The sequence below is a fragment of the Edaphobacter sp. genome (assembly GCF_035532915.1).
GTDB lineage: Bacteria > Acidobacteriota > Terriglobia > Terriglobales > Acidobacteriaceae > Edaphobacter.
In genome coordinates, this window is the sequence record NZ_DATKQC010000101.1 from 1 (window position 1) to 55,768 (window position 55,768).

The following is a 55,768-nucleotide window of genomic DNA, read 5'->3' on the forward strand; positions in this document are numbered from 1 at the left end:
TCCAGGCGCTCTCCGACGACGAGTTGCGCGCCAAGACCGTCGAGTTTCGCCAGCGCATCGCCGATACGGTTGCCGCGGCCAAGATCAATCCCGAGGACGAAGACGCCGAAAAGGCCACCTACGACGTTGAGCAGGCCGCCCTGAAGGCCATCATGCCCGAGGCATTCGCGGTCGTCCGCGAGGCCGGCAAACGCGCCGTGCAGATGCGCCACTTCGACGTGCAGCTCATCGGCGGCATGGTGCTCCACTCAGGCAACATCGCCGAGATGAAGACCGGCGAAGGCAAGACCCTCGTCGCAACGCTTCCCTGCTATCTCAACGCCCTCGCCGGGCGCGGCGTCCACGTCGTTACCGTCAACGACTACCTCGCCAAGCGCGACGCCGAGTGGATGGGCAAGATCTACGGATTTCTGGGACTCACCGTCGGCGTCATCGTCCACGACCTGGACGACCAGCAGCGCCGCGAGGCCTATGGCTCCGACATCACTTACGGCACCAACAACGAGTTCGGCTTCGACTATCTGCGCGACAACATGAAGTTCGAGCTGGCCGATCAGGTGCAGCGCGGCAACTACTACTGCATCGTCGACGAAGTGGACTCCATCCTTATCGATGAGGCGCGTACGCCGCTCATCATCAGCGGCCCAACCGACCAGACCACCGACAAGTACGCTCGCGTCAACGCCATCATCCCCTCGCTCGAAGCGGGCGAGTTGACCGAGACCCTCGACACCAAGACCTATACCGGAGACTTCGTCGTCGACGAGAAGGCCCGCGCCATCACCATCACCGATGAAGGATGGGAGAAGATCGAGAAGCTGCTCGGCATCGGCAACATCGCCGAGCCCGAGAACTGGGACCTCAAGCATCACGTCGAAGTCGCGGTCAAAGCCCATAATCTTTACAAGCGCGATGTGGAGTATGTCGTCAAAGAAGGCGAAGTCATCATCGTCGACGAGTTCACGGGGCGCCTGATGCCCGGTCGCCGCTGGTCTGACGGTCTTCACCAGGCGGTCGAAGCCAAAGAAGGCGTCGACATCCGTAAGGAAGACCAGACGCTTGCGACGATCACCTTCCAGAACTACTTCCGCATGTACAAAAAACTCTCGGGCATGACCGGTACCGCCGAGACGGAGGCTTCTGAGTTCGGCAAAATCTACAACCTGGACATCGTCGTCATCCCGACCAACCGGGTGATGAGGCGCCTCGAAAACCCCGATGTCGTTTACCGCACCTCGAAGGAAAAATACTTCGCCGTGGCCGACGAGATCGCGAAGCTGCACGAGAACAAGCAGCCGGTACTGGTCGGTACCACAAGCATCGAGAAGTCCGAGTTGCTGAGCGAGATCCTCAAGCGCAAAGGCGTTCGCCACGTCGTCCTCAACGCCAAGTTCCACGAGAAGGAAGCCGAGATCGTCGCCCAGGCCGGACGCCTCGGCATGGTCACCATTGCCACCAACATGGCTGGCCGTGGAACCGACATTCTGCTCGGCGGCAATGCCGAGTTCATGGCCCGCCAGGACATCGTCCGCAAGAACCTTGCTCGCGCCGTCTCTGCAGCCGAAGGTGCAATCTCTCCAGTCGCCGCTCCCGGCATGGTGCGTTTCTACTACGCCGGTCAGGAGTTTGAGGCGACGCAGGAGGCCTGGGACGGTGCCACCGCTATCCACGAAGCAGCAGCAAAGAAGGAGCACGACGCCGTTATCGAAGCCGGCGGCCTGCATATCCTCGGCACCGAGCGCCACGAGTCGCGCCGCGTCGACAACCAGCTCCGTGGCCGCGCCGGCCGTCAGGGCGACCCAGGCTCCTCCCGCTTCTTCCTCTCACTCGAAGACGACCTCATGCGCATCTTCGCCCGCGAGTGGGTTTCGACCCTGCTCCAACGGCTCGGCATGGAAGAGGGCGTTCCGATCGAGAGCCGCATGATCTCCAAGCGCATCGCTTCCGCGCAGCAAGCGGTCGAGAGCCAGAACTTCGAGTCGCGCAAACACGTCCTCGAGTACGACGACGTCATGAATAAGCAGCGTGAGGCCGTCTATAGTCTGCGCCGTCAACTGATGGGTGGCGTCGATCAGAAGCTGCTCATCACGGACGACTACCTCTCCACCATCCTCTCCAATATGCTGGATGAGTACGCGCCCGAAAAGGCGCACGCCGACGAGTGGAAGATGGATGCTCTGTTCGCGCAGACCTACGATGTCTTCGGGGCGCATCTCGAAAACGAGATCAACGCAACCGAGATGACCCGCCACGAGCTCGGCGAGGCCATCTTCGAAAAGCTTCGCGCACGCTACGACATCAAGGAGCAGATTCTTGGCTCCCCGGCCATGCGTTATCACGAACGCATCGTCATGCTGTCCGTCCTTGACGGCCTGTGGAAGGATCACCTCCTCGCCATGGACCATCTCAAGGAAGGCATCGGTCTGCGTGGCTACGCGCAGCAGGACCCATTGGTTGCCTACAAGAAAGAGTCCTTCGATATGTTCGAAGGCATGATGCTCCGCTTCCAGGAAGACACCGCACGCCACCTCTTCCGCATGCAGATCATCGGCCCCGACGGCACTCCTATCGAGACTGCCGAGCAGTTGCAGCAGGCGCAGCAACAGCGTCCCCCTGTCCAGAACGCAGACCCTAACGCGCTTCCGGCCTCATCGGCGCATGCTCCTGTTCCTATTCCCACCAGGCAGCCGTCCACCACCATCGACGCGCTCGAGCGCGAGTTCCAAAAGAAGAAGAAGCGCGAACTCGATCTCGCCCGCGCCGCCGGAGCCAGCTCGGAGACGAACGGCGCAACTCCTCGCCGCACCGGAGAAAAAGTCGGACGTAACGACGATTGCCCCTGCGGCTCCGGCAAGAAATACAAGAAGTGCCACGGGGCGGAAGCTTAGTTCTGTAAGAGATATCAAAAGTTCAGCGCGGCTTCGGTCGCGCTGAACTTTTCTAGTGGCTCATTTTTAAGTAGCCTCATTCAAATACGACCTGTTTGAGGCTGAAATTACTCCCCACCTAATCGATCCAGATCGTCGAGCAGCAGCTTCGCCTTCGTGGCCAGCGTTGTTGCACCCTCCACATCGCCGGAGTTCAACGCCTCCTGCGCCTGCTTCCAGAAGTTGCGAACACGGTTGACCTGCGACCGCTGCCTTCTTGCAATCTGCGGCGACAATCCGTTCAGTCGTATCTGAATCGTGCGGATCAAGCTTGCGGCCTCATGCTGCGCCTGCGGATTGGCAGCTCCTCCCGCAGTCAAGTCACCGATGGCGGCTTCATCTGTCATCGGCTCCGGCTCCGGAGTCGTTTCTTCAGCGGGAGCAGTGGCGCTCTTGGGAGCCAGGCGTCTGCGCTCACGCCGCGGAGTCGCAGCCGCAGCCGCGATGGGCATTGGAGGCAAGCTAACAACCGGCGCAGCGATCAGCGGAGGGTTCGCCTGAGGAGGCACATTCACAAGCGGAATCGGTGTAAGCACCGGCGGCAGCACAGGAAGCTTAGGCGCCTTGTGCAGATGCATGCATCCGCTCAAGCCGAATGCGAATGCCGCAGACGCTATCCCCGTCACCAATCTTCGCGTCATATTGTCTTGCAGTTTCAAACGCGCTCTCCCATTCCCTGATGACCGGTCTCCGCGGCAAAAGCCTTGCGTCCCTCCACCCCTGCTCCGGTTGCAAGCGGCAATCGCAGCGTAAATGTCGTCCCCCGGTCGGGAGAACGGGCATCTGCATTCGACCGGACGTCCATCGCTCCGCCATGCATCTGCAGGATGCGATACGTCATCGCCAGCCCGATTCCACTGCCCTTCGCTTTTGTGGTGAAGTACAACTCAAAGATACGCGGTAACAGCTCGGGCGGTATACCCTCTCCTTCGTCCGCTATTTCTACCACGGCAAACGAATGTTCACGGCGTATTACCACCCGCATCTTACCCCCTGAGGGCATGGCCTGCATCCCGTTCAGCATCAAATTCAACAACGCCTGCCGCACCAATTCAGCGTCGACCCGCACCACCAGCGGATCCGTCGGAGCTAACACGATGACCTCGACCTGATTCTCGAGCATCTCCGCTGCCGTCAACTCGGTGACCGCGCGCACTACCTTGCGCAGATCGTGCTCCCGAAGGTGTAACTCCATGGGGCGAGAGAAGTCCGCAAGTGTTTGCACAACGCGGTCCAGCCGCTGCATCTCCCCTGCCAGAATATCGACATGCCGCTGAGCCCCGACAAGTCCCGAGGCATCTCCACTTGCGAGCTTGCTCCGCAACAGTTCCAGATGCACCACCATGGCGTTGATAGGGTTCTTGACCTCGTGTCCAACTCCGGCAGTCAGACGCCCAATCGCCCCAAGCCGCCGCGCTACCTCAAGTTCCTGTCCCAATTGCAGCGCAGATTCCGTGTCTCGCAGCGTCAGCAAGGTTCCCATCTTGCTGCTCCCACCCAATCCGTCGTCAATCCTGTCCAGAGAAATCTGCACCTGCCGTCCATCCTCGAGCGATACTCCTTCGGCGCTCACCTGTCTGCCCCCTGCAAAGGCTCTCAACACCGCTGCGCCCAGCGCGGTTCCCGGTTCAAAGATCTCTTCCAACTGCTTGCCCACCAACTCACTCTCAGACGTGTTCAGAAAGTACGCCACAGCATCAGAGACCATCACCGCGCGATCGTCCGCGGTAAACAGCAGGACACCGTCGCGCAGCGTATCCAGCATCTGGGCGAGGTTGGCCTGCAAAGCCGTATAGCCTGCCTCGGTGCTGCGAATCTGCTCCCCCAGCCGGTCGATGGTCTTCGATACCCTGACCACCGCATCGTTACCCGAATCTTTCTCCCGAGGAGGCGGCAATGCGTCGCGGGCAGCAGTTGTCAGGCTCTCCAGTTTGCGGCTGATCACCTCGATCGGCTGCAGCGCCACATTCGCAAGCAACCCGGCCGCGACCATCGCAGCGAACGCCGCCAGCAGCGCGAAGATCAGCGCGTCTTTCAGCCATGGCTCATACGAGGCGCGGAGAAACGTTGAACGAACGCCCACGTGTACCGTCAGGAAGGGCTTCCCGTTGCGGTCCAGCACCTGAACAATATCGAGCACGCGCGGCTGGCCGAAGACCATCTTCATCTGCGACGCAATGCTCCCCGCCTGCACGCTTTGCAGGCTCATCCTGCTCAACGACTGCTGGTCCGACGTATCCGGGTCCGTGCTCACCAGGGTCAGCCCGTGCGCATCGGTAACAGTCACGTCCTGCACCGTGGGCGAGTAGCGGACCACCATGTTCATACCATCGATTAGCGGCTGGTTGCTCTGCAGGGCATTTGTCACCGCAGTCTGAAACGCGGCGTCCGTCTTATCCAGCGGCGGCTGGGCACGCAGCCCTGTCTCCACCGCCTGCCGCGTCATCAGCCATACTTCGTGTGCCAGCACGTCGTTGGCCGCCGCCGTCTGCTCAATCCTCTGCCGCAGCAACTCGCTCACAAACAGCGCCGACAGGATCAGGACGATCGCAAACGTCAACCCGGTAGCCGACACCACCAGCTTCGTCTTCAGCCGCATCGCTACTCCGTCACAACAGGAGACGCACTCTGGTATTCCTTCAGCTTGTTCTGCAGCGTCTTCGAGCTGATCCCCAGTATCTCCGCAGCCTTGGTCTTGTTGTTGTGCGTCGATAGCAGCGTCTTCAGAATCAGCTGCCGTTCTGCCTCGTCTACCGTCGTCCCGACCTCGACCCGCACGGTATTTTTGTCCTCCAGGTACCGTTGCATCTCGCTCGAAGTCCCGCCAGCATCGCTCTCCGCAGCTGCACGGCTCGCCCGCGTTGGATCGGGAGCAAACCCCGGCTCGCCAAAGTGCGGCGGCAGGTGCTCCACGCCCAGCATCCCGGTGCCAGCCAGAATTACCGCCCGCTCAATCGTATTTCGAAGCTCGCGCACATTCCCCGGCCACTTGTACTGCTCCATCCGCGTCATCAGCGAATCCTTCAGACCCGCCACCGTGCAGTGGTGCCGCTCGTTCATATCGTCGATCATCTTCTCCGCGATCGCCGAGACGTCCATCAGGTGGTCGCGCAGCGGCGGCATATGAATGTTGAAGACGTTCAGGCGGTAGTAAAGATCGCCCCGCAGTTCACCGCTCGCTACCGCCTGCTCCGGATCTTTATTCGTAGCCGCGACCACCCTTACATCGACCGGCGTCTCGACCTTGCTGCCCAGCCGGCGCAGCTTCCTGTCTTCAAGCACACGCAGCAGCTTCGCCTGGGTCGCCGCCGGCATCTCGCCGATCTCGTCCAGCAGCAGCGTCCCTTCTTCGGCCAGTTCAAAGCACCCAGCCCTTCGCTCCAGCGCTCCTGTGAACGCCCCCTTCTCGTGTCCAAAGATCTCGCTCTCAATCAGCGTCTCCGGAATCGCCGCGCAGTTCACCGCGACGAAAGGCTTCAGACGGCGCGAGCTAAGATCGTGCAGCGCTCGCGCTACCAACTCTTTGCCTGTCCCGCTCTCTCCCGTCACCAGGACCGAGACGTTGGACGGTGCGACCCGCTCGATCATGTTGAAGATGTCCTTCATCTGCGGGGACGACCCTACCAGCGGCCCAAGCACACCGGTATCTCGCAACTGCCGGCGCGTCACCTCCAGTTCCACATCGGCCTCGCGCTGGCGACTCGCATTATGCAGGATCGTCCGCAGCCGCACCGGATCGACCGGCTTGGGGATGTAGTCGTAGGCTCCCATCCGCATCGCTTCGACGGCGGACTCAATCGACCCCTGCGCAGTCAGCATCACCACAGCGATCCGCTGCGGCAGCTCGCCAATGCGGTTCAGCAGCTCCATGCCATCCATTCGCGGCATCTTCAGGTCGGTCACCACAATCGCCGGAGCCCACTCCACCGCTCGCTCCAGACCCTCAATCCCATCGGCCGCGCACTCCGCCCGGTAGCCCCAGCTCTCGATCAACTCCGTCAAGCCGCTCCGTGCGTGGACTTCATCTTCAACAATCAGAACTTTTTCCGAGCTCATACCAACCTTTCGACCTTTGGCATCGATACGTCCTTGGATGCACACCCACGTTCCAGTGTATCTACTCCTGCAGGCAAAAGTTACGGAGCCACCTTCGCAATTCCCGTGAAAAAGCACATTCCATCACGAGGGACAGGCGAAGTTACCAAAGATTTAAAGCAGCGCGATCGTTCTGACCTGCGCCTTGGTTTCATCTGTGGCCGTTCTCTGAAGCTAGCTTCCCGGATACAAAACCCGGTACATCTCACGGTTGCGCAGAATCGCCTGCACGTACTCCCGCGTCTCCGAGTATGGAATAGACTCCACAAACTCGGGAATGTCTTTGTAGTCGCTGCTCGACATCCACCGGCGTACCGGAGAGTCCCCTGCGTTATACGCCGCCAGCGCGTACTCTTTCTGGCCACCGAACCTGTCCAGTACCTGCTTCAGGTTCATGGTGCCGAGTTCAAGGTTGGTCCTTGCGTTCAGCAGATCGGTTGTCTTGAAGTGTCTGATCTTCTGCTTCTTCGCCATCGACTTGCCGACCGACGGAATCAGCTGCATGAGCCCATAGGCATTCGCCCGGCTCACCGCACCGGCGTTGAACTCCGACTCCTGCCGAATCAGCGAGGCAACGAAGTAGGGGTCAAGCCCATTCTTCTTCGACTCAGATACCAGGTCTGGCCAATAGGGCTGCGGAAATAACAGATGCCAGTAGAGCGTCGGCACCTGGTCCACCGGCAGCGAGTAGAACGAGATTCCGCTATGCTTCATCGACTGCACCGACCGCGTGTACTCCCCATAGGAGGCGTAGATCTCGGCCTCCGCCAGCGCTCCCCACTCGCTCGACGTCTCGCTCGCCTGAATCTCCGGCCCGATGTACTCGTTCAGCGCCGCATTCGCCAGCAGCCGCGCCTTGATCAGATGGATGTCATTCTCCGGCAGATCGCCGGTCAGCTCCGGCACCTCCAGTTGCGGGACCGCGCTCAGCACCGGCGAAGGCGCCACCGCAGGCTGGTCTCCCAACACCTTCAGCCGCTGCCGCGCCAGGTTGGCATAGTAGAAGTTGGTGTAGGTCGTCGCCAGCGTGCGGTAGTAGTTCACCGCCTGGCCAAAGTTATGCTCTTCATCTTCGTAGATGCGCGCCCGCCAGTAGAGCGCGCTCGAAACCTCGACACCCGCCGGATACATCTGGATCTGCTCATCCATCAGCCGCGCCGCCTCGGCATAATTGCGCAGCCTGTAGTTCATCCACGCCGCCCGCCAGTGTGCCGAAGGAGCATACGTGCTCTGCGGGAACATCTTCACGAGCGTCGAGTAGTGGTACGTCGCCTGCTTGGCATTGTGCTTCAGCAGGTACATATTGCCGCCCGAATAAAGCGCCTCCTCGAGCCAGCGGCTCTTGGGAAACTGCTGAATCATCTTCGCGATCAGCGCGTCGTGTCCGGCTTCGTCGTCCTCGTCGCGTGACAGCTCTGCCAGCATGTACAGCTTCAGCGCGGCGCTGTCTCCGGTCGTCTCCGGCAACGCCTCCACCTGTTTGCGGCTGATGTGCTTCAGCTTCATATCGCAGACGGCGGAGTAGACCTTCAGCACATCCAGATCGCTCGCGCTCAGCCCGGCGCTATTGCTGGCGATGGCGTGGTACTCCTCGCTTGCAGCGCTGTACTGCTTCGCATTGAAGAGCTGGTCGGCATGGGCCTTGCGCTCCGCCGCCGTAAGCGGCACTCCCATGGCCACCAACTGCGTCCGCGCCTGCCCCGCCTCAAAGCTCAAGGGCTCCTTGAGGTAGATGCCGCGGAAGACTGCCGCAGCCCGCGCCGTGTCATTCGACATCTGGTAGGCCCGACCCAGCACATACCGAAAGCCCACATGCGATGCCTGCTGGGTATCTTCAAGCGGCTCCAACGCCTTCAGCGCGGCCTGCGGGTTGAGCTGTTGCAGGTACGCGTTGGCCAGCAGCACCGGAGCGTCTGAGTTGAAGATGCTCCCCGGATGCCGATCGGCAAAGTTGTCCAACAGAGCGTAGGCGTCCGCGCCGTGGCCGCCCTGCAACGAGGCCTGGGCTCCGAGGTAGTCGGCATAGTCGTCCAGGGCCTTGCCGCTCCGATTGGCCTGGCGATAGGCATTGGCCGCGTCGTCATACTTGTGGTCCAGCATGTAGGCATGGCCCAGGGCCAGATATGCCGCCGAAGCTCCTTCACCCGGATGCGAGTGCGCATAGCTCTCCACTCCCCGATAGGCGGCCGGCGATCGGGTCGCCGTCAACTGCTGCGCCATCGGCCGCAGTTGTTCGGTCGCATGAAAGGCGCTGGTCAGCTTGATGCTTCGTGCCGTGGCTTTAGGCGCGGTGTGGTGCCTTCTGTGCGAGGCGGCTTTCCCGCTGCCTGCCCGCCGCTTCGAGGCAGAGGCATGCGGCCCCCGGCGTGTGGTCTTCGCTGCCGTCCGCGCTGAGGTCTTCTTCTCCCTTGTGGTGCTCTTTTTCTCTTTGGAGGAGGTCTTTTTTGCCGTCGTCTTTTTTGCGGCTTTGGAATGGGCGTGACTGTGCGACTTCGCCGTCTGCGCCACCGCGCCGCTCCCCAGGACAACCATCACTCCAACCAGCAGAAGTCCGACAAAAGCCGCGAATGGAACTCCGGCACAACGACGCATGATCAATTCGTTCTTAATTTCACCCACCTATCTACTCTATGCTGCGCACGCTCGCGCCGAACCACCACAGTGCGAGGCGGAATCACAACAGGTACGCCAAATCGTTATCGCAGTAGCTACTGACGACCACCATCCAGGAAGAGGATGCAGTCCGACGGACTTACCTTGGCCAGGGGTCACGGAGCCATGGTGCTTGTGGATTTTGATGTCCGAACCGAGGAGAAGCAGGGAAAAGAATTTCCCATTCCATTGCAAAAGTGCTGCCGCTTCGCCATTAAGTGCGGCCGAGGGAAGAAAATACGGCGCCGCCGATGACGGGAAGCTGATTTATGTAATTGATAAATAAAATCTTACAAAGATTATCAGCGAGGTATCCCTCTCTTTACCCTTAGAGTGGGACCTCCCGGAAACACCCGTTAGGGGAGGTAACTCATAAGATTCTCTGCAAAAAACGCAGCAATTTTGTGCACTTTATGGCAAGTATGCAAATTTTGTCACTCACGAGAACCAAATTCGCTAAAACGCTTCCCTATCCTTCTGATGGTTGTTAGCTATTTCCCCCATAATTTTTGACATGCAAGGATATATGCGCTTTGGCAATTGAATTGCTGATAGCTACACCGAGCGACATTTCGCTAGGGCAATTCAATGCGGCGACGAACGCTGTTACTTCTGATCATCGTGCTTCTGCTGACCGGATCGGCGACGGGCGTCAGCGCATCGACGGAGTGCCAACGGTGGTTCATCGCCTACAGGCAGCAGCTCGAGCACACTCAGACGGTGCAGCGCTTGCGTCGGGCCAAACTCAGAGCGGAGCGCTATGCCCGCATGAAACTGGCAGGCTATGTCAGGCCTAAGCCGGTTGTCAGGCCGCATCGGCATTACCCACACAGGCCGAGGATGACCCGCGCCGAGATTCTTCGCCGCTACAATCTCGCCTGCGGCGTCCTGCCCGAGAGAGAGTCCGACCAGCCGATCATAAAAGAGGAGACTCTGGAAGACTTTGCTTCACAACGCCCTCTCGATTTTCTGCCCGTAGCAGACTCCGACAACCAGCAGCTGATCGCATCCAACATTCCGCCTGTCTATACGGATACGGGAGTCACCCCGGACAATCCTCCTCCTCCCGGCGGATTTCCGTACTTCCCCCCGACTGGAGGGTTTCCTGGCGGTTATGTTCCTCCAGGCGGTCACAAGCCTCCTCCGAACGGACCCCCTCCGCCTCCTGTCGTCGCGCCTGTTCCCGAACCGGAGAGCCTTGCTCTGTTGCTGACGGGCCTCATCGGCGGAGCTGGCATCATACGCCGCAGGTTCCATGCCTAAGATGGCTCGTGGATGGCCCGTGCATTGTGCGCCAACTTTGATCTAGCCAACCTGAATGGCGCGCCCGATGAGCAGGATCACCGGTGCCGGACCAACGGCAGCATCGTCGATCGATCCAAGGGTCGCTGCATGAACCTGCTCTGCTGCGGTCGAGGCCCTGGAGACGGCAACACATGGCGTATCCGCGGCGATACCCGACTCGATAAGATCATCGGCAAGCGCGCGGAAGTTGCGACCGGGCATGTAGATGACCAGCGTGGCATCCGGCGGAAACGCGCCAGCCCACTTTGGCGTGAGTTGCACCTTGCCCGCGGCATGGTGCGCTGTGGCTAGTATCAACTTCGATGCCGCACTGCGATCGGTAAGCGGCGTTTGCAGCCCGGCGGCAACCGCAAATGCTGTGGTGATACCCGGCACAATTTCAAAGGGAATCCCGGCACCGCGAAGCGCCTGAATCTCTTCGCCAGCACGCCCGAAGATAAGAGGATCGCCTGACTTGAGGCGCAGCACCGATTTGCCTGCCTGCGCCCCGTCGATCATCAGAACATGGATCTCAGCCTGGGTAATGCGCGGTTGGCCACAGCGCTTGCCCACGGGAATAATCTCCGCCCCCTGATGCGCCAGCGCGAGAATCTCGTCGGAGACCAGGTCGTCGGGAAGAATCAGGTCGGCCGTTTCAAGCAGCCGGAGGGTACGCAAGGTGAGATAGTCCGGGTCACCCGGACCTGCTCCGGCAAGGTACACATGGCCGCGCTCAGCCGCTGACGGCCTCGTTCGCGATGAGGACGAAAGCGCAGATTTTCTGGTCTCTTCGTGGCCGCTCAAGCTTTGCCTTCCGGCGGATTGGTCTTGGCGTGCTCGCGGGCCAGCAGGCGTGAGGGACACTGGTCGTAGCCGCAAACTTCGCGCTGGGCAAGTTGGTGCAGCAGCCACTTGCGGTCGTCATTGAGCGGCTCGGCAGCGACGACTTCGCGGCGCAGATGGCCGAGGTCGGCGAGCCATTCTCCCGCATCGAGAGGAAGCTGCGCGTTGATGTCTTTTCGTATCTTCTGAGCGAGAGCAGGGCTGGCGCCAGCAGTGGAGATGGCGATCTGAAGATCGCCCCGGCGAACCACGGATGGAAAGTAGAAGTCGCAGAAGGGTGGATCGTCCACGGCGTTGCAGAGAACGCCTTTTGCGGTCGCCTCCGCAAAGACTGCGCGATTAACTGCAGGGACATTGGTCGCAGCCACGACAAGAAAGCTGCCCGTCAGGTCGCCATCGGCGTAAGGCCGTTGGTGATACTCAATCTCCCCGGCGGCGGCGAGATCCTGAATGCGCTCATTGGCCTCGGGAGCGATGACCGTGATTTGAGCGTTCGCAGCCTGAAGCGATTCGATCTTGGATTCAGCCAGATTTCCCGCCCCAACAACGACGCATGGGCGAGCAGCGAGCTTGAGGAAGATGGGAAAGAGAGACATAATATCTTCCTTTGATGATAGCGGAGACATAGAAACCTATCACGAGTGTTTCTATGTCTCCACTGCTTCCGGTGTTACTCGCCCAGAGCGAGACGGCCAGCACCGACAGGGGGCGCATCGCGCTCAACCGCATCGATGGCCTCGCCGTTCAGCAATGCGCGGAGAGTCTCGTCGTTGTGGCGCGCAAAGTAGGCGCGGAGATCTTCCTCCGGCTGACGATCGGCCAGGTAGGACTGGAGCAAGCGCTCAATGGCATCCGGGACGTCTTCCGCAGCCGCACGGTAGCCGAGAGGGCGAGAGGTACGAGCGTATTTGCCTACGGCCCCGCCAACGCAGAACTGAAAGGCATCTACGAGCTTGCCGTCCTTCTTGATCTTCTTACCTTCAAGACCGATATCGGCGATCCAGTGCTGGCCGCAGCTGTTGGTGCAACCGGTGACGTGTAGCTTGATCTGCTGATCGAAGCCCGGGAGGCGGTCCTCCATCTCGCTGACCAGCCACTTTGCAAATCCTTTGGTTTCAGTAATGGCGAGCTTGCAGAACTCGGTGCCGGTGCAGGCAATCGCTCCGCGCCAGAAAGTTGATACATCGACCAGAAAGCCAAGCGTGTTCAGCTCGATGACCAGGGCAGCGGTCATCTCATTGGGCACGTTCACGATGATGATGTTCTGCATGATGGTGGCGCGAAGCTGACCATTGCCGTACTTATCGGCGAGATCGGCGAGCTTTTGCAACTGATCGCCAGTGACCCGTCCGCGAAGAACGCTGGCGCCGACCGAAGAGAGGCCGGGTTGGCGCTGCTGGGTGATACCGATGTGGTCGCGATAGATGTCGTCGGCGATGTTCTCGTCTTCTACGGGAGAAGGAATCAGCTTGTAGCCCAGCTTCTGTTCGAGCACCTCGAGGTAAGATTCAGGCGTCCAGCCGAACTTCATGAAGAGATACTTGGAGCGCGCCTTTGCACGGTTTTCGCGGAGCACGTCGGCGTCGCGGAAGATCTCCGCAGCGGCGATGACAGTGGCGAGGGCCTGATCCTGACGGATGAAGGCGGGAATGCGCGCGGCGATGTGCGGTTCCGTCGAGAGACCACCGCCGACGCGGAGGGTGTAGCCAACCTCTTCCTTGCCGTCTACGACGTGCTTGATCGCAGTAAGAGCAACGTCATTGATCTCGGGGTAGTTGCACCATAGAGGGCAGCCTGAGACGGAGATCTTGAATTTGCGGGGCAGGTTATAAAAGGCTGTGTTCGCCGTGAGCGTTCTTGCTACTTCGACAGCAAGAGGTGAGGCGTCGATGAGCTCGTCGTGGTTGATTCCGGCGAGGGGGCAGCCGGTCACGTTGCGGACGACGTCGCCGCAGGCTCCCTTGGGGGAGAGGCCAATCTCGGTAAGAGTATCGACGACTTCGACGAGATCGGCGATGGTGAGCCAGTGAAGCTGGATGTTCTGGCGGGTCGTGATATCGGCCAGGTTGCGTGCGAATTTCTTGGTGATCCCGCCGATGACGCGAAGCTGATGGCTGGTGAGCAGGCCGTTGGGCAGGCCGATGCGCAGCATGAAGAATTCAGTGGCTTTGCCCTCACCATTCTTGCCGCCAGCCAGGCCGAGACCGTCGCCCTGCGAGTAGACTCCCCACCAGCGGAAGTAGAGCGCCCAGTCTTCGGGGACAGAGTCGCGCCCGTCGCGGGCAAACTGGCGGATCTCGTCAAAGGCCTCCCAGGGGTTCTTGGCGAGCTTGAGGCGCTCTGTCTTCTGGGCTTTGGTCTCTTTGACGGCGGGGGCGGAAGGGGTGGTCATTAGATTCCTTTGGTGAAGCAGAAATAAAAAGAGCCCACTCAAGTTCGTGGGCGCTTATGACTTTGCTGATGTGTATCGGACTTTTTAGGGACAGTCTACGAAGCAGGGCAAAGGCGAAGGCGCACGGAGTCGCAACAACACATGCAACAACGGGATGCGCAAAATATCGCCATTGATATTAGGATAGTCGGAGCCTTGTCATGCGTCAAGAAAAACAGGGTCTAAGCACTCGCCTTTTGGCTGCATTTCCGCATAATGGCGGAGTGAAGGCGCTCGCGAAAGTCGTCTGAAACCTCGTAAACTTCAGTTCCGCGATAGATTTCAATGGTTTGGCGGGTCGTATTGAGGACCACCTCGCAGTGGCTGCAATCGGCAGTATGAGCGCGAACCTCTTCGAGAAGCTCGGGGCTGATCTGGCCGTCGAAGTAATCGGTAAGCTGGCTGAGAAAATCGGTGCAGGTCATGCTGGCTGACCCTCCTTCTTGTGGAAGTATCTGCTGAGACGCTCACGCAACTGCAGGCGTGCGCGCAACAGTCTCGATTTGACGGCGGGAACACTCAAGCCGAGAGCCTCCGCAGTCTCTTCCGTGGAGAGATTTTCAATGTCGCGCAGGGTGAAGACGGTGCGAAAACCGGGGGGAAGGCCCTGGATCGTCTTGCGGAGAATCTCGGCCAGCTCTGCCTGATTGTAATTTTGCTCAGGATTGGGCCGCCACTCGGCGAAGTCTCTGGGGATGGCCCCATCTTCGGTCTGGACGTCGGCGTCCATCGAGACAGTCTTGCTGGTCTTGCGCTTGCGCAGCCGCATGAGGCTCTCGTTGACCGCGATGCGGACCAGCCAGGTAGAGAACTTTGAGTTTCCCTGGAACTGCTCCAGCTTCTCGTAAGCCTTGAGGAATGCGTCCTGCGTGATGTCTTCGGCGTCTTCACGGTTTTGAGTAATATGCTGCGCTACCCGAAAGATCTGGCGTTCGTACTGCCGCACGAGCTGCTCGAAGGCAGCCGCGTCCCCCGCTTTCGCGCGTGCTACAAGCGCTACATCGGGATGAATTTCTTCCGTCGCTGGGGATTGGATGGTTGACATGTGCAGAAGGGTGCCAAAACAAAAGGATGATTAGTTAAAGTCAATCCATGCACCATAGTAAATGCAGTAAGGGGTGAGAGCAATGCGGCCCGCTCGAAGGCGCGACCAGCACCAGGGGATCGCCAAGGCCAGCTCCCCATGGAAGAGCTAGAGCGGTTCTCTTCCAGATATAGTTTTGGTGATTCGAGCAAAACGCAGATTCCCTTCGGGAATGACAAACAAAGGAAGCTACGCCTGAGAGGATATAGCTATAGAACGGCTACATCTTGGCGCGGAGCGGCTGGGATGGCTCGGTCGCGATGCCTGCACTGTTTAGCTCCTGCGTGTACTTCTTCAGCAACTCATGGTGCAGGCAGTAGAGCGCAAGCTCCAGACGGTCGGAGACGCCCAGCTTGTCGTAGATCTTGCGAAGATAGTTCTTGATGACCTGTTCGGTGGTCCCGACCTGGTAGGCAATCTCCTTGTTGCGCATGCCCCGGGTGATGCAGCTGATAATGGCCAGCTCTTTTTTCGATAGCTTGGGCTGCACCTTGGGATCCGTAAGCGAGGTTGCCTGGGCACGGTAGGCCTCGATGACCCAGCTGATGGATTGATTGTCGATCCAGGTCTCGCCGTCGGCGATCTTACGGACGCACTTGACCAGAAGATCGGGGGAGATGGAACGCGGCACTACACCGCGGACGCCGCGGCGATAGAGCTCGACCGTGTTGGACTCGTCCGCCTCCGAGACCTGGACGATCAGCTTGGCATCGGGATGCTGACGCACCAGCTCCGGAATGGCGTCGATGGTTCCGGCAATCAGCTGGCCTTCGAGCACGACGACGTCGGTGGGGTAGCGCTGCAGCGCGAGATACAGATTATTTAGGTTCTCTACCTGGGCGACGACGCGGATGTCGTCCTCAAGGGCGAAGATCTTGCGGATTCCAACACGATAGATGGCCTGCGAATCGGCCAGCACGACGCGAATTCCAGTCGGACCCGGGTTCTCCTGGAGAACAGTCTCCTCCGGTCCATCGTCTTCACTCCGGGTTTTGTCAAAATGAACAACCGTCATAAATCAGGCCTTTAGAAAATATTCGTCGATCACAGCAGCGGCCTTCTTCTCACCATTCTCAACGGAGTGGCGCACCACGCGGCCCCTACAGTGGATGGTGACATCGGTAGCAGAGCCCATAACCGCCGATGGCATGGTAATAGTGAACTCAATTTTACTGTCAATCTCGGGAAGGCGGTCGCTGACAAACAGCAGGCCGTTGGCGGAGATATTCTCGGTCACTGCGTCAATCTCTCCCTCCTCCGTACAGAGGTGAATGGCCAGTCTCATAGGAAAACGGACTGCATTGCGAACTGGGTTGTCTCCATTCGTCCTGGGCCGCTGACTCACACGTCCTCCTTGGCTCAACCTCGCGGCCGCGATGCGGTCCGTTGGTTGACATAGAGGAGTCTACCGTACGCCTCCGATTGAGCAAGAAATTTCTGGGGGGTGCGAGATTCGGAATCGAACGTATGCCGTAACTTCCATGAGGTCGCACCTGGATTCAGCCATCCCTGTGCACCACAACGTTAGCAATAATGTTCCACGTGGAACAAAAATCTTCAATCGGTGGTATAATTCCGCGCCTTCAGTAGGACGACAGGGCAAACGTCATTGCTGATTTTCATTGCTTATTTTCAGGTGAGGACCTTTTTTGCCGCAGGCCGACGAACAGCTTTCGGCTTAGGGGCCTTGGCGTTACTCCCAGAGAGGAAGGTCGACCAATGCATCTGCGATTGAGGGGCGATCTCAACTGACCATGGAGATTGTGCTTTTTTGATCGCCAGCCTGGCCATGGCATCGACGATCCAGTGGAAGCTGGCCTCGCCTACCGAATAGAGATCGGCATCGGGTACGGGATTCATGAAGTCGATGGCGTAGGGGATACCATCTTCAACGGCGAACTCGACCGTGTTGAGATCGTAGCCGAGGGCACGGCAGAGCGTGAGGGCGTCCTGCTCGACACGCTGCAAGAGCTGAGGATCGCTGCTGGGCGGCTCCTGTATGTATCGGTGTTCAAAGGGCTGATGTGGATCGTAGGCCATAATGCGGACCTCGGACTGGCCGACGACGAAGCAGCGGAAATATTCCTGGAAGTTGACCGCGGCCTGGAGTGTCATGCAGAGGTCGCGGGTCTGGTCGTAGGCGACAAAGAACTCGTCGCGGTTGTGGACGTGGAAGACGTCGCGCCAGCCGCCGCCATCGTGCGGTTTCAGGAAGGCGGGAAAGCCGATGTGGTCGAAGATGCCATCCCAGTCGAGCGGATACTCGAGATTGCGGACGGAGCGGGCGTTGATCTGCGACGGGAAATTCTTGTGCGGAAGCAGAATGGTTCGGGGAACAGCGACACCAAGCTTTGAAGCAAGGGCGTAGTTGAAGAACTTGTCGTCGGCGGACCACCAGAAGGGATTGTTGATGACCTGCGTGCCAGTAAGCACAGCGTTTTTGAGCCATGCACGGTAGAAGGGCATCTCGTGCGAGATGCGGTCGATGATCACATCGTAGCCGGAGGGGACAGCCATCTGCACGCCGCCCACGTGGGCGAATTCGGCGCGGACGCCGTCAATCTCCATGGAGTTGATGCGGTCGACAAGAGCGCTGGGAAAGGTATTCTCCATTCCGAACAGGACGCCAATCTTCTTCAAAGTGCTCTCCCTTGTCTATAAGTCTTCAAAGTGCTCTGTCTTGTCTATCAGTCTTCAAGGTGCTCTGCCTTGTCTATAGATAGGTCTGAATCATGCGCTGCCAGGTAGACCAGTCGTGGCCGGCACCGTTGCCCCAGACGTCGAGGCGACAGGGAATCTCCTTGGCATGAAGGATGTGAGCCATCTGCTGATTCATGCCGCGGCAGACGTCATCCACTCCCGTGGCGAGGACACAACTGTTGCGGCGGTAGAAGTCGAAATAATGAGCGTCGCTCATGTTCGGCATGTAGTGAGTCGGCAGATTGAGGTAGCAATCCTGGTCGTAGTAGCCGGAGAGGAAGCCGGAGGGGTCGAGCGCGCCGCCCATGGAGAGGATGCCGGTGAAGGTCTCAGGGTGGCGGAGGGCGATGTTGACCGCATGGTAACCACCGAAGCTGCACCCAATGGCACCGAGGCCCGGAGAGCGGTTCCGGTGGCGGACGAAGGGAACGACCTCTTCCAGGATGTATTGCTCGAAGCGAAGATGGCGGGCGACCCGGGCGCGTGGAACGACGGTGCGGTTGTACCAGCTTTCGGCGTCAACGGAATCAATACAAAAGAGTTGCAGATGGCCAGCTTCGATCTTGTGCTGAACGGCGCTGACCATGCCCCGGTCCTCGAAGTCGAAGAAACGCCCGCAGGAGGTAGAAAAGGCAAGTGCGGGAGGGCCGGCGTGTCCGAAGACGAGGAACTCCATCTCCCGCCCGAGGGCTGGCGATAACCATTTGTGATATTCGCGGTTCACTGGCTCTATTGTAGCGAGATTGGGGGATAGGAATTAGCAGCGCGTAAGCATTGCGAAAAGCTGCATTTTCGGCCATACTTAGGTGTTGGGCTGTATCAGTCCTGTCCTGTGTAAAGAACTTCGCGGACGGGCGTCAGGCTCAAAATAACAGTTTTGAAAGGCATTCCTAGTGTTGATGATCCGTTTGGCGCGCGTTGGAGCGCGTAAGCAGCCCCACTATCGCGTCGTTGTAATCGAAAAGGACCGCGCCCGCAATGGCCGGTCGGTTGAAGTCGTGGGCACGTACAATCCCCGCACAAACCCTGCGACCGTCGACCTGAAACGCGACCGCATCGACTACTGGGTGGGCAATGGCGCGCAGTTGTCGGACCGGGTCGGAAAGCTGATGACCCAGGCTCCTGCAGCGACGACCGAGGCTGCGTCTGCCGCTTAAGTCACGTTACTGATGAATCTTTGGGAACGAAAAGCAGGGTTCCCAAAGATTTCGTAACAGAGCCGGTTCCTTATATCGCATCGTGCACATTACTCACGTAGAATTTCTCTATTGCACCGTCGATAAATCGGCTGTGCAAAATGGGGAAAGCATGGCGCATTCAACCAGGCTCCCCATGAACCGTTGTGATGCTCGTAGCAGCGCAGTCTGGAAGATCTCGCATCAGATGAGACTAAAGGTTGAGCGTGAGCGTCGCAGCGTGACTCCCAAGAGGTGTGTGTAATGGATGAAGCCATGCAATTGGCATCAGGTGACGATTCTGCGAAAAAGATGAGCGACCTGGTCGCTGAACTTGCCCGCGCGCTGGTGGATAAACCGGAAGAGGTTTCCGTGGAGACCATCCAGGATGGCGATGGGACGCTGCTGCGACTGCATGTGGCGCAGAGCGATGTAGGCAAAGTGATCGGTAAACAAGGCCGGACGGCGCGCTCGATACGCACCGTGCTGAGCGCGGCCAGCATGAAGCTGAAACGTCGCTTTTCGCTGGACATCGTGGAAGAGACCAGAGCATCGTGATGTGCTGAGTTAGTTTTTGTTTCGACCTATGACAGCAAACGCTTCTTCGTGGATCGCGCTGGCTCACTTGCTACGGCCTCAAGGCCGTAAGGGCGAGTTGCTCGCGGAGTTGTTGACCGACTTTCCTGAACGGTTCGAGGAACGAAAGCAGATCTTTCTTGCGGCGCCTGGCTTTGACGGCGAGGCGGCACAGGCGCGAACGGCTGAGGTCATCGCATTCTGGCTGCCTGTCGGCAAGAACGAGGGGCGCATCGTGCTGCAGTTTGCCGGGGTGGACTCAATCAATCAGGCAGAGGCGCTGGCCGGGCTTGAGGTTCTAGTTCCAGACGAGGAACGGGCACCACTGGACGAGGACGCGGTCTATATCAGCGAATTAGTTGGTTGCACGGTGTATGACGGCGCGGTAGCGGTTGGCGTGATCGCCGACGTTCAGTTCCCTGCTACGGCGGATGGCTCTCGACGGCTGGAGGACGCTGCCCCGCTGTTGGAGGTTACATCCCCCGATGGTAACGAGATTTTGATTCCCTTTGCCAAGGCGTTCATAGTCGGAGTGGATACTAAAGTGAAGCGAGTAGACATGGCCCTGCCCGAGGGCCTGCTGGAAGTGAATCAATCGCCGAAGCCGAGCGACGGGGTAAAGATTCGCCAAGAGTCGAAGCGATAGCTGTCCATGGCAGCGCATCGCAGGCACTAAACTGATTCTTATGCGCTTCGATATCATTACAATTTTTCCGGGCTTCTTTGACAGTCCCCTGGACTATGGAATCCTGAAGCGCGCCCGCACGGCAGGCCTGGTGGATATAGCTACGCATGATCTGCGCGGTTTTACGCATGATCGGCACCGGACGGTGGACGACAGACCGTTTGGCGGCGGCGAAGGCATGGTGTTGAAACCGGAGCCTATTTATGACGCTGTCGCCTCGCTGGGAATTTCATCCAAGATCGAACGGCAGCAAAAGAAGGAGACAGTAATTCTGCTCTCGGCGCAGGGACGGCCATTTACTCAGACCGTGGCGCGTGAACTTGCCGCGACAGAGCGAGTGGTCATTATCTGCGGACGCTATGAAGGCGTGGACGAGCGCGTGAATGAGATGCTCTGCGACCGGGAGATCTCGATTGGGGACTATGTGCTTTCGGGTGGAGAGCTGGCAGCGGCGGTGATTGTGGATGCCGTAGTCCGGTTACTGCCGGGCGCGTTGGGGAACCCTGATTCGTCGCGGTTTGAGAGCTTTGGGGCAGATGATGCGGCAGTGGATGGCGAGTCTGTGGATGGGGTTCCGCGGAGCACCTATGGCGCGGGAGGGTTGCTGGACTATCCGCACTACACGCGGCCTGCGGAGTTTCGCGGAGTGGCGATTCCTGAGGCTTTGCGCGGCGGGGACCATGAGGCGATTCGGCGCTGGCGGCGAAGGATGGCCCTGCAGAAGACGCTGCAAAACCGGCCCGATCTGCTGGACCGGATTGCGATCAGCGAGGAAGATCGAGAGATGCTGGCGGAGCTTCGGCCCGATAGCGAATATGAGGCGTAAATAAGGACTTTCGCGCCCAGATTCGTGTACACTAAAGACTCGAGTCCAAACACAGGAAAGTTGTCATGTCGATCAATCCAATCATGCAGAAGCTGGCCGCCAAGTTCGAGCGGACCGATTTACCCGAGTTTGCCCCTGGCGATACCGTCCGCGTTCAAGTTAAAATCCGCGAGGGCGAGAAAGAGCGTCTGCAGGCGTTTGAAGGCATGGTGATTGCCTGCCGTAAGGGAGCCCAGGGCACCTTTACCGTTCGCAAGATGAGCTTTGGCCAGGGCGTCGAGCGCATCTTCCCCTACAACTCCAAGGTTGTGGACAAGGTCGAGAAGATTCGCTCCTACGAAGTTCGCCGCTCCAAGCTGTTCTACCTGCGCGGTCTGCGCGGCAAGGCTGCCCGTCTGCGCGAAGTCGAGCGCGCCAAGTAAGCTTTCATTCTTCGTTTTACAGAGCCACGACTTCGGTCGTGGCTTCGTTTTGTGCGCTGCCGGGTTATACACTCGTTGATGACGCGTATGGCCTTTGTTGCATCGATTCGAATCTCGAAGACAGTCACTGCCGCGACAGCGAAGCAGCGAATGCTGAAGCAGCTTGTGTGCAGCGATGCGCCGGAGCAGGCTTTGCGATATCACGGCTATCGCAGCATTGCCGGCGTAGATGAAGTGGGCCGCGGAGCCTTGTTTGGACCTGTGGTCGCGGCTGCGGTGATTCTTCCCGAACGCCTGAGCGGACTGGCAAAGGCAGGGCTGACGGATTCGAAACAGCTGACGCAGGAGCAGCGTGAGCAGTTGAACAAACGCATCAGGCGGCTGGCGATAGCGGTTTGCATCGCCGAAGTGGACGCTGCGACGATCGACCGCGTGAATATCTACCAGGCGACGCGAATGGCTATGCTGGCTGCCGTGCAGGGGTTGGAGATTGCGCCGGATCATCTACTGATTGATGCCATGCGACTGGACCATCCCTGCAAACAGACAAAGCTAATCTATGGAGACTCGCTGAGTCTTTCGATTGCGGCGGCTTCGGTCGTCGCCAAGGTGTACCGGGATGCATTGATGCGCGATTTAGACCTCGTGCATCCAGGATATGGGCTGGCGTCGCACAAAGGCTATGGCACGCCGGAGCATCGGCGGGCGCTGGCTGAACGTGGGCCATGTGACCTGCACCGGCGCACTTTTGCTCCGGTGCGCGCAGTCGATCCAGATGCAGTGGTCGAGGCGCAGGTCACAGAAGAGTTGCTGTTTGATGATTTCGAATTAGAAGAGGGGAAGAAGTGGGATTGAAATTGATGTGTGTCGTCGCGCATCCCGACGATGAATGTTTTGCGTTTGGGGGAGCACTGGCGTTGGCTGCGGAGAATGGAGTGGAAACTTACGTCATCTGCCTGACCGATGGCCAAGCGGCTACGAACCGTGGTGACGCAGCATCGGGCGAGGCGTTGGGAAAGATGCGGCGAGAAGAGTTTACCGCGTCGTGCGAGGTGCTTGGCGTGACCAGGCATGAGCTGCTCGATTATCACGATGCTCGCTTGGAGTTTGTCGACTTTTCGCAGGCTGCCGGGCGGCTGGTAGAGAAGATGCGACAGTTTCGACCGGACGTTGTGCTGACGTTTGGCACTGATGGCGGCCTGAATACGCACCCTGATCACATGATGGTTTCGATGCTGACTACGGCGGCATTTCACTGGTCGGGGCAGACAAAACGCTATCCGCAGCTTGGCGCAGTGCATGAGCCGAAACGGCTGTTCTATCTGAGTACGAACTTCTTCATCCCGGGTCGGCAGGCACCGAATCCGATGCCTTGGACGGTCATACTCGACATTGAATCCGTGCGAGAGCTAAAGACGGAGGCATTTCGCCAACATGCTTCGCAGGCTCCTTTGATGGAGCAGACGAAAGAGCTGTTTGCAAAGTACGGCGCTGAGGAGTTTTATACACTGGTGGCCGCAAAGGAGCCGCAGCCAGCCCGGCTCGAGAACAATTTATTCGATGGACTGGATGAATAGCCGGCCTTGCGTGGTGAACAATCATGAACATGACTGACGCAGAAACTGCGGTGGATCCTATTGCGCTGTTCAAGGCGTGGATGCTTGAAGCGGAGGCCGGCGAGCTGAACGACCCCAATGCTGTGGCACTCGCTACGGCTACGACAGAGGGCGCGCCGAGTGTTCGGATGGTGCTGTTGAAAGGATTGGACGAGCGCGGGTTTGCCTTCTACACCAACGCAGAGAGCAGGAAGGGCTCCGAGTTGTCGGAGAATCCGCGGGCGGCGATGTGCTTTCACTGGAAATCGCTGCGCCGTCAGGTCCGTGTAGAAGGCCTGGTTTCAGAGCTTCCCGAAACAGAGGCAGATGTCTACTTTCATAGTCGCTCGCGAGGTAGCCAGCTTGGGGCAGTAGCTTCGCGACAGAGCAGGCCGCTAGCCAGCCGACAGGCTTTGGAAGAGCGTGTCCGATTGGCCGAGGAGCGCAGTCCGGACGAGGTTTCACGCCCTGAATACTGGCGCGGGTATGTGCTTTGGCCAGAGCGAATCGAGTTTTGGGTAAATGGCGTAGAGCGACTGCATGATCGGTTCTTGTTTTTGCGCACCGATAACGGCTGGTCAAAGGAACGACTGTATCCCTGAATTCGCTACTGGAGCAATCCCTTCACCTTCGTCTGTACCGAGTAGAGAGAGTGGTGCGTGAGGATGAATAATGTTCGTCCGTCCTTTCCGCCAAAGACGAGGTCAATAGGACGTTCCGGAACGTTGATGGTATCGATCAGCTGACCTGAAGGATTGTAGACATAGATCTGTCCCGCCGCGATAAAGACGTCCCCTTCTGCATCCTGGGCAACGCCTTCGCCACCTTGCTCTGCGAAGAGCTTCGTGTTCCTCAAAGTACCATCTGGACCTACGCTCGAGACGTAAGTTTTTTCCTGCGATTCGTCGCTGGAATAGAAGGGGTGACCTGGCACAGCCCGCGCCAAGCCAAACGCGCGCAGGATATCCGCCATCTTCGTCCCGTAATACAGCGCACCGCGTACAAAGTCCTCGCCTGCCGGGATGAAAGTTGTGCCGTCGGGAGAGAGGTATTGGTAAGGCTTGAGGACAGGAACAGCTTGCAGAAAGTCGTTCTCGTTGCGCCAGTAATCTACTGGAAGGACCGCCGTAAGACCCAGCCTTGGCGCGGCTGGCTGGGGCTTGAGCAGCGTGATGTGCTCCTCTGGCGAGTTTGGATTGAACGAATAGACCGTGCCATCGCCGTCGTAGGAGACGACCATGAGATCGCCTGACTTGTCGAATGCAAGCTGCACTGGAGACAATGGGCTGTCGCTGACGATGACAGGATTGTTGTTCTCGGGCGACCACTTATAGATACGCTGCCAGTGAGCATCGACAAAGTAAAGTTGCCCTAAGTGATCGACTGCTGCGCCGGAGATATTGAAGAAGCCCGTAGACAGCATTTCTATCTTTGCTCCACTAGCAACAACTACGGAGAGAGCGGCCGGCGCTGGTGCGGTCTTGAGAGCATCGATAGTAAGTGCGGCAAACTCACGGTCGCGAATCTCTATGGTATGTGGCTGCTCAATAACAACGGAGTTATCGAAGGACACCTTACTATCGCTATAGACATGGATGTTGCGTAGCCGGATATTATTTGAACTTGCAACTCTGATCGCATCGGAAAACGGTTGATAGCTGCTGACTACGCGATAACTATGATAGTTTGCGATCGTGATGTTACTTGAATTGTCGATAGAGAGCGGCAACGCAAATGGCCCTTCCCCGCGCTCTTCTTCAGTCTGCAGAGCATAGATCTGCCAGTTCGACGCATGATTCAGCTTCACCTCGTTCCGGACATGGTGCTCGCTCGACAACTCATAGATTCGTCCGGAGGTCGAGGTATTGGAGATTGATACCCCCGCCTGCGCGAAGGTGCTTGGAGTCCATATATCCGCGAAGGTTCCGCCTCCCCCATCGGTGATCCATAGGCTGGGGTACTGGCTGTCCCATTTGCGGCGCGCATCCGAGTCGGACGTGTGGGTGTTGTTGTAGATGGTGGCAAATGAGACTCCCGGATAGTTCGTCCCGTGGCCGCCGAGGAAGCGAACGTCATCCATCAGCGAATCTGCCCCCGCCATCCACTTTGCGCCAACTGCCCTGCTGTTGATGCCGTTGGTATAGAGCCCAATGCCAGTAACGATGTTGGTTCCACCGTGAGGCGTCTCCAGCAATGGCTTAGGGGAACCGGGGCCTTGAAATGCCGGAGTGGAATCCGGCAGATCGATTTGCGTTGTTGTGGGATTAAGGCCAATGAACACGGTGTCTGGCCTTAAAAGGATTGTGTCGGTAACGATGTAGTGGCCCGAGGGAAAGTAGATTGTACGGTGTTCGGCAATTGCCTTTTTAATGGCAGCGGTGTCGTCGGTTACACCATCTCCCTTTGCTCCCAAGGTATGCAGGTTGACCCAAGTATCCTGAGCCGGAGCGGATGGAATATCGGATGGAAGTGGAGCAGGGAGCGCGCTCAACGCATGCGTATCATTGGTTGTTCTAATCTCAGGAGTCGCCCCCTCCTCTGCGAAGGTGAGTCCATGCGTGAAATGACTTACCTTGTATATTTCGCCAGCACCGTCTATCTTTTTACCGCTCTCACGAAACTCGGCGAAAAAAGGAACATGGTGGCAGATGATGTCTTCAAGATTAATTTCGGTGTGAGCATTTCTCTCGTTGCTCACAATGATTGCTGGCCCGCTGATGTCTTCAAAACGAGCATCCTTTACCCATAGCTCATCGGAGTAACCTGGATCGATCGATATCGCTGTGGGCACATTTCTAAAATGATCGCGGATCAAAGTGAGTCCGGCTTCATGCTCCTTGATTGCAGCAACGCTTTGCCCTTCAAACGTGGAATCCAGCAACGTAAATTGCCAACCGGGCGATGGCTTACGAGTCATAATACCGTATTGGCCACCGTAAAAATGCAGGTCCTCTGCCTCGTTGCCGACATCATGCAATGCAGCTATGCCGGACCCGATATGGAAATCCATGTGCGCCAGATAGCAATGCTGCGCAACATGAAAGCGAATACCAACGGCTGCGGGATTGCCATCCTGAATTTCGAAATCGATGTTACTCATCGCGGAATAGAATGTTCCAGGATTTGCATCTGGGATGAGATTGTTGGGAGGTACGATTCCAGCCAATGGATCACCGCGGCGGGGCCTGCGATGGGTTGCGTCCGGACGGCCACCCGCGAAGAGAAGCATGTATCCAATTCCCTTCTGAAAGCCTGGAGTATTCTTCGCGAGCACAAGGACAGGGCGCTTTGCGCCATAGCCGATCAAACGAATACCAGGCCAGACAACAATGGTTTTGGTGATGCGGTAGCGCCCTTCGGGAATAAACACGATTCCCTGCGTCGTCGACTCCTGCACTTTGGTGATGGCCTGTTGGATGGAATCACTGTCGTCCGCGATGCCATCGCCATGAACACCATGATCGCCTCTGGTTAGATAGACGGCCTTGGGATCGTCAGGGCGTAGCGTGTAATATGAGGCTCCCCATAGAGGAACTGAAACCAATAGAAATAGAACAAATGCTGTCCATCGGATTTGCCTGCGTGTCATGGCTTCCCCTGATATCCCTAGTTACCAAATGTAAGTTGCAACTGCACCTGCTACCAGCACAGAGGTAAATGCCTTCTTGTGATAGCTGACGTTGAAGGTCTGAGAAGAATCGCTGGTATTGGCAACGATAAGCACCTCTTTCTCTGCCGGAGTTTTGAATGCAACGTTCGGAAGGTTATCAAGATCGTTTGAGCCGATTCGAACAGACTCGGCAGGAACGAATTTGGAGGCGTGGGCAATGGTGTAATAGGCGAGATCCCGAGTGACGTTATTGCCATCGATAGTCAGCGCGCCCTGACATCCAGTACATCCACCATCGTTGGTATGAGGGCCAAACTGCGGATCGGCAGCAAGATTCCAAAGCAGTACATTCTTGCTCCAGTTCCGGCTGACACCGATGATGATTCTTGCCACGGGACGAGCTATGTTCAGCGTACCGCTGTCACCATGCTCCGTCACAGACTGTTCCGTGAAGTAAAGGTTCTTGTTCGGAAATGCATCATGAACCTCGGTCATCGCATCGACTGTGCCGCCATAGAGATGGAACCCTGTGCCATCGACGTACTTGTTCGCTGCAGGGTCTTTCAGAATCGAGAGCGGATAAGCGGGATGATCGAGATTGTGGTCGTAGAGAACGATCTTTGTCTTGATCCCAGTTTTTGCGAATGCCGGGCCAAGATCATTTGCGATGAAATCACCCTCTTCTGGAGCGAGCATTACCATGCTGGGCGTATTTTTCTCGTTCAGTGGCTCGTTTTGAATAGTGACCGCATCAATTGGGATTCCTTCCGCCTTCATCTCCTGAATGTACTTAACAAAGTAAGTGGCATAGGCGGCGAAGTACTCCGGCTTCAATACCCCGCCCTTCGCTTTGCCTGTTGTCTTCATCCATAGAGGGGCGGACCATGGCGATCCTAATATCTTGATCTTTGGATTGATTGCCAAAATTTGCTTTAGCACCGGGATGACATCGTTGCGATCAGGCCCAAGATCGAACTTAGTCATATCGGGATCAGTCTGTCCCTCCGGCAGATCATCGTAAGAAAAGGCATGGTCATTCATGTCGGACGATCCGATACTTACCCGCAAATAACTGACGCCGATGCTGTTGTCACTAACAGTAAAAAGCTCTTGCAGCAGTGCCGCCCGCTTTGCGGGGTCCATGCGCATGATCAGCTGTGCACTTCCACCAGTCAACGCAAAGCCGAAGCCATCCATCGTTTGAAATCTTTGCTTTTCGTCGACATTGATGGTGGGATTGCTTGCGGAAGATTTAGTGAAATCCAGTGACTCCTTTTGCAACTGCAAGAGCGACGACTTATCAGGAGTCGTCAGCCAGTAAGTAGCCTTTTTTTGTGCAAGCAATATTTGCGAAGGAAACGCCGTGGCGATGAGCAGCAGACAGCCACCAATTTTAGAATTCATCTCTTCTCCTGGACAGAATCTTCTTCATGGTTCGTTAGCGAGCTTTAATTTACTGACACGGGCTTCATGCCAAGCGCTTTCAAATAGCCGGGATCGACATGGCAATTCTTCAGCTTGATGTTTTCCAGCAAGCCGGCAAAAGCGCGGTTGATCGTATCCTGATCGGGCCTTGCCTTGAGGCGTTCCTCTACCTGGCCCGTGCCTCGCGGCAACTTGGCGAAGGCAACGATCTTGTCCCATCCCTCTGGAGGAGTAATTGTGACGACAGCCGAGGTCTTCGACATCTTCTTGTAAGGCCAGAAGGTCCAGCCTATGTCATTTTTGTTCAGCAGATCGACGAACTGAGTAATCCACTCATCGGTATTTTCGCCCGACTCGCCCATCCAGATAGGAACGTTATAACGGTCGCGGAAGTCGAGATACTGTTGAATGACCGAGACATCAGTCTTGGACCAGTACTTATGAAAGGTGTATGCGGTGTTGTTGTCGAATGGCTGATGGAAGACCGAAAAGTTGCTGTCCCACTGGGCGCCGCCAAGGAAGAGAATGTGGTGAGTATCGACCTGGCGGATGGCTGTCGTCAGCTTCTTGTAAACCGGTTCGAGTTTGGCATTCAGCGGCGCGAGGCTGGGATAATGCGGGATTGGCTCGTTCAGCAGATCGTAGCCAAGTACGGTTGAATTGTCCTTGTAATGACGTGCGATGCGCTGCCAGACAGCGACGAGATGAGCCTGTTCACGCGGACTGTCGTATAGCCAAGGATAGCCATAGCTGTCGTCAATGTTCGCCCCGGTCTGGCCTCCGGGAGCGGCGTGCATATCCACAATGACGTACAGCCCTTCCTCACGGCTCCATTGAATGACTCGGTCGAGCGGAGCAAATCCCTCAGAGTTATCCGTCTCAAAAAACTTGTAATGAATCGGGATGCGGATGGTATTGAACCCCGCCTCGTGAAGAAGGTGAACGTCCTGTCTCGTGATGTAGTCTTGCCGGTACTGATGCCAGAAGTCCGTCGCCTTGTCTGGTCCGAGGAGTTCTGTCACGAGGCCTTCAATCTCGCGAGCCGATTGCGGGCCGCCATCGAAGTCCCACATGTATCCCTCTGGCATAAACCAGTTACCCAGGTTTGTTCCGCGAATAAGAAACGGCTTACCGCTCCCATCAACGATTTGTTTTTGCTGTGTATGGGCGAACTGCGCAAAGGAGTTCAGCGGCAACAGGTAAAAGAGAAAAGCGGCAACGCACAGCATTCGACGAGTCAACATAAGTCATCCTTCCTATTGCGGCAAAACTGTGAAGGTAGCGTGATCGGTGGCGGCAGAGCTTGTTCCTACCCAAAGGTCAAAGAGACCAGGTTCAATCGACCAATGGCGGGTCTGCGAACTCCAGAAGCCCAGGTCGTGCGTGTCGAGTTGCAGCGTGACTGTCTGCTTCTCGCCCGGCCTAAGCGTTATACGCCGAAAGCCCTTCAGCTCACGCACAGGGCGAGAGGCGGTGCCAGAACGTTGATGAGTATAAAGCTGCACGACCTCATCTCCTGCACCTGATCCAGTGTTCTGCACATCGACCGACACCATCAGCGACGAGCCAGCCTGTACGGAGGGGGCGGCCAATTTAAGATCATCCAGCTTGAAGGTGGTATAGCTGAGTCCATAACCAAAGGGATAAAGCGGGGCGCTGGAGCCATCCCAGTAACGCGTGTCGGGCGCATTGGGAATCTGAGTTAGATTGCGCGCATAGAAGATCGGCACCTGTCCTACACTCCGCGGCCAGGTTACAGGCAGCTTGCCTCCGGGGTTAGCATCGCCGAAGAGCAGGTCCGCGATGGCATTGCCTCCCTCTGTCCCCGGATACCATGCGTCAAGAATAGCTGGAACATGCTGAGACGCCCATGTGATGTTGAGTGGCCGCCCGTTGAGCAGCACCAGCACCACTGGCTTGCCGGTCGCCACCGCAGCTTCGAGAAGCTGCTGCTGCCGTCCCGGAAGCGTAAGCGTGGAACGCGAGGCACGCTCGCCGCTCATATTCTGCGCCTCCCCTAATACAAGCACCGCAACCTGAGATTTTTTGACGAGGTCGATGGCGTGGGCGAACTCGGCGTCGCGGTCGGCATCCGTCTTCAACATAGGCTGCGGACTGGGAAACTGGCTGTCGAAGATGGAGTGTTGACCACGTGAGATTTCAACTCCCTTTGCCCACGACACAGTGGTGCCTGCACCGAGGCGTTTACGAATGCCTTCGAGAACAGTGACCGCATCAGCAGGATGCCCGGCGAGGCTCCACGAGCCCATGATGTCGGGCTTCGAGTCGGCAAGCGGCCCGATCACCGCAATCGATTTCAGCGATTTGCTAAGCGGGAGCAAGGCCCCCTCGTTGCGCAGAAGCACAGCGGTCTGTTCAGCCGCGACTCTGGCTGCGTGACGCTGCTCCGGAGTGACAAGCTGTGCGGCTGACTTCGACGGATCAACGTACGGATGACTGAAGAGACCAAGGCGATATTTGGTCGTAAGAATGCGGCGTACCGCCCCATCGATGGTCGATTCTTTCACGAGGTCGTCCTTGACCGCTGCAGGAAGATTGTCACGGTAGATATGACTGGTCATCTCCATATCGACGCCTGCATTTACAGCACGCGCTGCTGCGTCTTCCGGGCTGGAGGCAAAGCCGTGCGTGGTCAGGTTCAGCACGGCATCCCAGTCGCTCACCACAAAGCCATCGAACTTCCACTTATCGCGGAGTACATCCTGCAAAAGAAATTTGTTGCCGGTCGCCGGCACTCCATTCAGATCCATGTAGGCGGGCATTAAAGAGCCAGAGCCCGCGCGAACCGCTGCCTCAAACGGGGGTAAGTAAATATTCCAAAGCTGTTCATCCGAGATATCGGAAGAGTCATAGTCGCGGCCGCCCACAGCAGCACCATAACCGGCAAAGTGCTTTACGCAGGCAAGAATGTGATCTGGGGCGCCAAGCTCATCGCCCTGAAAGCCGAGTACCTGGGCTGCTGCCATTTTGGAGCCAAGGTACGGATCTTCGCCTGCGCCTTCCATGATGCGGCCCCAGCGCGGATCGCGTGCGATATCGACCATCGGCGCAAAGGTCCAATCGACACCAACGGCGCTAGCCTCTTTTGCAGCCATGCTCTGAACGTGCTCTACCATCGCTGGATCCCACGACGCCGCGAGCGCAAGGGGAACAGGATAGATGGTGCGAAATCCATGGATGACATCGAATCCGAAGATAAGCGGAATATGGAGCCGGCTGCGGTCGACCGCGATATGTTGAAGCCGATTGATCTCCCTAGCATCGGAGAGAAAAAGGAATGAGCCAACCTGACCATTGAGAATGCGCTGGTCGGGCGAGACGTCCTGGGGCTGGTTGAGCGCAATCTGACTCATCTGCCCGATCTTTTCCTCAAGGGTCATCTTTTGCAGGAGATTGTTCACAAACCGAGGCGTCTCGGCATCACCATCTTTCGTCACATGATGGTCCTTCGTCGTTGGCTGTACTTGAGCTGTGAGGACGCAGGGACGCAATCCGCCAAGCAGGACAAGCGACAGGCTTCCGATAGCAAAGGGATGAGTCAGAGCTTGTGAAATGAGGCGAAAAGTCATGGCTACTCCTGAAGCGGTCTTCATTTAGCAGGCACGGCGGGGAATCATGAGACTAAACTCCGTCGTCGACGGTCTCACGCGAAAACCCAGCCTATCCTGCAGCGGTACAAGTTTAGACAAACGTTTGTCCATTGTCCAACACGAAATTTATTCTCCGCATTGCTCTCTATAAATACCGCTCTTTGGAGGAGTGAGCGATTTTTGTACAGTTACTCTTCGTTCCTGTTGATACTCTCTCAATACGACAACTTTTTTACCCAAGATACCCTTCAGGCCATCGTTCATGCCAAAACAGCCCACGTCTTCGCCACGTACGACACGTCCGGCCAGCCTCAAGATGCTGGCCGAACATCTCGGCCTTAGTCCATCGACCATATCGTTCGTCCTCAACGACGCGCCCGGCAGATCGATCCCGGAGTCCACCCGGCAGCGCGTCAAAGCGGCCGCGGCCAAGTTCAACTATCAACCGAGCATGATTGCGCGCACGCTGCAGGGAAAGCGCATGCAGACGATCGGCGTGCTGCTGCCAGAGTTGGGTGAGGGCTACCACTCCCAGGTTCTCAGCGGCGTTGGCGACCTGCTGATGCGAGAGGGCTTCTTCTACTTCACCGTCCACCACCGACACAAAAAGGAGTTGGTCTCAGCCTATCCTGAGTTGCTGCGTTCCCGCGGAGTGGATGGAATCCTGGCGATTGACACCCACCTGCCTGAGGACGCTCTGCTGCCATTGCCCACAGTTCTCGTCGCGGGGCATACGGAGTTGTCCGGAGTGACCAACGTGATTTTGAACCACGAGAAGGCAGCGGAGCTCGCACTTCGGCATCTCCACCAGCTTGGCCATCGCAAGATAGCGTTTATGCAGGGGCAGCCCTTCAGCTCCGATTCCGACACCCGCTGGGCCGCTACGTTGCATGTCGCCCGGGAACTCGGCCTGACTGTCAGCGACCAGCTGACGATTCATCTCGAAAAAGATTCCCACTCACCCGAGATCAGCTACCCCGGCATTCGCCATCTTATCCAGAGCCGACAACACTTTACCGCTGTCCTTTGCTTCAACGACGTATCGGCGATGGGAACCATACGCGCACTGCATGAGGCGGGCCTCCGCGTACCGACGGATGTGTCCGTCCTGGGGTTTGATGACATTCAATCTTCTCAATATCAGGTCCCCAGCCTTACCACCATTCGCCAACCGCTGCAGAAGATGGGTAGCACGGCCGCCCAAATGCTACTGAAGAAACTTGCGGACGAGGAGACGCCGGAGCTGATTCGAGTTGATCCCGAGTTGATTGTCCGCGAGTCGACGGCGCGGGCGAGCAAGCCACCAAAGAAAATCAGCGCTGCACGCTGAGATCTTTTATCAGGCGATGCAATGACTATGGGTGCCGAGCGGGTTCCACAGGTAAGAGAGCGCCTCCCTGCTTCAGGTGATAGAAACGATCGCCTGCAACATTCTCAAAGGACTGTCGCTCACCATTCGGCCATAGCACCTCGATTTTGTCGATACTCGCAGCACGTCCTAACCCGAAGTGCAGCCGCAGATCGCTTTGCGACAGATAGCTTCCGCCGCTTCGAACCTCATCCATCTGCCGCAGCTCGCCGACTGTTACCCAGATACGAGCGTTCAAGGCCAACCGATTTTTGGGGCTGCCCTCAAGGTCAAAGCTTACCCAGTGATTTGCCGGATTGCTTTTGGCTTCGAGGATCATAGGGCCGCCGGTCAAATTCTCCACAACAACGTCGAGTTTGCCGGTATTGAAGAGGTCCCCAACCGCAAGTCCACGGCTAACCTGAAGCTCACGCACAGCCTCGCCCGACTCGTCGCTCACGTCCTTGAATGTACCGTCGTGCTGGTTCTTGAAGACCAGTTTAGGTTCTTTGTATCTCGTCCCCATCTTTACGCTGTCTACCTGCGGATAGACATGTCCGTTCGCGAGAATCAGGTCCTTCCAGCCGGAGTTATCGAGATCCAGAAACGCATCACCCCATCCGACATACGGCGAACTCGAACGAGAGATTCCGGACGCGCGGGAGACATCGGAGAAGGTCATCCCGCCATCGTTGCGAAACATTGCGGCGTACTCGTCGCTAAAGTGGGTTACGACGAGGCTCATCCGGCCCACATTCATATAGTCTCCAAGCGCCAGTCCCATGTTCGCCTGCTCTGTTCCGTCTTCGCTCACGGCCACACCTGCGTCGTACGCCATCTCCTTGAAGTGCCCATCACCTTCGTTGTGATAGAGGTAGTTCGGTTCGCCGTCATTCCCTACGAAGAGATCGAGCTTGCCATCGTTGTCGAAGTCGGACCAGACGGCCCCCAGTCCAAAGAAATGATTTGGGTCATCTACGCCTGCCTGCCTCGCAACTTCGCTAAAGGTGCCGTCACCATTGTTGTGGTAGAGCGCGTCGGGAGAACCCTTTAGTCCTCGCGGCCCGCATTGAACCGCTACTCCGTGATACTGACACGTCTTGCTTGACCCGAACTTCGGCAGATCGTTCATGTCCAAATCGACATAGTGCGGCACGAAGAGATCGGAATTGCCGTCGCCATCATAGTCACCAAAGGTAACTCCGGTAGCCCAGCCCGTATCTTTGTCTAAGCCCGCGGCCTTCGTGGCGTCAGTGAAAGTGCCATCGCCGTTGTTGCGATAAAGCACTATCCCACCGAAGCAACTGACAATCAGGTCGGGGCGGCCATCGTTGTTGTAGTCTCCTACCGCCGCGCCCATTGCCCAGCATGGATACCCGACACCGGCCTTTTCCGTAACGTCCGTGAATGTACCGTCGTGGTTGTTATGGAAGAGCGCACCTCTCGCCTTTTTCCCAGCGAGCGCCATGGAGAGACTAGGCGCATTGGTGAAGTAGATATCGAGCCAGCCATCGCCATCGTAATCGAGAAGCGCGACGCCACCGCTCATCGATTCGACGATGTACTTCTGCTCTGGACTGGAGAGATGTTCGAAATGGATACCGGTCGAGGCTGTGATGTCCACCAACTGCGGCACCCGCTCGCTAGCACCGGAACGTTCACCAGAAAGATTCGGCTTCGCAACCTGCGCTTGAATAAGCCCCACACACAAGATCAGGCCAACGGGACATGTCAGCGCTCCAAGGCAGGAGAAAGACTCTACTCTGCACATCCTCCATGCCCGCAGCTTATTCCGCAATGAATCCATCTACTTATTATCCAGTTCGCCCTGGGGAGTATCGAGACGCATCTCTTTATATACCGCCCGCATCTTTTCCTTGATGTCCCTATACTTCTGATAAGCATCCATCTCCCGTTTCGCATCCGCTGATCGTTTCAATTTGCGGTAGGCCGTGCTCAGCCGATAGTGAGCAACGACATTAGTGGGATCGGCCGCAACCAGCGGCTCCAGCAGCGGTAAAGCGGAAGCAGATTCATCCTTCTCGATATAGACATGGGCCAACCCCAGGGTTGCATCCGCATCGCCGGGCACCAGCGAGAGAGCGCGTTTGTAATACGCGACCGCCCCATCGAAGTCATCTTTCTCGACAGCAATATCACCGAGTCGCGACAAGGACTTTTCGTCCCGGCTATTGGCCGCGACCGCCATCTGGTACTCCTGCTCGGCTTCGGCTCGAAGCTTGAGATCAGACGAGGCACGAAGCGCCTCCGCTAGCTCAAAATGTATTCCAGGTAATTTTGGATCGACGGCAATAGCCTTGCGAAAATTTGCAATCGCGCCGGGGATGTCCCGCTCGCGGCCTAGCTCATGCGCCATCGCCTGATGCATCTGTCCCGACTCAGGTGCCGCAAGCGATAAATCCAGCATCGCCTCGCCTGCCAGGTCGGAGTAGATGCGATAGGCAGCATAGAGTATTCGAGGATCGGCCGGTGCGTCCTGCCGCAGCACCTCAACTACCGCTGCCGCCTTCGGAAGTTCCTGTGCAGCCGTGTAAAGCTCGATCAACTCCAATCCGGCTTCGATCCGTACGCTTGGCTCTTTCAACTGGTCCACGACCGCTTGAAGATCGGTACGAGCGAGCTCACTCTCGCCAAGGTTTCTCTCACACATTCCGAGCAGGGCACGGATCTTAGTCAGCCCCGGCTGCTGTTCTACTGCTTTACGAAGATGCGGCTCTGCCTGTGCGTAGTCCTTTTGAAAAAAGAGGAGGACGCCTAAATTTGCCTGAGCATCGATATTGTTCGGATCGAGCGCAAGAACTGCAGCAAACTCCTTCGCCGCAAGCGCTGGCTTTTTCTGACTCAAAAGTTCATGGGCCTTTTGTTCGTGAGTCTGAGCTTGTTTTGCTGTAGAAGCACCCGCAGACTGTGCCGCTGCTGAGCCGACTCCACCCAGGCTCAATAGAAGAAGAAGAGAAAACACCTTCATTGCAAGACCGTTTGACCTTTCCAATAGGTCGTCCGATTAAAAGACATTGGGATGGCGGAGAGTCCCGCCATCCCAACGGAGTTTATCAGAAGGTAAGTCGCGCCCCTAACTGCATGGTGCGACCACCGACGGTTACTCCTGTGATTGACGAACTACCTGTAGCAACGGCAGTGCCTGCCGCAATTGCCTCCGGAGAAGCATTTGCGCAGCCGGCGGTCGTCGTATCAGAGCATACGATGAGCGCGGAGTTCGGCAACTTGAAACTGGGATGATTGAGTACGTTGTTAGCATCTGCGCGAATCTGCAAATGCACTTGTTCCCATATTGCAAACGATTTACCGAGTGAGAAGTTGACGTTTGTGAGGCCTGGACCGTTCAGGCTGTTTCGGCCGGAGTTGCCAAAGGTTCCTGGAGTGGGTGCTGCAAACGCTGCTTCGTTGAACCACTGGTTAGTCCCATGCTTCGCGCCATGGTTGGAAATGTGGGGGTTGCCAATGACATTGGGATACCAATTTCCAGCAAGCGCATACGAGTTATTCTTGTCCATGTATACGGTAAAGGGTTGACCGCTTTGAGCTACAACGGTGCCCGATCCCTGCCAGCCCCCAACCAACTCATCCAGCAGCCAGTTGTTGTTAAGGAACCGCCGCCCGTGACCAAAAGGCAACTGATAGACAACACTTCCCTTCAACGCATTTCGCACGTCAAAGTTCGAGTTTCCATAGTTGGCCCCGGGATCATAAGAGTACTGGTAAGCCTGTCCACCAGCACGGCTCCCCCATCCAGACGAATCCATCTCGTCCAGGAAGTGAGCCCAGGTGTAGTTGAAGTTGAAGTTCAAGCCGCCGGTAAAGCGCTTTTGGACCGAAGCCTGGAGAGCGCTGTAGTTTGAGATCGAATTATTCGTACTGCCGCCGATCCCTTGATATTGCGGATAAGGCCGGAACTGAGCATCTACCGGAGCCAGGTCTCCTTCATGGATCTGGTTGATGTCAACTGGGAACGGTAGATTATGGCCATGGTTGCCGATGTAGGTGAGCGAAGCCACCATGTCTGTACCGAGCTCCTGCTGAGCACTGAGGTTCCATTGATAGGAACCGCCAACAGAAGTGTGGTACTGGTTATAAGTTGGCGACTGGCCGTTGAAGGCACTCGGATCAGTCGAAGCCGCGATGTATGGAAGGCTCGCCCCATCTCCGGAGAGAGTGACAACCGGCGTAATGCCATTGGTCTGATCGGTGTCATTGCCCTGCGACCCAAAGGCCGATCCCATTCCACCGCCGTAGGTATCGAGGCTCCAGTTATAGGCATAGAGTCCAAACCCTCCACGCACGACGGTATTCGGATGAAGCTGCCATGAAAATCCGAAGCGAGGAAGGAAGGTCGTATAAACAGGAGCCTGCAAGGTTGTGCGGCCATTCGCATGGGTCGAGCCGTACCACATGGCTCCCAACGTACCCGTCGCGGGATTCTGTACGGTTGGATCAAAAGCTCTCATATTGCCTTTGACTTCGCCCCAACCCGACTGAATCTGGTAACGCAGGCCAAGGTTTAGAGTTACGTTCGGACGGATCTTGTAATCATCCTGTACGAACACCTGAGGCAGGCGCATTCTGCCGCCGTACTCCGGTGTCACGCCCGCGCTCCAGTTCTGTGTCTGTCCCAGCAGGAAGTCTGCATAAGCAAGACCCGTCGCGCTGTCGCCCTGTGTTGACGAGGTGTACGTACCGGTATAACCCATCGTTCCTGCGTTTATATTGCCCCACGCCGTGGAGTTGTCTCGATAGAACAGAAACTCCCCGCCAAAGTGAAGGATGTGCTTGCCGAGAATCAAAGTCACCACATCGGAGGGATCGTAAGCATGCTCCTTGTAGACCGCATTCGTGGCCGAAGAGAGCCCGTAGTATCCGGTGATATTGATGACAGGAAAGTTATCGGCCTTGGCAAACTTCCATCCGAGTTTATCTGGAAAGCCCTGGTTGAGAGTTGCAGGCGTGAAGAAGTTAAGCTGGTTGGTATAGCCGATTCTGGCCTCGTTGGTCAGATGAGATGAGATCGTCCACACGTCGCTGATCTGAGCATTGTTCCTGCTGACGTCTTCGGTGCCGCAGGCGATGGGGCAAATACCCTGTGCATAGCCATATTGGGGGTTATCACCTTCGGTCTCAGACATCGTGATCCGGTTATTTGGCGTGACGTCATAATCCAGCCGTCCGAAATATTTAGTGAAGGGATTGGAGCCGGGAACGTTATAGAAGAAGTTATTTTGAGTAACTCCGTTTACCACGTTTCCGCTGGTGTTGGGCTTCGGGTAGAAGGCTTGAATCGCTTGCGCGACCGGGTCGATACGGCTGGCCGGAATCACATTGCCATTTCCATATTCGTCTGCGAAAGAAGTACGGTGCACGACACCGTTGACAACCGTAGTCGTCGAAGGATCGTAGATCGTGTTCTGCCCGGTGAAGTCTCCACCCAGCATCGCTGCTGTGGGAACCGTCTCAAACCCGTTTGCAGAGCCGCCGTGCTGGATGATCTTGTCGTAGTTGAAGTAGAAGAACATCTTGTTCTTGAGGATGGGGCCGCCGATGGAACCACCAAAGTTGTTATAGTGCTGGATTGCGACCTTTCCCTTGGCATTAAAGGCGTAGTCTGCGGCATTCAACGCATTGTTCTGAAGATACTCGTAGAGCGAGCCATGGAAAGCGTTCGTGCCGCCCTTGCTGATCTGGTTGAAGAGGATGCCGCCAATTCCGTACTGGGCAGAGAAGGCCGAGGTGCTGACCTGAAGCTCCTGCACCGTCTCCAGGGTGCTGACGTCGGAGTTTGCGCTCGACGGCAGCGTCGTCGATGCACCGTCGGCAAGCACCGTGCTATAAGGCAGGTTGCCGTTTACGGAAACTTCCTGACCGGGACTAGCCGCTCCCTGCGAGCCGCCGGGTGCGCCCGATGCTCCAGCCAGCAGGATGGTAAAGTTCTGCCAGTCCTGTCCGACCTGCGGAAGCTGAGACATCGTCTTGGCCTCGAGTGTGGTGGTTTGCTCGCCGTTGTCCGTGGTCAACAGCGGGACGTCGGTGTTCACCACGACCTGGTCCGTCACCGAGCCGACCGTCAAGGCGGCGTTGACCGTTGTCGTTCCAACCAGAACGGTAATAGACGACCGCTCGAGCTTGGTGAAGCCATCCTTGGCGAAGGTAATTTTGTAGTTGCCCGCAACGATCGAGGCCGTATCGTACAGCCCGTCGCCATTGGTCGTCAGCGTTTTGACCACGCCGGTATTGTTATTCACAACTGTCACGGTCGCGCCCGGAATCAATGCTCCGGTCGTATCGGTAACGGTACCGCGGATGTCACCGGAATTGGTGTTCTGTGCGAACCCGATTCCGACATATCCCGCTCCTAGCATGACCAGGGAAAGCATCAGCGCTTGCCATCTGAATTTCATAAGTAGTGCCTCCAAAAGTGTTGCTGCAGCTATGTTCCATACACTCGGCGACTCGTAGATAGAACGATTCCGTCAAAGACAAACGTTTGTCTTTGACGGGTCTACGGATGCGCTAGTAATTAAGCCTGATCGATAGCGTCCCAGTCAAGCTTTTTATTTAAATCGACGAATTCCGTCTACCTGCTCGCTCCAACCCCCACAAGATTTATCAGCGTCGAAGCGAGGTTTATTTTTAAATAAAAGGATCGAAGCATCCGCTCAACTTTGATGCCATGCCTCTTTTTGGGGGACTGTTGGGATCGCGGCCTTGAATCGAAACTATTTCTACTGTTTTGTGGTGAAATGATGGAGTTAGCTTTATCAAGCTATCCGGCTCATGAGGCCAATGGTCCCATGTGACTGCAGCTCCTTTCCAGATTGAATGCTGTGGTCGTAAGTTATTTATTTAGAACGTTTAAGTACACAACGACATTCGAGATATATTTATTCACGCAATCAGGCTTGCTGAAATCCCGGGGAGATACACAACCTGGAATGGGATCGACCAACATGAACATTAAGGCTGTCGCCCGAAGAGCCGGAGTTTCTACTGCCACTGTTTCGCGAACCATCAATGGCTCAGACAAGGTCACTCCAAAGACCGCCGAACGAGTTCGGCGCGCCGTCGAAGCGCTGCAGTTTTATCCGGACACCAACGCCCGCTCGCTCGGCTCTGGTCGCAGCAGCCTCTATGGCTTGATCATCTCCGACATCACCAACCCGTTTTTTCCGGAGCTCGTAAAGTCTTTCGAGGACATTTCAGTCGAGCATGGGCAAGAAGTCCTCGTCGCCAATACCAACTACGACCCGGCACGCATGGAGAGCTGTGTCACACGCATGATGCAGCGCAAGGTCGACGGCGTTGCCATCATGACCTCCGAGATGGAAGATCGACTGATCAAGGTCTTCAGCCACAGAAATATTCCCCTGGTCTTCATGGACGTTGGAGCGCCAGGTCCCGGTGTAAGCCGCGTCCGCGTAGACCATGCTGCCGGCGTAGCGATGGCGATGGATCATCTGGTTGAGCTCGGTCATAGCAAGATTGCCTTCATCAGCGGCCCGCTCGGTCTGTTTTCAGCCCGTACCCGTTTCGAGGCATTTCTTCAAAGCCTTGAGCGGCATGGCCTCCAACGCGATCCCGCCCTGATTCAAGAGGCCAACCATCGCGCCGATGGCGGTCACGAAGCAATGCTGAGGATACTCAACTCCGGCGCGAAGCCAACAGCGGTCGTCGCCTCGAACGACCTGACGGCGATCGGAGCGATGGGTGCTATTCACGAGCGTGGATTGCGCATTCCCGAAGAGATCTCAATCGTTGGCTATGACGACATTCAACTGAGCGCGTATACGCAGCCTTCGCTGACCACGCTTCGTCTGCCGCGCATCGAAATCGCGACTGCGGCCTTTCGAGCACTCTATAAGTCACTGCAGTCGCAGACGAAAAAGCCGCAGATTGGCGAGGATTATGATGTACAACCTACATTAATCCTGCGCCGATCCACTGGCCCGGCTAATAGAAGCCACCGCTAAATCGACTCAGAAGGAGCTTCGGTCAGCTTGAATTCGACGGTCTGCGATCCAAGCCGTGGATGCTTTGCCGTCAGCCTCACAATACCTGCCTGCTCCTTCGCGCGAATCCAGACCGCGCCTGTTCCACCAATCAGAGCAAACGGGTTGTCGCCGATAAGCTCTGCCGGCCCTTCCAGCGTGAACATGATGGGATCGTTGGCATAGGTGCGTACGGCGCCGAACTCATCTGTCGCCCGAAGCACCACACGAGTGGTGTCCGCTCCATCGGCCACAAGGCTCGTGTCATCGGGCAACAGGTGGAATTGACGATCGACCCCAAGCCCAGACAGTGACTTGGAGATCACCTGCTTGCCCTTCAGATATCCGTCGATGCGAAGGTCTCCCCACGCAAATTCAAACTGCTTCGTGTCCAACTTTGAAAGCTCAAGAATGAACGGCGGATAAACCAGGTTTCCGAATTCTTCCTTGTCCGGGTCAAGTTCCGCAAACAGCTTCCAGGGATTGCTCTCGAGGCTGCGCTCGCGAAGGTAGAACTTCAAGTGGTCGCAATTGGAGCACACAACTGCCTTCGAGAAACCGACCGACTCATCGCTCTTCGCCCAATGAAACGCAGGTTCCAAAACCACTTCCTCAGCGGGATCGCACTGTGATTTATAGAAGCCTGCTGCTGGCTTGGGCTCGCGGAAGATATCGGCCACACCGTGATAGCAGATGCGATCACCGGCCCCAAAATTTGAGTGTGTGTTGTAGTCGAAAGCACACCAGCCAATGCCGCCGGAATACTGCGGATCTGATGCCAGTTGATTGTGGATACGGGCATGGCGCAATGTATGCTCGCGCTGACGCTCATCGTCATCAGTCGTCTTAGTTGGAAACGTGTGCCCCACAAACTCGGTGTTGAGATATTTCGGATGATTCGGCTTCCTAAGCGGAAAACCGAAATCGTTCACTGTAAAGACGTCTTCGAGAAATTCCGATCCCGGAAAGTTGCGGATGCCGCCGGTCTGCCGTGTCTGATCAAGCGCATGTGCCAGGGCATTGGTTCGGGTATAGAAGCTGTGGTCGTCTCTCGACTCATTGATGCGCACGCCCCACAAAATAATCGAAGGATGGTTCCAGTCGCGGCGAATCATCCTACCAACATTATCGATAGATACCTGCTTCCACGGCTCTGGCCCGATGTGCTGCCATCCGGGAATCTCTTCGAGAACGAGCAGTCCAATCTCGTCACAGCGATCCAGGAAATGCCGAGACTGCGGGTAATGCGACGTTCTCACGATATTGCAATGCATTCCCTTGCGAAGGATATCTGCGTCCTTGCGCTGTACCCGCGCGGGCATCGCCTGACCAACAAAAGGAAAGGTCTGATGCCGATCCAGGCCACGCAACTTAACAATCTTTCCATTCAAAGAGAAGCCATGATCCGTAAACATCGCCTCGCGAAATCCAATCCGCCGCGTATCTTCGTCGATCACTTTTCCCGCGCGAAGAAGCCGTACATGGACGCTATAGAGATGGGGCCGCTGAAGATCCCAGAGCTGCACTTTTCCCAGGTTGCTCAAGGAAACCGTGTGCAGCGCTGGATCTGAAGTCGTTTCCACACTCGCATACACGGGTGCGCTGGTCGTTGGGTCAAGCGGCGAAGCGGCATCCGTCGTTGGCACATATTTTTTTACGAGCTGACTTTGCTTAGCGACGACCTTATCTCCGTCGCGCAACTCAACCTCAAGAGCAAGCCCGTCCTCAGGGTGCGGCCCTGCAAGAAAGCAATCCACATCAAGGGCCGGCGAGCTACCCAAAACATCCTTCGGGTGGGCGAATATATTGTCGAGGTACGTCGGTGAAACAATCCGCAGCGAAACTTCGCGATAGATGCCGCCAAAGGTCATGTAGTCGATCTCATAGCCGAAGGGTGGAATATCCGCGCGCTCCGTCGAATCGACCTGAACCACCAGCACATTGTCTCCGTCAGGGCGAAGATGAGGAGTCAACTCAAACGAAAACGGTGTAAAACCACCCTTGTATTCACCCAGAGCAATGCCATTGATCCAGACGGTGGATGCCGTCATCACCCCTTCGAAATCGACGAAAACACGCTTGCCTTTAGCACCCGTCGGATATTTAAACCGGCGCCGGTAGGTGGAGACAAACTCATAGTCCTTATCGTCGAAGTTGTGCCAGGGGAGACGGACATTCGTGTGCGGAACAACAACGCGCTCAAAAGAGGAGTCATCAAATTCCGGAGCGTGTGCGCCCTCCACCTTCGCAGGATGATAGCGCCAGTTGCGGTTTATCGGAAGAATGGATCGAGTCTCTGAACTGTCCTTTGATGAGGCAAGTGACGCAGCGCTGGGAAGAGTAGATGCAGCAAGAAGTGTGCCTGTCGTTTTAATGAAATCGCGTCTCAACATAAGTTCTCCAATATTTTTTGTGATCCCTGAAACCCAGCTACTTATTTTTGACGCACGCTACGGTCATACAGAGGAAGCATGTGCAGCCGAACGCGGAGCACTGATTTATTTACGCCCCTGAGGTTCAATCCCCGGTCCGTCTGATCTCCATTCCAGATGCGTGAAGACTGCCAAATGCCGTTGACATACCCACCCTCGTCAGCGCGGAGAATCTCCAATTGCTCGTTCTTCGCCTCGGCTCCCGGAGCCTCGGTCACCTTGAAACTGACGCTCGCATCGAAGCCCGTCACCAGAAACTCCAATGGGCCCAACTGCGCCACGATCGCCCTGCCGTGGTCGTCAGCAGTTCCGGGAGGTACTTCGCCATCTCGCTGCGGAAAGCCAAACGACACCACTGCATCCACTCCGTCGAAATGCAGAAACTCCCGGGTCGCGCCCTTTTGTTCGACCGCAGTTTGCAGCTTGCCTTCGAAGTTTAGTTTGGCAATCTCTCGATCCATTGGGCCTACGAGCGCATAGTTCTCGGATAAAGACTCAGGCACCGTCTGCTCCGTGCCCCACCATCCCGTGTAGTCCACGCCAAAGGGCGAGAAGCCAATCGCACCATGACCGAGAGCATAAAAGAAATATTTACCGAAGTTCGCGGTCCTTCCGGTCTCTGGGATAAAGAGCGCATTGTCGTCGCGATGGTAAGCAGCAACTGTCTCGTGATACAGCTCTACATCATTGGAATAGAAGTCCGGCGCAAGGATATCAATCGACGGCGCAGCCACCTTCCAAATGCCGATGTTGCCCTGCTGCGGGCCTCCGCTCGGATACTCTTGTCCAGGACTGGCGTGGTCTCGATTTTCGAGCGCAGCAACAGGATAGGTAATCCACACGTTGCAATACATCGGCAGCGGATACTCCGCCTTCCCCGCTCGCGCCACCTCATTGATATACCGTGCCGTCGAGTATGCGGCGAAGCGCTCATCCGCGTCCGCACCAAAGACCTTCGACCAAGTACCGGAACTAAGATGAAGAGCATTTACCAGCGAGGCAGGAACCTGCGTGTTGAAGTCCTTCTGCGCGGCGGCTGAAAAATCGCGAACAGACCCAATCGATCCCGACTCATTTTCGACTTGAATCATGATGACCGTGTGCTGCGCCGAGTCGATCTCTTTGACATGCCGCATCAGGGCCGAGAACGCAGTCTTGTCCGCATCAAGATTAGTCTCTGAATTCGGCGACAGAACATCGAGAACCTTTCCGTAGGAGCTCACCTCCCGCGGATATTTCTCAGGATGAGTCTTCACCCATTCCGGCACATAATGCGCCTGCCCGTTCTTCCACGTGCCAAACCAGAGCAGCACCAGGTGCAGATGATGCTCCCGTGCGCCATTCACCAAAAGATCGACGTTTGAAAAATCGAACTTGCCCTGCTGCGGCTCCATCGTCTCCCAATAAACCGGAGCTTCGACGGTATTGACATGCATATCTTCGAGCGCAGGCCAGACCTTGGGCATCTCGCTCGGCCATGAGCTCGAGTTATTAATCTGAGCGCCCAGCATAAGAAAAGGTTCGCCCCCAACGATCAGCGCGAAGCGGCCATCCTTCTTTTCCAGATGAGGAATGTCTTGGGCGCAAGCATAGAGGGACAGGCTGGACAGCACGATCAGTAAGGTGGCAGCGCGAGAAAAGTGTGTCAAAGATGACTCCGATCCATCGGACGATTAAACGCAATACCCACTAGACGACAAAACTATGAACATGTAAAGCGTTACATCTCTTCGCTACCTACCGTGCACTGCGATCCCGCATATCTCTCTATCCAGCCGTCACAATCTCTGAAAAGTCAGCGATCCCTGAGAAATCTCCCTGCACCTGAGTAAGAAGAGCCAGACGGTTCGCTCGAACCTCCGTCTCCGGTGCCATTACCATCACGCCATCAAAGAAGGCATCGACCTGCGGACGTAGCGTCGCAATCGACTCGAGCGCAGCTTTATAGTTCTTCTCCGCACGCAAAGCCGAGACCCGCACTGCCAGCTCCGACGAGCGCTGCGCCAAAGCCTTCTCCGTGGCCTCCGTCAGAAGAGCATCTTCTACGCGAGCACCCGGAGCAATGCCCTTCTCTGCCGCCTGGGCCAGAATATTCTTCATTCGCCGGAAGGCCGCCGAGACCGCTGCAAAATCATCGGACCCACGCACAGCCGTCACTGCCTCCGCGCGGGCTACAGCATCCCGAACATCCTCTGCGCCGGCCGCCAGCACAGCCTTCACCACATCGTAGGCCTGCCCACAGGCTTCCCGCAGATAGAACTCCAACCGCTCCGCAAGGAACCCCCGGACCTTGGCTGCCAAAGCCTCGTTCTGCCCGCACGCAGCAACAGCAACTTCAGCCAGCGTCAGCGGCAATGCAACCGTCGTCTCCGCCAGAATCTTCACAATTCCATTTGCGGCTCTTCGCAAGGCGAACGGGTCTTTGGACCCGGTAGGCTCCATCCCCAGCCCAAACATTCCGGCAATGGTGTCTGCCTTATCGGCGATCGCCAGTACCGCTCCCTCCGCCGTGCGCGGGACCGAGTCTTCCATGGACACCGGTTTGTATTGGTCATAGATGGCATCGGCAGCCGCAGCGCTGAATCCCTGCGCCCGCGCATACAGGCCGCCGACAATTCCCTGCAGCTCGGTAAATTCCTTCACCAATTCGCTGGTCAGGTCTGTCTTGGCCAGCGAAACCGCCTCATCGAGAGCCACCGGGTTCAACTCGCACTTACGCTGAAGCAGCAGTCCAGCCAGTCCCGACGCCAGCTTCCGCACACGCGAACTCTTCGCGGCATAGCTGCCAAGATCTTTCTGGAACGTAACGTTCTTCAGCAGCTCCACCCGGTCCGTCAGCGGCACTCGCTGGTCGAACTCCCAAAAGAACCTTGCATCGTTAAATCGCGCTCGCAACACCCGCTCATTCCCATGCCGGATGACCCCAAGCCCTGTTTCATTCGCCTCGGTATTCAACACCGCCAGAAAATACGGAGCCAGCTTGCCTGCCTTGTCCTCCACCGCAAAATACTTCTGGTGATCGCGCATCACCGTCACCAGAACTTCCTCAGGCAGTGTCAGGTACTCCAGCTCAAATCCACCCATCACTACCGAAGGCCACTCTGTAAGCTGGGTTACGGTCTCAACCAGCTCCTCATCCTCGCGCCAGCGGGCTCCCGCAACGGCACGCGTCACGGCATCGAGGGCTTTGCGAATTCTCTGCCGACGAACCTCAACATCGGCCACCACAAAGCTCTTCTCCAGCGTCGGTTCGTACTCGCCCGGCGACTTCAGTGCAATTGGCTCGTCTCCGAACAACACTCGATGCCCATAAGTCACAGAACCAGCCTCGTAACCACCAAAACTAACTTTTACTGGTTTCGCTCCCAGCAGCGCGACCATCCAGCGCACAGGCCGCACGAACCGTTCCGGCCGTCCAGCGCGCCAGTACATGTTCTTCGCCCAATAAATTGCCGCAAGTTCCTTGGGAAGCTCCGAAGCAATCACATCTGCCGCTGCCAATCCTTGCTTCGTCGAGATCGCCGCGATGTACTCGCCCTTTGGGGTGGTAATTGTCTTGAGAGAAGCGACGTTTATGCCCGCTTTTTTGGCAAATGCCTCCGCGGCAGGAGTGGGCACACCGTCTTTATAAGCCACTTTTGCCGAGGGGCCAACCAGTTCTTCGGTGATGTCCTGCTGGCGTTCGGCCACGTCCGCCACCCAGACCGCCAGGCGCCTGGGCGTGGCAAAGCTCTTGCTCGCAACTCCGGCAGATACAAGCCTCTCCCGTTCCAGCATTGCCACGATGCGCTGCTGCAACTCCGCCTGCGCGCCGGCAATCATGCGCGCGGGAATTTCTTCCAGACCAATCTCGAACAGAAACTCCGCCATAACCTTCCTTACGCTTTCGATATTTCGCTTGAAATGATTCGCTAAACTGCTGCTGCCAAGAGTTGTCCCTGCGCGGCGTAGATCCTGGCCACACCTACGACCAGCGTTCTGATCCGGGCCATGACGCCCACCCGCTCCGTAACAGAGATGGCTCCGCGAGCGTCTAGCAGGTTGAAGACGTGAGAGCACTTAAGGGCCAGCTCATAAGCTCCCAGTACGGGGAAACGCTTGAGCTCCAGGGGATCCATCTTTTCAAAATTCTTGGCCTGATTCAGCAGGCTCAGGCACTCCGACTCGTAGAGGTTCAAATGTTCCCAAAGCTTGCCGACATCCGCATAATCAAAGCTATAGGCAGAAAACTGCTCCTCTTCCGCCAGCCGCATTTCGCCGTAAGTCACCTTGCGTCCGGTGTCCGGCTCCACTGCCCACACAATGTCGTAGATGGAGTCGACGTCCTGTAAGAAACCCGCGATCCTCTCCAATCCATAAGTGATTTCGCCACAGATCGGATCGAGGTCCATGCCTCCGCATTGCTGGAAATAGGTGAACTGCGTGATCTCCAGGCCGTCGAGCATGACCTGCCATCCCACACCCCACGCTCCGCCGACAGGCCACTCCCAGTTGTCTTCCTCGAACTTGATATCGTGCTCCCGGAGGTCAATTCCTATCGCCGTAAGCGACTCCAGGTACAGCTCCTGAATACGCACCGGTGGCGGTTTAAGGATGACCTGCAACTGGGTATGGCGGAAGAGGCGGTTGGGGTTCTCGCCATACCGTCCATCGGCCGGGCGGCGCGAGGGCTGCGCGTAGGCAATCCGAACCGGCTTGGGGCCGAGCACGCGCAAAAAGGTGTCGGGCGACATGGTGCCTGCGCCAACTTCAACATCGTAGGGCTGTTGCAGCACACAGCCCTGGTCGGCCCAGAACCGCTGCAAGGTGAATAAAAGCTCCTGAAATGTAAGCGCTGCCTTCTTCTCGCCTGTCGCCTGCATGAGTCTCTTTTCTGCTGGTTATTTATGTGTACTTATTATCTGGTTATTTAACCGATTCTAAATGGTGTTCTTTTTTTAGAAGAAGTTCAGAGGGTATTTTTGCCGGTTCGAGTCAAAACGCGGGCGCTCGCAAGCTTTCGTTCGAGATGCCGCTCCAGCGTGTCCAGGGCAAATCGCTGGAGGTTTGCCAGCGCTTGTGAGGGCCATTGTTCTTTGGCCAGCTCACGCACCGTACCGCGAAAGATACGGCCAGCAATCGCAGCGGACTCAGCCGAGAGGGCGATGCCGCTGTTGCGGCGGTCGTCAGAGCAGGTGACGCCGTCGCTGGTAGCCGAGTACCAGACAGCGCCGCCGCGCAGATCGAGCCCGCAGACGACGCAGTGGCCAAGCTCGGGCATCCAGCCCATGAGGCGGTTCATCCACAAAGCGAAGTAGGTAACAGGGACAGAGGTGCTTCCGACCTGAATCTCCTCAAGAACAGCAAGGGCCAGCCGGAAAACGGCATCTTCGGGAGCTTGCTCGGGTAGAGCTTCTTCGAGAACTTCAGCCACCAGCTGCAGAGCGGCAGTACGAGCGTAGTCGATGGGCCGACTCAGCGGAGAGGAGAGTATCTCGAAGGCATCGAGGCGAACGAGCTCCTGTCGGGGCCGCTCGGCGTAGGTGGCGCGAACGTGGGTCATCGGCTCCAGCGCTCCGCCAAAGCGGCGGCGAGAACGCAGGGCGTGGCGAGCTACCCCCTTGATGCGCCCCTGCTCGCGCGTGAAGAGGCTGACAAGGAGGTCCGCCTCCTGAAAGGGCCATGCCCGTAAAACAATCGCCTCGCTCTGCCGCTGTATCATTCGCTGCTCTGGATTTCAGGGTAACGTAGAACAAACCATCGCAACGATGGAGTACAGCCGACCAATGCAAAACGCGCAGCCGTTGGGCTGCGCGTTGCATTGATTGCTGCGTCGACAGAACTAGCGGCCGAAGTGGCTGGCGTTCTTGGTCTGGTACTCTGCCCACTTCTCGGGCAGGTCGTCGCCGGCATAGATCGCAGAGACCGGGCAGACAGGAACACACGCGCCGCAGTCGATGCACTCGACCGGATCGATAAACAGTTGCTCGGAGTCGGCATAGCCGTCCTCATCCTTCTTCGGGTGGATGCAGTCCACCGGGCAGGCGTCTACGCAAGCCGTGTCCTTCGTCCCGATACAAGGTTCCGCAATCACATAAGCCATCTCGTTAAATCTCCCTTTGTACAACTTGAAAAGCACTGGTTGTGTCTGAGCTTGTGTCTCGATTTTAGCAGCACTTGCCGGTTCTTCTACAACTGAAGTCATTGCGGAAATAGGACTTTTCTGGACCTATTTCCGCATTGAACCCTCTGCGCTTACTTCGCAGCCTCGGCGCGTCTGGCGGCAAACTCCGCAGGCGTGGGGATCGGATCTAATCCTCTGCCCGCGAAGAGTTCCGTGAAGATGTGCTTCATCTCCGGCAGAATGAGGCCATTGGTGGCAAGCACTTCGCGGCTGTCGAGCGTGAACTTCCCGCCGTCAAAGTGAGTCACCGTTCCCCCTGCCTCGGCCACCAGAAGAACTCCGGCCGAGGTGTCCCACGGGTTGAGGTTGAACTCCCAGAAGCCGTCGAGCCGTCCGCAGGCGACGTACGCAAGGTCAAGCGCGGCAGAACCGGCCCGTCGAACACCGTGCGAGCGCAGCGTGATCTCGTGATAGAAGTGGACGTTGGGGCTGGCATGGCGCTTGCGGCTGGGAAATCCGGTCGCCGTAAGCGACTCCTGCAGCGTCTTGATCTTGGACACATGGATGGCGCGCCCATTCAGGAAGGCACCCTTGCCGCGCTCGGCAGAGAACATCTCGTTGCGCAAGGGATCGTAGATGACCCCAGCAATGATCTCGCCGTCGGCGTCTGCCGCCAATCCGGCAGGACGATGCTCAAGCCCCAGCACCACGCAGAAGGCCGGGAAGCCATGGGCAAAGTTCGTGGTGCCATCCAGGGGATCGACATACCAGCGATATTCGCTCTCCAACTGGTCGCGGGTTCCCTCTTCGCCGTAGATACCGTGGGCGGGAAAAGCCGCCTTCAGTTTTTCGCGGATAAGCTGCTCGCTGGCGCGGTCAGCCTCGGTGACGATGTCAACGTCGCCTTTGTACTCCGTGGAAACACCCTTTTCGTAGAACTTGCGGAGCAAAGCCCCAGCTTGACGCGCGATTCCGTCGGCCGTATGGGCGAATTCAAATTTGTTCACGAGCTACCTCTCAGTCTTCTTACTCATAAGACTAACGCGCATCGGAATAGTACCCCGTGCGATAGCGCAGAGAATACTTGTCCCGCAGGGCAGCGTCGTTCATCTTCACGCCAATCGTGCGCAGCGACTGATCGTTCCGCACTCCTTGCGGAGCGTAGTAGCCGAGCACGTACTGGGTGCGGAGATCGTCGGAAATGTGCGAAAAAGCCGCATCGAGAGCTTTGGGGTCTTCGACGTAGTAGTACTTGCCGCCGGTATCCTCGGACATTTGGATGAGAGCATGTTCGCCTCCGGTGTTGCGTCCGGCGTCGGCCTGAACCGGGACGATGATGAGCGAATAGATCATCGCTCCGGCGCGCTGGGCCTGCTCTAATGCTTGTTCGTAGCGGGTGTCTTTGGTGTCGACGCCGTCGGTGATGAGGACGAGGACGCGGCGGCGGCCTGCGTCCTGACGAGTTTGCGAGAGCCGCTGGGAGGCGAGATAGATGGCGTCGTACAAGACAGTTTCGTCGCCGGGCTGCAATTCGTTCAGTCCGCGCTCGATCTGCTTCTTCTGATTGGTAAAGGGAACGATCTCGCGAACGGTATCGGAAAAATCCATCAGGTCGAGCTCGTCCTGATCGCGCACAATAGCGTTGACGAAGTGCTTGGCAGCCTCTTTTTCAAGGCGTTCGTTGTTGAAAATGCTCTCGCTGGTATCCAGAGCAAGGACGATGGAAAGAGGTGTGGTGGATTCTTTTTCGAAGAAAGCTATCTTTTGAGGATGGTTGTCTTCACTGATCTGGAAGTCGCCCTGAGTCAGCCCTGGGACAGGCGCGCCATGAGCATCGGTAACGTTGACAGCCACGTTGACCAGGCGGGTCTCGACCTTGATGGTGGGCACCTGTTGCGGCGCCGGGCGTCGCTCAATCGGGGCCTGATATAGCAGCATAGCCGCAAGCGCAAGCGCGACGAGCCTCATCCCAGCGTCTCCTTCGCGGCGACCAGTTCCTCAGGAAAGGGCTCCCCCGCCGCCCAGACGACCCCATCAGCAAAGTGCTCCTTTTTCCAGATGGGAACAGTCTTTTTGAGCGTGTCGATGAGCCAGCGGCAGGCATCGAAGGCCGCGCCACGATGAGCGGATGCGACGACGATGAGGACACTGGTCTCGCCTACTTCAAGGCGTCCGAGCCGGTGAAGCAGCGTCACATCACGGATGGAAAACTTTGTGAACGCCTCGACAGCAAGGCTGCGCATCTGGCTCAGCGCCATCTCTTCGTAGGCTTCATAGTCGAGAAAAAGAGTCTGGCGCCCTCGGGTGTTGTTGCGAACGATGCCGTCAAAGACGCACACCGCGCCGTCAGGGCCAGACTTGACCTCTTCAAGCGCCGCCGCCGAGGCGATAATCGCTGTGCTGAGTTCGACTCTCATGCGCCCCACCTGTTCTGTGCGCCGCCGCTGACCGGAGGCAGCAGCGCGACTTCGTCGCCTTCACGCAAGGTCGTTGAGAGTGAGGCATACTCTTGATTGACGGCCACGGCCAGCGTCCTCCAGACGTCGCTCTGCTTAGACGTTTTGGCACGCAAAAGGCTGAGGAGCAAATCGACGGTCGCGCCGTCGGGCAGCTCGATCGGGTCGCGCTGGCTCGCGAACAGATCTTTCAAGGTTCCGAAGTAGAGCACGTTGACGCGCATGTCGGTAGGATATCGCGCTCGCGAGTTTAGTCGAACAGGGGTGGATTTGCTTCCTCTTCGGGCGAGGGATACCAGAGGCGCCGGCCCTCGACGCGGGCAAACTTCGTCAACTCGTGCGGCTTGCGAAAACTCTTGCCGTTGGCGGGGACAAAGATATCGTCAACAACACCGCCGCGCGCCAGCACAGCATCGCCAATGAGCGAGCGGTGGCAGCGCCAGGGAACGGCCTCGGCACACATGACCGTCGTAGCGTCGAGGTCTGGCAGAGCCATCAGCCAGTCGATCTGCTCGGAAAACTCGGGAGTCTGCATATAGTCCGCGTAACCACGAAAGCTCTCGTTGCGCCAGCCTCGGTTAATACTCTCCTTGCGAGCGGAGCGCCGCCCTCCAAGCGCCTTTCTCCAGACCGGTGCAATACCCGCCGCCTCAAGTGCAGCAAAGAGAGTCGGCTGCTCGAACTGCGGGTTATGGCGTGAGCGCGGGATCGTTCTGACATCGACAAGCCGACGGCAGGCGTTGTCTTTGAGAGCCTGAATGAAGACTTCCAGCGGCAGAGTAGAGTGGCCAATTGTCATCATGAGGGCTTCTCCTCCTCGCGAAAGAAAAGCGGCTCCTTTTTGAGGAGCCGCCCTTTATTGGATTGCAGAGCCAGCTTAAACCGCCGCCTGCAAAACCTCTTCACGTATCTGTTCGTCCTGGACCACCTCGCGTTTGGTGTGAGGCAGAGCTACGGCCAGCACGTCCTCGATATGCGAGGCGTAGTGAATGGTGACTCCCTCGATCTGGTCAGGCGTGAGGTCCTCGTCCACCTGCTGTTTGCACTCCGTGGGCATAATGACGTCACGAACTCCAGCACGCTTGGCGGCAAGGAACTTCTCCTTGATGCCGCCCACCGGCAGGACATTGCCGCTGAGCGTAATCTCTCCGGTCATCGCGGTAAGCGGATGAATCGGTGTATTCGTCAGCAGGCTGACCAGCGCCGTCGCCATGGTTACGCCAGCCGAGGGACCATCCTTCGGGATAGCTCCGGCAGGCACATGGATGTGCAGGTCGGTGTCCTTCGTGAAGTCCTCGTCAAGCCCAAACGATGCCGCATTGGAGCGGACCCAGGTCAGCGCCGCCTGCATGCTCTCCTTCATCACGTCGCCGATCTGGCCGGTGATGGTGAAGCCGCCCTTGCCCTTCATGCGGTTGGCTTCGATGAAGAGAATATCGCCGCCAGCGGGCGTCCAGGCGAGGCCGACCGCGACGCCGGGGCGCTTGGTGCGCTCGGCAATCTCAGTATCGACACGGACCTTGATGCCGCCGAGGAACTCGTGCACCATCTCAGGCGTAATGACGACCTTCTCCGTCTTGCCTTCCGCTACTCGGCGGGCCACCTTCCGGCAGACTGTACCGATAAGCTGTTCGAGCTTGCGGACGCCTGCCTCTCGCGTGTAGTGCCGCGAAATCAGGTGAACGCTCTCCGTCGGAAACTCGACCATCTCAGGACTAATTCCGTTTTCCTTGATCTGGCGCGGAATCAGGTAGCGCTCGGCAATGTTGACCTTCTCTTCCTCGGTGTAGCCAGTCAGCTCGATAATCTCCATGCGGTCAAGCAACGGCGCAGGAACCGTGTCGAGCTGGTTGGCGGTGCAGATGAAGAGCACCTTCGAGAGATCGAACGGCTGGTCGAGGTAGTTGTCGCGGAACGTGTTGTTCTGCTCCGGATCCAGCGTCTCCAGCAACGCGCTGGCAGGGTCGCCACGGAAGTCGCGTCCCAGCTTGTCGATCTCGTCGAGCATAAAGACAGGGTCATTCGTCTCGACGCGCTTCAGGTTCTGGATGATCTGGCCCGGCAGCGCACCAATGTAGGTGCGGCGATGACCGCGAATCTCCGCCTCGTCGTGCATACCACCCAGCGAGATGCGCGAGAATTTGCGCCCCAGCGCCTTGGCGATGCTGCGGCCAAGCGAGGTTTTACCCACGCCCGGAGGCCCGACAAAGCACAGGATCGGTCCCTTCATGTCCGGCTTCAAACGGCGGACGGAGAGGTAGTCAAGAATGCGGTCCTTCACCTTCTGCAGACCGTAATGGTCGGTGTCGAGGATCTCCTTAGCCTTGACGATATCGATCTCGCTGGCAGAACTCTTTGCCCACGGAAGAACAGCCAGCCACTCCACATAGTTACGCGTCAAGCTGTAGTCGGCAGCCATGGCATTCATGCGGCTGAGACGAGCAAGCTCCTTGAGGGCATCTTTCTTGACCTCCTCAGGCATCCCGGCGTTTTCGATCTTCTCCTTCAGCTCGGCAATATCCTTCTGCGAGTCGTCGAGATCGCCCAACTCTTTCTGAATGGCCTTCATCTGCTCGCGGAGGTAGTAATCGCGCTGCGACTGCTGCACCGAGTCCTGCACTTCGCTCTGAATCTTGTTGCGAAGCTGCTGGACCTCAAGCTCCTTGGCGAGATGCTTGTTGATGCGCTCGAGACGCGCCGAGACCTCCGGAGTTTCGAGTAGCTCCTGCTTATCCGTCGTTGTAAGGAACGGCAGGGACGAGGCGATGAAGTCGGCCAGGCGGCCCGGCTCCTCGATGTTGATGGCGATGGTCTGCAGATCGTCCGACAGCGTCGGCGACGAGGTGACGATGGACTGGAACTGGCTGACCACATTGCGCTGCAAGGCCTCAGCTTCGGGCGAGGTTCCAGGCTCAATCTCGTCAATGGTCTCGGCCTCCGCCATCATGAAGGGGGTCAACTGCGAGAACTCGCCCAGATGCACTCGCTCGTTGCCTTCCGTGAATACGAAGAGGCTCTGGTTCGGCATCTTGACGACCTTGTGGACGGTCGCACGGGTGCCGATAGCGTATAAATCTGTGGGCTGTGGCGTATCCTGACGAGCGTCCCGCTGGGCCACCACCAGGATGGTCTTCTCTTCGCCCAGCGATTGAATGAGCTGAATAGAGCTTTCACGGCCAACCGTTAGCGGCAGTACAGCATGAGGGAAGAGCACGGTATCGCGCACGGGAAGAACCGGAATCGGCCTCTTTGCAACGGCCTCTTCTCCAGAATTTTCCCCATTTTTGGATGCCTTCGGTTGAATCACACTTACGAAATCGTTTGACATTGAGTGTCCCTCTATCAGATTACCAGCTATTGGATGCAGCAAGTCTTCATCTGGTCGCAACCCGATCCCCTGCCCTGTAAGACGCCGCCTGGCCCCCCTCCGTCATCGGCGTGGCGGCTTTATTCATGAGGGGGCCGTGAAT

The 55,768-nt window shown here is 57.1% G+C and carries 44 protein-coding genes; 12 read left to right on the plus strand and 32 right to left on the minus strand.

Annotation, left to right across the window (positions count from 1 at the left end):
* On the plus strand, positions 1-2,888 hold a 2,888-nt coding region (gene secA / locus VMU57_RS05175), incomplete at its 5' end, for a preprotein translocase subunit SecA (protein ID WP_325381507.1).
* Positions 2,889-2,995: 107 nt separating this feature from the next.
* Here secA and VMU57_RS05180 read toward each other — a convergent pair.
* The 4 genes from VMU57_RS05180 to VMU57_RS05195 form a co-directional block, all read right to left on the minus strand.
* Complete coding sequence (locus tag VMU57_RS05180) at positions 2,996-3,586, minus strand: hypothetical protein (protein ID WP_325381509.1); 591 nt, start codon at positions 3,584-3,586, stop codon at positions 2,996-2,998.
* The gene (locus VMU57_RS05185; protein ID WP_325381511.1) at positions 3,583-5,526 is read right to left on the minus strand and encodes a sensor histidine kinase; all 1,944 of its coding nucleotides are present in this window, start codon (positions 5,524-5,526) and stop codon (positions 3,583-3,585) included. Before VMU57_RS05185 ends, VMU57_RS05180 begins: the two co-directional genes overlap by 4 nt.
* Positions 5,527-5,528: 2 nt before the next feature.
* Complete coding sequence (locus VMU57_RS05190; protein WP_325381513.1) at positions 5,529-6,983, minus strand: sigma-54 dependent transcriptional regulator; 1,455 nt, start codon at positions 6,981-6,983, stop codon at positions 5,529-5,531.
* Positions 6,984-7,196: 213 nt separating this feature from the next.
* Entirely contained in the window at positions 7,197-9,614 is a 2,418-nt protein-coding gene (locus tag VMU57_RS05195; protein WP_325381515.1) for a transglycosylase SLT domain-containing protein, read from the minus strand.
* A 648-nt stretch (positions 9,615-10,262) separates the two neighbouring features.
* Between VMU57_RS05195 and VMU57_RS05200 the strand changes: the two genes are divergently transcribed.
* Positions 10,263-10,937, plus strand: coding sequence for a PEP-CTERM sorting domain-containing protein (locus VMU57_RS05200; protein ID WP_325381517.1), 675 nt, complete (start codon positions 10,263-10,265; stop codon positions 10,935-10,937).
* 42 nt (positions 10,938-10,979) lie between these two features.
* On the opposite strand, the gene cobA is transcribed toward VMU57_RS05200, so the two are convergent.
* The 9 genes from cobA to VMU57_RS05245 form a co-directional block, all read right to left on the minus strand.
* Positions 10,980-11,762: a uroporphyrinogen-III C-methyltransferase gene (gene cobA / locus VMU57_RS05205; protein ID WP_325381519.1), complete on the minus strand. Its 783-nt coding sequence runs from the start codon at positions 11,760-11,762 to the stop codon at positions 10,980-10,982.
* Complete coding sequence (locus tag VMU57_RS05210) at positions 11,759-12,397, minus strand: bifunctional precorrin-2 dehydrogenase/sirohydrochlorin ferrochelatase (protein ID WP_325381521.1); 639 nt, start codon at positions 12,395-12,397, stop codon at positions 11,759-11,761. The genes cobA and VMU57_RS05210 overlap by 4 nt, the downstream gene beginning before the upstream one ends.
* 74 nt (positions 12,398-12,471) lie before the next feature.
* Entirely contained in the window at positions 12,472-14,193 is a 1,722-nt protein-coding gene (locus tag VMU57_RS05215) for a nitrite/sulfite reductase (RefSeq protein ID WP_325381523.1), read from the minus strand.
* Between the two features lie 221 nt (positions 14,194-14,414).
* Positions 14,415-14,657, minus strand: a complete 243-nt coding sequence (locus VMU57_RS05220; RefSeq protein ID WP_325381525.1) for an anti-sigma factor family protein — start codon at positions 14,655-14,657, stop codon at positions 14,415-14,417.
* Positions 14,654-15,277: an RNA polymerase sigma factor gene (locus VMU57_RS05225; RefSeq protein ID WP_325381527.1), complete on the minus strand. Its 624-nt coding sequence runs from the start codon at positions 15,275-15,277 to the stop codon at positions 14,654-14,656. Before VMU57_RS05225 ends, VMU57_RS05220 begins: the two co-directional genes overlap by 4 nt.
* Before the next feature lie 259 nt (positions 15,278-15,536).
* On the minus strand, positions 15,537-16,331 hold the full coding sequence (locus VMU57_RS05230; RefSeq protein ID WP_325381529.1) for a response regulator transcription factor: 795 nt from the start codon (positions 16,329-16,331) through the stop codon (positions 15,537-15,539).
* A gap of 3 nt (positions 16,332-16,334) precedes the next feature.
* The gene (locus VMU57_RS05235) at positions 16,335-16,661 is read right to left on the minus strand and encodes a PilZ domain-containing protein (RefSeq protein WP_325381531.1); all 327 of its coding nucleotides are present in this window, start codon (positions 16,659-16,661) and stop codon (positions 16,335-16,337) included.
* Positions 16,662-16,948: 287 nt separating this feature from the next.
* Entirely contained in the window at positions 16,949-17,956 is a 1,008-nt protein-coding gene (locus tag VMU57_RS05240; protein WP_325381533.1) for a hypothetical protein, read from the minus strand.
* A gap of 73 nt (positions 17,957-18,029) precedes the next feature.
* Positions 18,030-18,740, minus strand: a complete 711-nt coding sequence (locus VMU57_RS05245; RefSeq protein WP_325381537.1) for an esterase family protein — start codon at positions 18,738-18,740, stop codon at positions 18,030-18,032.
* 175 nt (positions 18,741-18,915) lie between these two features.
* On the opposite strand from VMU57_RS05245, the gene rpsP reads away from it, so the two are divergent.
* The 8 genes from rpsP (at position 18,916) to pdxH (ending at position 23,897) form a co-directional block, all read left to right on the plus strand.
* The gene (gene rpsP / locus VMU57_RS05250; protein ID WP_325381540.1) at positions 18,916-19,173 is read left to right on the plus strand and encodes a 30S ribosomal protein S16; all 258 of its coding nucleotides are present in this window, start codon (positions 18,916-18,918) and stop codon (positions 19,171-19,173) included.
* A 282-nt stretch (positions 19,174-19,455) separates the two neighbouring features.
* The gene (locus VMU57_RS05255; RefSeq protein ID WP_325381542.1) at positions 19,456-19,749 is read left to right on the plus strand and encodes a KH domain-containing protein; all 294 of its coding nucleotides are present in this window, start codon (positions 19,456-19,458) and stop codon (positions 19,747-19,749) included.
* Between the two features lie 28 nt (positions 19,750-19,777).
* On the plus strand, positions 19,778-20,413 hold the full coding sequence (rimM, locus tag VMU57_RS05260) for a ribosome maturation factor RimM (protein ID WP_325381544.1): 636 nt from the start codon (positions 19,778-19,780) through the stop codon (positions 20,411-20,413).
* A gap of 40 nt (positions 20,414-20,453) precedes the next feature.
* Positions 20,454-21,278, plus strand: a complete 825-nt coding sequence (gene trmD, locus VMU57_RS05265; protein ID WP_325381546.1) for a tRNA (guanosine(37)-N1)-methyltransferase TrmD — start codon at positions 20,454-20,456, stop codon at positions 21,276-21,278.
* A 65-nt stretch (positions 21,279-21,343) separates the two neighbouring features.
* Entirely contained in the window at positions 21,344-21,700 is a 357-nt protein-coding gene (gene rplS / locus VMU57_RS05270; protein WP_348268503.1) for a 50S ribosomal protein L19, read from the plus strand.
* A gap of 87 nt (positions 21,701-21,787) precedes the next feature.
* Positions 21,788-22,555 (plus strand): ribonuclease HII, encoded by a 768-nt coding sequence (locus VMU57_RS05275; RefSeq protein ID WP_325381550.1) that lies wholly within the window; start codon positions 21,788-21,790, stop codon positions 22,553-22,555.
* A 5-nt stretch (positions 22,556-22,560) separates the two neighbouring features.
* Positions 22,561-23,277, plus strand: a complete 717-nt coding sequence (locus VMU57_RS05280) for a PIG-L family deacetylase (RefSeq protein ID WP_325381599.1) — start codon at positions 22,561-22,563, stop codon at positions 23,275-23,277.
* Positions 23,278-23,300: 23 nt separating this feature from the next.
* Positions 23,301-23,897, plus strand: coding sequence for a pyridoxamine 5'-phosphate oxidase (gene pdxH / locus VMU57_RS05285; RefSeq protein ID WP_325381552.1), 597 nt, complete (start codon positions 23,301-23,303; stop codon positions 23,895-23,897).
* A gap of 5 nt (positions 23,898-23,902) precedes the next feature.
* On the opposite strand, the gene VMU57_RS05290 is transcribed toward pdxH, so the two are convergent.
* The 4 genes from VMU57_RS05290 to bglX are packed head-to-tail and all read right to left on the minus strand — an operon-like array spanning position 23,903 to position 31,920.
* Positions 23,903-26,884, minus strand: a complete 2,982-nt coding sequence (locus VMU57_RS05290) for a glycosyl hydrolase family 28-related protein (RefSeq protein ID WP_325381555.1) — start codon at positions 26,882-26,884, stop codon at positions 23,903-23,905.
* A 21-nt stretch (positions 26,885-26,905) separates the two neighbouring features.
* Entirely contained in the window at positions 26,906-28,309 is a 1,404-nt protein-coding gene (locus VMU57_RS05295; protein ID WP_325381557.1) for a glycoside hydrolase family 30 protein, read from the minus strand.
* Between the two features lie 44 nt (positions 28,310-28,353).
* Positions 28,354-29,574, minus strand: a complete 1,221-nt coding sequence (locus VMU57_RS05300; protein ID WP_325381559.1) for a glycoside hydrolase family 5 protein — start codon at positions 29,572-29,574, stop codon at positions 28,354-28,356.
* Positions 29,575-29,586: 12 nt separating this feature from the next.
* Complete coding sequence (gene bglX / locus VMU57_RS05305; RefSeq protein WP_325381561.1) at positions 29,587-31,920, minus strand: beta-glucosidase BglX; 2,334 nt, start codon at positions 31,918-31,920, stop codon at positions 29,587-29,589.
* A 283-nt stretch (positions 31,921-32,203) separates the two neighbouring features.
* Here bglX and VMU57_RS05310 point away from each other — a divergent pair, with 283 nt between their 5' ends.
* Positions 32,204-33,271 (plus strand): LacI family DNA-binding transcriptional regulator, encoded by a 1,068-nt coding sequence (locus VMU57_RS05310; protein ID WP_325381563.1) that lies wholly within the window; start codon positions 32,204-32,206, stop codon positions 33,269-33,271.
* Between the two features lie 25 nt (positions 33,272-33,296).
* On the opposite strand, the gene VMU57_RS05315 is transcribed toward VMU57_RS05310, so the two are convergent.
* From VMU57_RS05315 to VMU57_RS05325, 3 genes are all read right to left on the minus strand, one after another.
* On the minus strand, positions 33,297-34,994 hold the full coding sequence (locus VMU57_RS05315) for a CRTAC1 family protein (RefSeq protein ID WP_325381565.1): 1,698 nt from the start codon (positions 34,992-34,994) through the stop codon (positions 33,297-33,299).
* Between the two features lie 102 nt (positions 34,995-35,096).
* The gene (locus VMU57_RS05320; protein WP_325381567.1) at positions 35,097-36,278 is read right to left on the minus strand and encodes a tetratricopeptide repeat protein; all 1,182 of its coding nucleotides are present in this window, start codon (positions 36,276-36,278) and stop codon (positions 35,097-35,099) included.
* A gap of 85 nt (positions 36,279-36,363) precedes the next feature.
* Entirely contained in the window at positions 36,364-39,720 is a 3,357-nt protein-coding gene (locus tag VMU57_RS05325) for a TonB-dependent receptor (RefSeq protein WP_325381569.1), read from the minus strand.
* 534 nt (positions 39,721-40,254) lie between these two features.
* Here VMU57_RS05325 and VMU57_RS05330 point away from each other — a divergent pair.
* A complete protein-coding gene (locus VMU57_RS05330; RefSeq protein ID WP_325381571.1) occupies positions 40,255-41,289 on the plus strand; it encodes a LacI family DNA-binding transcriptional regulator in 1,035 nt (344 codons plus the stop codon).
* Here VMU57_RS05330 and VMU57_RS05335 read toward each other — a convergent pair.
* The 12 genes from VMU57_RS05335 to lon form a co-directional block, all read right to left on the minus strand.
* Positions 41,286-43,700, minus strand: coding sequence for a glycoside hydrolase family 2 protein (locus VMU57_RS05335; protein ID WP_325381573.1), 2,415 nt, complete (start codon positions 43,698-43,700; stop codon positions 41,286-41,288). The two genes, VMU57_RS05330 and VMU57_RS05335, sit on opposite strands and share 4 nt — an antisense overlap.
* Positions 43,701-43,741: 41 nt before the next feature.
* The gene (locus tag VMU57_RS05340; protein WP_325381575.1) at positions 43,742-45,388 is read right to left on the minus strand and encodes a DUF5597 domain-containing protein; all 1,647 of its coding nucleotides are present in this window, start codon (positions 45,386-45,388) and stop codon (positions 43,742-43,744) included.
* Between the two features lie 118 nt (positions 45,389-45,506).
* The gene (glyS, locus tag VMU57_RS05345; protein ID WP_325381577.1) at positions 45,507-47,609 is read right to left on the minus strand and encodes a glycine--tRNA ligase subunit beta; all 2,103 of its coding nucleotides are present in this window, start codon (positions 47,607-47,609) and stop codon (positions 45,507-45,509) included.
* A 41-nt stretch (positions 47,610-47,650) separates the two neighbouring features.
* Positions 47,651-48,601 (minus strand): glycine--tRNA ligase subunit alpha, encoded by a 951-nt coding sequence (locus VMU57_RS05350; protein WP_325381579.1) that lies wholly within the window; start codon positions 48,599-48,601, stop codon positions 47,651-47,653.
* A gap of 86 nt (positions 48,602-48,687) precedes the next feature.
* Positions 48,688-49,440: a DNA repair protein RecO gene (gene recO, locus VMU57_RS05355; protein WP_325381581.1), complete on the minus strand. Its 753-nt coding sequence runs from the start codon at positions 49,438-49,440 to the stop codon at positions 48,688-48,690.
* Positions 49,441-49,560: 120 nt separating this feature from the next.
* Positions 49,561-49,821 (minus strand): ferredoxin family protein, encoded by a 261-nt coding sequence (locus VMU57_RS05360; protein ID WP_325381583.1) that lies wholly within the window; start codon positions 49,819-49,821, stop codon positions 49,561-49,563.
* 152 nt (positions 49,822-49,973) lie between these two features.
* Positions 49,974-50,849, minus strand: coding sequence for an inositol monophosphatase family protein (locus tag VMU57_RS05365; RefSeq protein WP_325381585.1), 876 nt, complete (start codon positions 50,847-50,849; stop codon positions 49,974-49,976).
* 31 nt (positions 50,850-50,880) lie between these two features.
* Positions 50,881-51,810: a VWA domain-containing protein gene (locus VMU57_RS05370; RefSeq protein ID WP_325381587.1), complete on the minus strand. Its 930-nt coding sequence runs from the start codon at positions 51,808-51,810 to the stop codon at positions 50,881-50,883.
* The gene (locus VMU57_RS05375; RefSeq protein WP_325381589.1) at positions 51,807-52,259 is read right to left on the minus strand and encodes a molybdenum cofactor biosynthesis protein MoaE; all 453 of its coding nucleotides are present in this window, start codon (positions 52,257-52,259) and stop codon (positions 51,807-51,809) included. Before VMU57_RS05375 ends, VMU57_RS05370 begins: the two co-directional genes overlap by 4 nt.
* Complete coding sequence (gene moaD / locus VMU57_RS05380; RefSeq protein ID WP_325381591.1) at positions 52,256-52,522, minus strand: molybdopterin converting factor subunit 1; 267 nt, start codon at positions 52,520-52,522, stop codon at positions 52,256-52,258. Before moaD ends, VMU57_RS05375 begins: the two co-directional genes overlap by 4 nt.
* Before the next feature lie 26 nt (positions 52,523-52,548).
* Positions 52,549-53,100 carry a DUF488 domain-containing protein gene (locus VMU57_RS05385; protein ID WP_325381593.1) on the minus strand — a complete coding sequence of 184 codons (552 nt, stop codon included), beginning with the start codon at positions 53,098-53,100 and terminating at the stop codon, positions 52,549-52,551.
* 75 nt (positions 53,101-53,175) lie between these two features.
* Positions 53,176-55,626: an endopeptidase La gene (gene lon / locus VMU57_RS05390; protein WP_325381595.1), complete on the minus strand. Its 2,451-nt coding sequence runs from the start codon at positions 55,624-55,626 to the stop codon at positions 53,176-53,178.
* Between the last annotated feature and the right edge of the window lie 142 nt (positions 55,627-55,768).

Excerpts from the sequence above, each read along its gene's own strand:
- VMU57_RS05200 (WP_325381517.1), top strand. The coding sequence starts at position 10,263 with ATGCGGCGACGAACGCTGTTACTTCTGATCATCGTGCTTCTGCTGACC.
- bglX (WP_325381561.1), bottom strand. The coding sequence starts at position 31,920 with ATGACTTTTCGCCTCATTTCACAAGCTCTGACTCATCCCTTTGCTATC.
- VMU57_RS05210 (WP_325381521.1), bottom strand. The coding sequence starts at position 12,397 with ATGTCTCTCTTTCCCATCTTCCTCAAGCTCGCTGCTCGCCCATGCGTC.
- VMU57_RS05385 (WP_325381593.1), bottom strand. The coding sequence starts at position 53,100 with ATGATGACAATTGGCCACTCTACTCTGCCGCTGGAAGTCTTCATTCAG.
- lon (WP_325381595.1), bottom strand. The coding sequence starts at position 55,626 with ATGTCAAACGATTTCGTAAGTGTGATTCAACCGAAGGCATCCAAAAAT.
- VMU57_RS05280 (WP_325381599.1), top strand. The coding sequence starts at position 22,561 with ATGTGTGTCGTCGCGCATCCCGACGATGAATGTTTTGCGTTTGGGGGA.
- VMU57_RS05275 (WP_325381550.1), top strand. The coding sequence starts at position 21,788 with ATGGCCTTTGTTGCATCGATTCGAATCTCGAAGACAGTCACTGCCGCG.
- VMU57_RS05255 (WP_325381542.1), top strand. The coding sequence starts at position 19,456 with ATGGATGAAGCCATGCAATTGGCATCAGGTGACGATTCTGCGAAAAAG.
- VMU57_RS05295 (WP_325381557.1), bottom strand. The coding sequence starts at position 28,309 with ATGAATTCTAAAATTGGTGGCTGTCTGCTGCTCATCGCCACGGCGTTT.
- recO (WP_325381581.1), bottom strand. The coding sequence starts at position 49,440 with ATGATACAGCGGCAGAGCGAGGCGATTGTTTTACGGGCATGGCCCTTT.
- rimM (WP_325381544.1), top strand. The coding sequence starts at position 19,778 with ATGACAGCAAACGCTTCTTCGTGGATCGCGCTGGCTCACTTGCTACGG.
- VMU57_RS05215 (WP_325381523.1), bottom strand. The coding sequence starts at position 14,193 with ATGACCACCCCTTCCGCCCCCGCCGTCAAAGAGACCAAAGCCCAGAAG.
- VMU57_RS05220 (WP_325381525.1), bottom strand. The coding sequence starts at position 14,657 with ATGACCTGCACCGATTTTCTCAGCCAGCTTACCGATTACTTCGACGGC.
- pdxH (WP_325381552.1), top strand. The coding sequence starts at position 23,301 with ATGAACATGACTGACGCAGAAACTGCGGTGGATCCTATTGCGCTGTTC.
- VMU57_RS05370 (WP_325381587.1), bottom strand. The coding sequence starts at position 51,810 with ATGAGGCTCGTCGCGCTTGCGCTTGCGGCTATGCTGCTATATCAGGCC.
- VMU57_RS05225 (WP_325381527.1), bottom strand. The coding sequence starts at position 15,277 with ATGTCAACCATCCAATCCCCAGCGACGGAAGAAATTCATCCCGATGTA.
- VMU57_RS05190 (WP_325381513.1), bottom strand. The coding sequence starts at position 6,983 with ATGAGCTCGGAAAAAGTTCTGATTGTTGAAGATGAAGTCCACGCACGG.
- VMU57_RS05300 (WP_325381559.1), bottom strand. The coding sequence starts at position 29,574 with ATGTTGACTCGTCGAATGCTGTGCGTTGCCGCTTTTCTCTTTTACCTG.
- VMU57_RS05320 (WP_325381567.1), bottom strand. The coding sequence starts at position 36,278 with ATGAAGGTGTTTTCTCTTCTTCTTCTATTGAGCCTGGGTGGAGTCGGC.
- rpsP (WP_325381540.1), top strand. The coding sequence starts at position 18,916 with ATGATCCGTTTGGCGCGCGTTGGAGCGCGTAAGCAGCCCCACTATCGC.
- VMU57_RS05290 (WP_325381555.1), bottom strand. The coding sequence starts at position 26,884 with ATGACACGCAGGCAAATCCGATGGACAGCATTTGTTCTATTTCTATTG.
- VMU57_RS05330 (WP_325381571.1), top strand. The coding sequence starts at position 40,255 with ATGGGATCGACCAACATGAACATTAAGGCTGTCGCCCGAAGAGCCGGA.
- VMU57_RS05350 (WP_325381579.1), bottom strand. The coding sequence starts at position 48,601 with ATGCAGGCGACAGGCGAGAAGAAGGCAGCGCTTACATTTCAGGAGCTT.
- moaD (WP_325381591.1), bottom strand. The coding sequence starts at position 52,522 with ATGCGCGTCAACGTGCTCTACTTCGGAACCTTGAAAGATCTGTTCGCG.
- VMU57_RS05375 (WP_325381589.1), bottom strand. The coding sequence starts at position 52,259 with ATGAGAGTCGAACTCAGCACAGCGATTATCGCCTCGGCGGCGGCGCTT.
- rplS (WP_348268503.1), top strand. The coding sequence starts at position 21,344 with ATGTCGATCAATCCAATCATGCAGAAGCTGGCCGCCAAGTTCGAGCGG.
- trmD (WP_325381546.1), top strand. The coding sequence starts at position 20,454 with ATGCGCTTCGATATCATTACAATTTTTCCGGGCTTCTTTGACAGTCCC.
- VMU57_RS05325 (WP_325381569.1), bottom strand. The coding sequence starts at position 39,720 with ATGAAATTCAGATGGCAAGCGCTGATGCTTTCCCTGGTCATGCTAGGA.
- VMU57_RS05310 (WP_325381563.1), top strand. The coding sequence starts at position 32,204 with ATGCCAAAACAGCCCACGTCTTCGCCACGTACGACACGTCCGGCCAGC.
- glyS (WP_325381577.1), bottom strand. The coding sequence starts at position 47,609 with ATGGCGGAGTTTCTGTTCGAGATTGGTCTGGAAGAAATTCCCGCGCGC.
- VMU57_RS05360 (WP_325381583.1), bottom strand. The coding sequence starts at position 49,821 with ATGGCTTATGTGATTGCGGAACCTTGTATCGGGACGAAGGACACGGCT.
- VMU57_RS05335 (WP_325381573.1), bottom strand. The coding sequence starts at position 43,700 with ATGTTGAGACGCGATTTCATTAAAACGACAGGCACACTTCTTGCTGCA.
- VMU57_RS05230 (WP_325381529.1), bottom strand. The coding sequence starts at position 16,331 with ATGACGGTTGTTCATTTTGACAAAACCCGGAGTGAAGACGATGGACCG.
- VMU57_RS05185 (WP_325381511.1), bottom strand. The coding sequence starts at position 5,526 with ATGCGGCTGAAGACGAAGCTGGTGGTGTCGGCTACCGGGTTGACGTTT.
- VMU57_RS05195 (WP_325381515.1), bottom strand. The coding sequence starts at position 9,614 with ATGCGTCGTTGTGCCGGAGTTCCATTCGCGGCTTTTGTCGGACTTCTG.